The sequence below is a fragment of the Thermostichus sp. OS-CIW-20 genome (assembly GCF_054061455.1).
This window is the reverse complement of record NZ_JBSSEF010000002.1, coordinates 1-57,329: the sequence shown is the minus strand read 5'-3', so window position 1 is coordinate 57,329 and position 57,329 is coordinate 1. Positions and strand designations below refer to the sequence as shown.

Below are 57,329 nucleotides of genomic sequence, written 5' to 3'. Positions count from 1 at the left end.
TTGCCGGTGGGGAACTCTTGTTCCAGGAACCACTGACCGGAAATCCGCTCTGCCGAAGTGGTTTGGTCGAAGACAAGGTTCAGGTTCCCTCTTTGGGTTCCCCCACCAATATCAAGCCGGTTAAACGGCCCCGCCAACTGCGCCCCGGCTAGGGTGCGGAAGACGAAATCTCCTGTGGTGGGCACAATGCCTTGAAGGATAACGGGCTGAGAGTTGTCTCCTTCCGCAGGCGAGCCGGGCAAGGTACCCGTAGAGCGCTCTGTGCGCAATGAGAAAAAGTAATCAAAGGCTGTTGGGGCATCCGGACGAGTGGGAACAGGTAACTGGGGAATTGGGGTGGGGAAAGGTCGTGGCGGCGGGCTGACCTGCACAAAGTTGAGGACTGTGCTGACGTTGGCTGGATCAAACTCCGCCTGTACGCGGCCGTTCAACAGGCGCCGGATACGCACCAACTGATTGGGCAAGATGTTGGGCCGAGTCGGATCTGGAGCAAACAGCACTGACTGGGTACCCACCTGGGCAGGACGATAGACAATCTCCGCCTGGTTGGGACGGAAGTTCAGGCGTGCAAAGAGGGCCAAGGCATCCTCAGGGGTGCCATCGCCCGCAACACCTCGCTGCCGCACCACAAAGCTCGCGGAGAAATTGCCCGTTTGGAGAATAGCGACTACAGGACCTTGAGGTGGAGGAGGGTTGACAAAGCTTCCTGCTGGTGGGTTGCCGTTGGGGCCAGGATCTTCATAGAGTACCCCTGTGGTAGGGACAATGAGAGAAGAATCTCCCTCGAGAACGACCTGATTGCCATTCCTATTCACCAAGATTCGGCGCACGGTGAGCGTTAAAACAGTACGGTCATCTCGGATAGCCCTGAAGGTGGTGTTCACCCGAATGCGCTGGTCGTTGGGGAGGGTCGAAATTGCAACCAGCCCGGCGATATTGAATTGCGTAGATAGCCTGCCGTCGTTGGGTCCAAAGGCAGTGATATTCACCAGCGGCGTGGTTCGCCCAATTTGGATGGCCAGGGTGCTGGAGCGAAGAGCTGAGTCGATTGTCAGCTCAGTGGCTGGGATCTCGTTCACGGGCAAGATGCGGGCTTCAACATTGGCGATGCGAGCTTCACCGCTGCCTTGGAGGGGGTTGGTGCGCACAGGGATCCCGTTGTCAAACCTCGGATTGACATAGTCCAGCCGCAGGCTGGTGGTCTCCAGCACTGAGCCGGGGGTAAAGCGATACTCTTGGGCCGAGACAAAGGCAGCCGGATCCACCTGGACAGGCCCAGGCAAGGTCGGGGACTCATTAACCTCGCCGCAGCCGCCTAGCAGCAAGACTCCACACAAAACCGCTAATGAGCGACCTTTGAAGTTCATAAGGCACTTCCTCACACACCTTAAATCTGGGCAAATCCACACACAAAATGGGGAGAAGGCACCCAACCCCTAACGCTACAGGTAAGCTGGCCGCCCCTGCTCGAGGCTATGATACCCCATATCTAGGGGATGGGCCATTTCCAGAACAATTTCTTGCATTTGCTCTGCCGCTCGCTTGACAACGCTCTAGGATGCAGTAGAACTAACAGCAGGCATCCCCCTTGAAATTGTGCAGATGCATAAGACTTGAGCAAGCTCGGTGGATCCCCGCTGGACGCTGCCTAAGACATTTGCTGTGGTGTGAGTGAGTGGAGATTTTTCGATGAGACGACGTTTTGGCTCAGCCCTTGGCCGTGGCGGCCTCTCTCTTTGGGCAACCTGTGCTTCGGTTGCGCTGATTACCGGCTGCAGTAGCGAGACCACCAGCGGGGTGCCGCCTCTACTGGCTTCTAGCGGTGCCACGCCTCCTCCTGTGGCCGTTGCCCCCACGATTGCCCCCAATCTCACGCCCATCACCTTCCGCCCAGGGCCGGACTTTGCCCCCATCACCCCGCCGCCGGTTCAACCCGACCTTCCGGATCCGCCTAGTCTGTTGTCAACTGGGGGGTTTAATCTTTCATCAGTGGAATCCGCTTTCGTAACCATCACTCTGAGAGGCTTACTTGCTCCAGGAGTGATCAGGAGCGTAGAGGTTCAGTTTTTCAACATCAGTCGCGGCACGGATATTACCAGCATCTTTTTGCCGACGGCAATCGAGCAGTTTAGAAATACTCTAATAGGTCGCGGCAACAGCTACGGCGACAGAGACGGGATCACCCTCACCGACGGCTTCACCTTCCCGGCGGCTCCAGCCGCCTACAACACCAACGTTGCTGTGGGAGAAAGGGTTTTGGTAATCGTGGTCATTCGAGATTCATTTGGTCAAGCTCTGAGGCTGGAAGCGAGCAACCAAGCCACCTAAGCTGGAGCTGAGTAAGGCTGTTTGGGTTTGTGCCACGAGAGAGTTGAATGGCAGGAGGATGAGGGAATGAAAACGGGAAAAGTAGCTGGGATCTTGGCTTGCTTGTGCTTGGGCTTGTTAACAGCCTGTCAACAAACTAAAGAGGGGAATCCAATCAGCTCCCTTCCGGGGCCGATTATCGGCGTGCAAAACCCGAATACAGAACCCGGAGGAACGGGGGTAGGGCTGCCATCCACTCCTCCGATTGGATCTGTTCCCCCAGGTCAACCCAGCCCTCTTGTGCCCCCTCCTGTGTCGGCGCCGACGATCCCGCCCCTGCCCAGCCCCAACCCTTCTCCCAGCATCGTTGGCCTGCCTCCGGCCCCCTTGGCTGCTCCAACCTTTACCAAGAGCTTTAGTCCCAGCACAACTTCGGTGGGTGTTCCTGTTACTTTGAGTTTTTCGATCACCAACAACTCCGGCATCCAACTGACCGGCCTCAGCTTTGCGGAAATTCTGCCGGCAGGGCTATCCGTTGCTGCCGCTCCTGGCCTCAACAATACCTGTGGGGGAACTGCAAGCGCCCCTCCAAATGGAAGCTTTATTTCTCTGACCGGCGGCCAGCTCAGTCCCAACTCAAGCTGCCTGATAAGCGTTCAGGTGGTTGCCGCAAACGTGGGTACCTACACGAACCCTGCCACAACGCTTACCAGCAACCAGGCCCCTGCCGCTCAGAGCGCACCCGTCGGCCTAACTGTGAACCCAGTTCTTCCTCCAACCTTTACCAAGGAGTTTAGCCCTAACCAAGCAAGACAGGGTGGCAGTGTGGCTGTCATCTTTACGATCACCAACAACGCTCCTGTACCTCTATCAGGGCTCAGCTTCATAGATTCTTTGCCGGGCGGGCTGCGAATTACCCTACAAAATGCTGTTACCTTGAACACTTGTGGCGGCACACTCACCGCACCTCCTAGTGACCCTGGCCCACCAGTGGTTAATTCAACCACGATTGCCCTTCAAGATGGAACTCTGGCTCCAAATTCCTCCTGCGTAGTTTCTGTACCGGTCGAACAAATTACCCCCAGGGTTGACAACTACACCAACCCACCAGTTACTCTCTTTAGCAGTGGGGCGCCGCCAGTTCAATCCAATCAAGCACATGTGCGTTTCAACTGAGCCCCCTGCAAAATCCTGGCTATTGATTGGCCGATGTCTGAACAGGGTAGTCGAACTTTTCCGGGGAATTCAAAATCTGTGGGATCTTGTGCTAGCTGAAGGATTCCGGCTGAATTTTGAGTCAAGCGATCCAGCTTTGCCAAAGAAGCCGTACTTTGTCCGACTTTGCAAGATTTTGTGAACAAGTGGGATCCTTGCCCTGCAAGGGATCCGCATCAACCTCAATCAACCTGGCCGATCAAGGCGGCTGCCCAATCCAGGAGGGCGTTCACTGCTTCTAGGTCTTTCGCTTCTGAGTACAACCTCAGCAGAGGCTCGGTGCCGCTGCCGCGTCACCCCCCAACACTTGCGCAGGACTTTGGAACCAGCAGACAACAGCAGGCAGCGAGTCTAAGAGGAGGCGGCTGCCATCTCCCGTGCCAGGACCCATTCCACGAGGGTGCGCACGCCGTAGCCAGTGGCGCCTTTGTTGGTGTAGCCCGAGTCTTTTTCAGCCCAGACGGGGCCAGCTATGTCTAGGTGGGCCCAGGGGGTTTTCTCCACAAACTGCTTAAGGAAGAGGGCGGCAGTGATGGAGCCGCCAGAGCGGGGGCCAGTGTTTTTCATGTCGGCTACGGTGGAGCTGAGGCCCTCGAAATAGCTCTCTTCCAGGGGTAAGCGCCAAATCTTCTCGCCCGAGAGGTTGGCCGCCTGCTGCAGCTCCTGGGCCAGCTTCTCGTCGGGGGTGAAGAGGCCAGCAATCTCTTCTCCTAGGGCAATGACGCAGGCGCCGGTCAAGGTCGCTAGGTCAACAATGGCGTCCACCCCTAGTTTCTCGGCAAACACTAGGGCATCGGCCAGGGTAAGACGGCCCTCGGCATCGGTGTTGTTGACTTCGATGGTCTTGCCGTTGGAGGCGGTGAGGATGTCACCGGGGTGGAGGGCCCGGCCGCTGATCATGTTTTCGGTGGCAGCGACGATAAAGTGCACCTCTACCCGCGGCTTGAGGGCAGCTAGCGCACGGGCCGCTCCCAAGACGGCTGCCGCTCCCCCCATGTCGGTTTTCATCATGGCAATGCTGCGGGAGTCGGTTTTGATGTTGAGGCCGCCGGAATCGAAAGTGAGACCTTTGCCCACCAGAGCCAGCTTGGCGACGGGATCCCCTTCTTTGGGCTTGTAGGTGAGGTGGATGAACTGAGGCGGCAGATCCGAGGCTTGGGCCACGCCTAGGAAAGCCCCCATGCCTAAGGCTTCGCACTCTTCCCGCCCCAGGATCTCCACCTCTAGGCCGTAGTCTTGGGCCAGTTGCCGGGCAGTTTCGGCCAGGGCAGGAGGCGTGACGACGTTGGCGGGAGCAGCCACCAGTTCGCGGGCCAGGATCGTCCCGGCAGCCATCTCGGTGGCCCGCTGAAGGGCGTTCTCACAGTCTTGGCGGGCCTGGGCCAGTCCTGGCACCAAGAGCGTGACTTCCTCAACGGCAAAGCCGCGCTCTTCGTCGGGCTTGGGGGGAGATTTGAAGCGGTTGTCCTGGTGGGCCACTAGGAGGCTGGCTTCAACCACCGCCTGCACTGCTCGCCCCTGATCCAGCCCAGTTTCCGGCAAAGACAGCACTACCTGCTTGGCTTTAAGGCTGTGGGCCTGGCGCAGGCCGTTGGCAGTAGCCCGTCGCAGTCCTTCCAAAGTCAGCGCTGCGGGATCCCCCAGCCCCACCAGCACCAGCTTGCGGATAGGCCCTGGCAGGCGCAGGGCGAGGCTGCTGTTGGGCTTGCCCTGAAACTTCTGTTCTTGAACCGCTTCCGCCACCAGCCCCGACCATACCTTCTCGTCCAGGGAAGCGATCTCAGCAGGCAGCGGGAAGGTGGCGTTTTCGCCGCTGGGGGCAAAGCAGTAGACCAGGGCACATTCGGCCTGCGTTAGAGGTGGCTCGCCAAGACGAAGCTGCATGGGAAACCTTTGGCCAAGCTGTGGACGGTAGACTTTCAGTGTAGCCAATTTGCCGCTTCTAGGACAGGGGATCCCTCGCCTGCCCTCGACGTTGGCTTCCCCAGCCAATAGCCTTTAATCAGGAAGGGAGAAAACCAAGGTATGGCCTGGCGGCGGCGTCACGTCCTTCAGCTTGGGGTTATTGCCTGCGCAATGCTCCTGGCTCTGGCGGTAGGAGGGGTGGGATCCCTGGCCCAGGCGCAGAGACCCCTGGAAGAGCTGCCGCAGCCGGTTCGCCTCAAGTTGCCCCCCGGCCTAGCCCGCTACGCCTACGACAAATCGGCGGGAGACTACTTCGAAGAAATCGAGCCGCTGCTGCCGGGCGGAGCTTATGCCCAGTGGGCCTTCTATCCCGTCCCCGTCTACATCCAGGGGGATCACCCCCAGTGGAAAACCTTTGTGGAGCAGGCGGTGAAGGAGTGGTCTGCTTATATCCCGATGCGGGTGGTGGCCAAAGAGGAAGAGGCCCTCTACGGGATGAGCATTTATCGCGTTCCTGGCATTGGCGACGGGATAGCGGGGGCAGCCCGCCCAGAGTTTTTCTTCGCCGCCGATGGCTCGCTGCAGCAGCGGGTGCGCATTGTCATCGCCGAAGGCCAGGGGCTGGCAGAAGTTACGGCAGTGGCCCGGCACGAGATTGGCCATGGGCTAGGGCTGTGGGGCCATAGTCCCAACCCGCGGGATCTGATGTACGGCGGCCACCACGCGGAGGCTACCGGCAATCGCCGCCTGCTGCGGGTGCCCACCATTACCAAGCGGGATCTCAACACCCTCAAGCGGGTCTACGAGCAGCCCACCCTGATGGGCCAGGTCTTTCCAGAGAGCTACCGCCGCCTGTTTGGCCAGGTTCGTGAGGAGATCCCCGCACCTGGCTAAAGCCGCAGCAGTTGCGACGCCCCCTTGGCCGCCATAGCCAGGAGAAAAAACAGCAACTGGGTGGCCACGATGCTGGGGCCGGAGGGCAGGTTGAAGGCGGCCGAGAGGAGGATCCCCAGCACCGCGCTCAAGCCCCCGAAACCCATGGCCAGCAACACATAGGTTGTAAAGCGGGATCCCAAAAGCCGCGCCGTCGAAGCGGGGATGACCACAAAGGCGCTTACCAGCAGCACCCCCACCGAGCGGATCGACAGCGCCACCACCAAAGCCAGCAGCACCACAAAGGCTAGCCGCTGCCAGCCCACTTCCACCCCTCGCGCCCGCGCCAACGACTCATCCAGGGTCAGCAACATCTGGGCAGTCAAAGTCAGCCCAATGTACCCCAGGGCCAGCAGCAGGAGCAGGCCGCTCATCCAGAGGGCCGGCGGGCTGATGCCCAGGATGTCCCCGAGGAGCAGTTGGTTGAGGTTGCCGCGGTAGCCGGGGATCAGGCTGAGGCCGATGATGGCCAGGGCCAAGGAGGAAGAGTAGATGATGTTCAGCACCGCATCTGCCGAAAGCTGGGTGCGTTCCAGAATAAAAGTCACCCCCAGGGCAAACACCACCCCAAACACCATCAGCACCGCCGTAGGATTCAGTCCCAGAACCACTCCCAGGACAATACCCAAGAGCGCCGAATGCCCCAGGGCATCGCTAAAAAACGCCAACTGCCGAAAGATGACAAAACTGCCCAGCAGTCCCCCCGTCACCCCTGTGAGGATCCCGCCCAGAAGAGCCCGCTGCATGAAGGGCAACTGCAGCAATTCCACCACCCGCGCCCAGGTCTCCGGCATTTCCCCTCCTTAGTGATGGTGGATGTAGCGGGCAAACTCGGGGCCGTAGACGCAGCTCAGCATCTCTGGGGCCAAGGCCACCTCGGGGGATCCCTGGCAGATCAGGGAGCGATTGAGGCACAACACGCGGTCGCAATGGCGGGACACCATTTCCAGGTCGTGGGAGACTTGTAGGATGGTCCAGCCCAGGGATCGGCGCAGCTCTTCCAACATCCGATAGAACTCCCCTTCGCTGGGGCTATCCAAGCCGGCGGGGGCCTCGTCCAGCACCAGCAGCCGCCGCGGCCAGACTAGGCAATAGGCCAACAGCACCCGCTTCAGCTCGCCGCCGCTGAGTTGACCCAGGAGTTTCGAGGCCAGGTGTAGAGCCTCGGCCCGTTGCAGGGCTTTCTGGACGGCTTCCTGCCGAGCAGCTTGCTGCTGCCAGGGCCAGCGAGGTCCAAGGGATCCCCAGCCCAGGGCGACAAACTCGGCCACGGTCAGGGGAATGGCGGGGTTGAAGTGCAACCGCTGGGGCACGTAGGCAATCTGCTGCCGCACTTTCTGGGGCAAGTACCCCGACAGGCGCAGCGGCTCTCCCAGAATGCCAATCGAGCCACACTGCCGCGGCAGGATGCCCAGGATGGCCTGCACCAACGTGCTCTTGCCGGCACCATTGGGGCCGACAATGGCGGTATGGGATCCCGCCTCCAGCGCAAACGACACATTCTGCACGGCCAACTGGGATCCCCGATAGACCGTCAGCCCCTCCACCCAAAGGACAACTTCGCCCAAGTGGGAGGTCATCGCCCCCTCGCCAGCAGGTGTTCGAGGGCAGCTTGGCCCACCACGGGCAACTGCAGGGGAACCCAGGCCTTTTCCTTCTCAAAGGCGGAGACCAGGTTCTCCACGTTTTGCCGCATGATGGCTAGGTAGTATTCCGGCTCGATCCCCTCCGGGCCGGCGGTTTCGATGGGATCGAACACGCGAACCTGTACCCCCAGATCTCTGGCCAAAACCTCAAAGGGGTTGTCACTCCCCACCTGAGGTTCCACTAGGATCGTCTTCAGGCCCGATTGCCGTACCGTATCCATCACCCGCCGCACATCCTCAGGGGAGGGGCTGGCTTCCGGGATCTCCACCAAGAACTCCGCTTTGAGGTTGTAGCGCTCAGCAAAATAGGGGGCAAAGTCGTGGAAGACCACAAACTTTCTGCCGGCAAAGGGCGCCAATTTCTGCTCGATTTCTTTATCCAAAGCTTCCAGTTGCTCGATAAAGGCGGCAGCATTGGCGCGGTAAATCTCTGCCCCTTCTGGATCCACAGCAATCAGGCCGTCGCGGATGTTTTCCACCTGCTGAATGGCCCGCCTGGGATCTAGCCAGATGTGGGGGTTCAACTTGCCGTGGCTGTGCCCATGAGCGTGACTGTGGGAGTGTCCATGGCTGTGGCCCTGGGAATGCCCATGCTTTGGCTCCTCCGTCTGCAGAGTCGGGATCCCTTGGCTGCTGTCAATAAGGCGCAGCTTCGGATTCCCAGCATTGGCAATCAATCCCTCCAGGAAGGTCTCCATTCCCAACCCATTGATCACCAGCACATCCGCCTGAGCCAGCAAACGAACCTCCTCAGGTCGAGCCTGAAAGTCGTGGGGCCCCATCTGGGGCGGAATGAGAGGCGTCACCTCGGCCCGCTCCCCGGCCACCGCGCGGGTAAATTGCGTTATCGGCAGGATCGTGGTCACCACCTTCGGGGGGGTGGATCCCTGCTGCGCCTGGGACTCTTCTTGGCGCATCTGCAAGCCGCCCAGGATCCCGACCGAGAGGGCGGCCACCAGCGAGACCAGTGACCGCACAGGTCGAGCCGAACGCAGAGAGTTAGCTTTATCAGCCATGAGCCTTAGTACCTCACAAGACGACAGAGACAGCAGAGCCGGAAGCGCCTGACTTCTGAAAAGCCAAGGCCCGCTGCTGCAGCAGCGAAAACATGCTCACCAGGCCATTGCTGCGGGAAGGGCTAAGGCTAAAGTTGAGGCCCATCTCCCGCACAAACTCTAGGGAAACCTCCAGGATCTCCTCTGGGCGCAGACCGCTCAACCCCTCCGCCAAAACAGCCACCAAGCCCTTGACCAACTGGGCATCGGCATCCCCTTGGATGTAGACCTTGCCGTCTTTTAGCTCGGTGGCCAGCCACACCCGCGAGGCACAACCCCGCACCAGATTCTCCTCTGTTCGCTGCGACTCGGGGAAAGGGGGCAGGCGCTTGGCATAGGCCAGAAGCAATTCGTACTTCTGACGGGAGGTTCTGGCCTTTTGAAAGCGACCTACAATCTGCCGCAGAGCTTCGGGCATCAACCCACTGGCCTGAATGAGAATGATAATCAATCATAACACCCTCGCCGAGAGCGCCTACTGCGCGCGGGGGTGGGTCGGAAAAGCCAAAGAGGGAAGGGTTGTCTTCGCTACCGCACCGAGCGATAGCCGTCCCTTACTCCCCTGGGCGAGAGGACCAGTTGCCAAAGCTGGCTGGCACGGGCCTTGAAGCTGCCGGCGCTCATCAGCAAATAAAGCCGCCACAGGCGGCGAAAGCGCTCGCCGTAGCGGCCGGCCAGTTGTGGCCATGCCCGCTCAAAATTGGCGTGCCAAGCTTTTAGGGTGGCCACGTAGTTGATCCCAAAGTTGTGCCAGTCTTCCAGTACAAACAGACCCTCAAAAGCCGCTGTTATCAGACGAGGCGAGGGCAGCATCGAGTTGGGGAAAATGTAGCGTTCAATCCACGGATCCCGACCCTGGTAGGCAACGTTGGCGCCGATGGTGTGGAGAAGAAACAAGCCATCGTCTTTGAGGAGGCGACGGGCTACCTGCATAAATGTTCGGTAGTTGCGGTAGCCCACATGCTCAAACATGCCCACAGAAAGGATCCGATCAAACTTTCCCTGCGTCTGGCGATAGTCTTCCAGCCGAATCTCCACCGGCAGGCCCTGGCAGCGTTCGCTAGCCAGCTTGGCCTGTTCTTGGGAGACGGTAATGCCCACCACCTGCACGCCGTAGCGTTCGGCTAGGTACTGGGCCGTGCCGCCCCAACCGCAGCCAATGTCGAGCACGCGCATGCCGGGCTGCAGATCCAGCTTGCGGGCAATGAGATCCAGCTTGGCTTCCTGGGCCTCGTCCAGGGTCTGCGCCCCCCCATCCCAGTAGGCACAGCTATAGATCAGGCGGCGATCCAGCATGGCTTCGTAGAGGTCGTTGCCGAGGTCGTAGTGGCGCTGGCCAACCACAAACGCTCCCTTACCCCGCTGGCGATTAACTAGGCGACTGTCCAACGCCAGCAGGAGCCGAACTGGCCAGCCCACTTGCTCCGCTGCCTGACTGGTGAGAAGACGGTAAACCAACTCGTCAATAGCCTCGCAATCCCACCAGCCCTCCATGTAGGCCTCGCCAAAGCCCAGGGATCCATAGAGCAGGCAGCGCAGGTAGAGCCGCTCGTCGTGGATTTGCAGATCCCAGGGCCGCGAGCCATTGACGGCTATATCGGCAGCACTCAAGAGCCTAAGCCCATATCGGCGGGCCAGCCGATGCCAGATGCTAAGGCTTTTTTCCACTTCCAGGAACCCCCTGCTGAGGGCTAATCGCAACATGTATTGTAAAATGCGGTCTCTCCAGTTTGTTACTCGGCAGCGGCTCAAGCCATTGCTTCTTCTCGGCTCCCCAGCTTCTGTTGTTAATGCCAACCACTGCAGCTCTGGAGGAAGTTGAAGAGATAGTGCTAGCAAGCCCAAAGGAGAAATCGATGCTCAAACTGAACCTGCCAACACTGCAAGTTGGTGGTGCTATTCAGTAGGGCGGCTTTCAGATTTTCCCGCTGTTTTCTCCAGAGGATACAGAGAGAGGCTGCCTATCGCCTTCCAGATCATGGAGCTCAGGAAGCAACGATTAGTGAAATCAATCAGAACGGCGTTGTGCCGTATCTAGTTGTGGAAAACTACAGCGGTTTTCTCTTGCTTTTGGTGGAAGGGCAGGAGCTAGTCGGGGCTAAACAGAACCGCATCTTGAACACCGCTGTTTTGAACAAGCCAAAAAGCAAGATCACGATTCTGGCTTCTTGTGTGGAAGCTTTCAGGCGCCACTTCCGCTCCCACCAAATGGAGGATGCCAATGCCTTGTTCCCAGCAGCTTGTGCTACGAGCTAAAAAGAGGAGTTTATCAGTCGCTCAAAAATAAAGCTGGTTACTGCTCAGACCAGGGAAGAGTGTGGCAAGCCGTTGCTGCTATCCAAAACTTTCTCAGGGTCAGCTCCCCCACCAACCCGTTCTCTGAAGTTTGACACTCCCACCGTCTAAAGGCGGGGGGTTCTTACACGGTCGTCGCAAAGGCTTTGTCAAAGCGCCTCTAGACAGTTCCTGAAGGCAAAGCCCCAAGGTTCTGCTGACTTTCTTAAGCAGGTTGGCGGCAGCATTTGCCTCAGCGTTGACCAACCACCCCTTTGCCGTTTGGTACAGGCCCCGCTTGACACGCTTTCCAGAGGGTCTCCACCCGTCGGGTTTTTCACCATAACTAGGTAGCTCATCTCTATCTAGGAAGCTTGCCTGCGAGCTGTACGCCTCCTCTACCTCAATAAACTCCATGCCATAATGCCGACATAATTGCGCAATACGCTCCTTGAACCGACTTGTTGGGACGAAAACAAAGTTTTGGTTAAAACCGCATTCTTGTTTTTGTTCTTTGTTCCAACCTAAATAAGCGATAGTGCGAGAGGAAAGTCAACGGTACAATCACTACAACCATGGTGTGGGGCTAGCGGTTGTTTATCTTATTTTTTGGCCAAAGAGAAGGAAAAAGGTGTTGGTAGGAGAAGTCAGGAAGAGGTTGTTTGAGCTATGAAACTATATCAACGACCCCCATCATGGGTAAGCAACTAAAGTGGCTAGCGGGCTTTTCCGCCCCGCACTCAAGTGCGGGGCTACCAAGCTATCCTTTTGTGTGGTATGAGTCTTACGAGGATGAGATTGAGGAGTTTCGCAAAAACTTTTGGTAGTCGGCTTTGCGTTGGAGTCCATCCGCCACAAAGATTCTCCACAGGCTGAGGCTACTCCTCAGGATGTTCTCCACTACTGCCTGAACCAATGGCCTTGGGAGGCGGTACAAACGGTAGTGGAAGGCCGGGCATACCACGCCAAATCTCAAAGCGGTGACCAAGGTGCCGCTTTGTTCTATAACGATAAACTGGTCTACCCGTTAGTCGTCACACCAGCAGCTTCTCTCTTCTGGGAAGCTCCCCTAGACAAGGAGGGCCTGATGGCGAAACCATTGGGCCTTTTCACTCTTTCTTTATCTTGTGGGAGGATCCCCCCAGCCTAAGGAACTTTCGGCAGGATAAGAGACGAATACAATGGTAGTATCATGGCTGCTTTTATTCCCAATCTGCAGGGATCCCGCGGTAAGCTGCAGTGCCGCGCCTTAGCCTGGGCGGTATTTGTCTTTGGCCTGCACTGAGGACTGCACAAAACAAGGAGACGACCGTGGCGCGGGCAAGATGGGATCATTTCGAACACATGGCCGATGTCGGCGTCCGCGGCTATGGGGCGACCCCGGAGGAAGCTTTTGCCCAGGCAGCTTTGGCCCTGACTGCGGTGATCACCAGCGTGGATGAAGTAGCTCCCAGGGAGCGGCTAGAGATTGAGCTAGAAAATTCAGGCGATCTGGAACTGTTGTTGGTGGATTTCCTGAACGCAGTGATCTACGAGATGGCAGTCAGAGGAATGCTCTTTGGGAAAGTTGAAGTGCATCTTGCAAAAGACCATCTCAAGGCCAGCCTGTGGGGGGAAAGAGTTGACCGCGCCAAGCACCGACCGGCAGTAGAAGTTAAAGGGGCAACTTACACGCAACTCAAGGTAGCCCAAGAGGGTGAGCTTTGGGTGGCACAGTGTGTGGTGGATGTGTAAAGGAGGCAGTCTATGGATATCAAGAAACTTGAGCGTGTAGATGAGACTGTCTGGCGCATTCCTCCTAAAGGCAAAATGCGTGCCCCAGTCTTGATCTTTGCCGATGAGGAGTTAATCCGGGAGATGGACGACAAAGTGGCCGAGCAGGCCAGCAACGTGACCACCTTGCCAGGGATCGTGGGAGCCTGCTACGTGATGCCAGATGCCCACTGGGGCTATGGTTTTCCCATCGGTGGGGTGGCTGCTTTCGATGCGGAAGAAGGCGGGGTGATTTCCGCCGGCGGCGTGGGCTTTGACATCTCCTGCGGCGTGAGAACTTTGCGGACGGGGCTGACGCGCGAAGAAGTGGAGGAAGCGGCAGAACCCTTAGCCAATGCCTTGTATGCGAGGGTACCGGTAGGGCTTGGCAGCCGCAGCAAGATCTCCTTGAGCGACAAAGAGATGGAAGCCATGCTGGAAGGCGGAGCAGAATGGGCTGTGGCTCAAGGCTACGGCAAGAAAACAGATCTAGAGCGCATCGAAGAACATGGCCGCATGCGGGGAGCAATACCGAGCGAAGTCTCCGCCTATGCGCGTGAGCGCCAGCGGCGGGAGATGGGGACTCTAGGCTCAGGTAACCACTACCTCGAAGTCCAGGTTGTTGACGAGATCTACGATCCCAAGGCTGCCGAGAGCTTCGGCCTCAAGCAGGGGGAAGTGGTCATTACTATTCACTGCGGCTCCCGGGGCTTGGGTCACCAGATTGGCACGGAGTATTTGAAGAAGATGCAACAGGCGGCTAAAGAGCACGGCATAGAGCTGCCTGACCGCGAGCTGGCGTGTGCGCCCTTGAAGTCCAAAGTGGGGCAAAGCTACCTGGGAGCAATGCGGGCAGCTATCAACTGCGCCTTGGCCAACCGCCAGATCATCACCCACTGGGTGCGCCAGGTATTCGCCGAGCTTTTTCCCAAGGCTGAACTCGACCTTATCTACGACGTCTCCCACAACACCTGTAAGGAGGAGACGCACGTGATAGAGGGGAAAAAACGTCGCCTGTTCGTCCACCGCAAGGGGGCAACGCGCGCTTTTGGGCCTGGCCACCCAGAGATCCCTCAGGCTTTCCGCTCTATCGGTCAGCCGGTCATCATCGGCGGCTCCATGGGCACGGCCTCCTACATTCTGGTCGGCACGGAGCAAAGTGAGGCCCTTTCCCTCTCCTCGGCCTGCCACGGCGCCGGAAGGGCGATGAGTCGCAACCAAGCTCTCAAAGCCTGGACAGGGCAGGAGATCGTCGAACAACTGAGGCGGCGCGGCGTCATCGTCCGCAGCCCTTCTTTGCGGGGGGTAGCCGAAGAAGCGCCCCAGGCCTACAAAAACGTAGATAAAGTTGTGCGCGCTGCCGACCAAGCCAAGATCGCGAAACTCGTAGCGCGCCTAAGACCCATTCTGTGTATCAAGGGCTAGTTTTTTCTTTCTGACTTCTCAAGATCCCCCCGAAGGGAAAACACTGCTAAAACCTTTGCCGCTCTCGGAATGCCGGGAGCGGTTTCCAATTTCTAGGGATCCCTCTGAAGGGATAACTTCAGGGGATCCAGATCATCCCTGGAACACAGCAGGGAGAGTTTCCAAAGTTTCCAATTCCTAGGGATCCCCCCGAAGGGGGAACTCGGAAGGAGAAGCCTTGTCGGCAGGCTTCTCCTCGTTTCCAATTTCTAGGGATCCCCCCGAAGGGGGAACATGTCTACTGTCGTGTTCTCCCGTATTCCGGGTAAACCGGTTTCCAATTTCTAGGGATCCCCCCGAAGGGGGAACTTACAAACCTGGTCCCAGTAGCGTCCAAGCCCTCAGAGTTTCCAATTTCTAGGGATCCCCCCGAAGGGGGAACAGGGAGGAGTTGATATGGAACGTATCGTACTCGTAAGTGTTTCCAATTTCTAGGGATCCCCCCGAAGGGGGAACCTACAACCCTAAGGGGAAGAGGGCGATCCAGATCTTGGAGGTTTCCAATTTCTAGGGATCCCCCCGAAGGGGGAAGTGGATCCGTGTATACAGCGCGGTGTTTTTGGGTTACCACAGGTTTCCAATTTCTAGGGATCCCCCCGAAGGGGGAACAGTACACTGGGGTACTGTTTGACCGTTTGGCCCTCATGTTTCCAATTTCTAGGGATCCCCCCGAAGGGGGAACATTTTGAATCTGGCGGAGTTTAAGATTAATGGGTTCTCGTTTCCAATTTCTAGGGATCCCCCCGAAGGGGGAACGTGTTGTTTATCCCTGATGAAGGGAGGACACTATGCACATGTTTCCAATTTCTAGGGATCCCCCCGAAGGGGGAACGGCGCATTTGCCCGTTGTTAACTCGGATACGTTCATGTTTCCAATTTCTAGGGATCCCCCCGAAGGGGGAACATCAAAAGCTCTACTAGCTTCTCTCATCCAGTCTTGTACTGTTTCCAATTTCTAGGGATCCCCCCGAAGGGGGAACTGTATACATGAACGAAATGACTCCATTTCAGTCAGATAGGTTTAGTCCAGAGGAATATCTCATAGCTCTTGATGGGGATGATGAAGTTTCCAATTTCTAGGGATCCCCCCGAAGGGGGAACTTTTTGAGGGGCAACTGCCTCCTGACCTTTCATACGAAGTTTCCAATTTCTAGGGATCCCCCCGAAGGGGGAACTTCAATGGGGTACGACAATGAAAAAACGCTATGTCTTGTTTCCAATTTCTAGGGATCCCCCCGAAGGGGGAACACCTAAAACACTTCCTACTACCACAATCGTTCTTTCGCGTTTCCAATTTCTAGGGATCCCCCCGAAGGGGGAACCTGAGGTGGACAACACCTGGGGCTTTACTACGTTCTAGTTTCCAATTTCTAGGGATCCCCCCGAAGGGGGAACAAAAAAATAAAAATTTCCCAGGCTACTTCCAAATCATGTTTCCAATTTCTAGGGATCCCCCCGAAGGGGGAACAGTGACTTAGACGCCAAGTATACTAAAGAACAAATCTTGTTTCCAATTTCTAGGGATCCCCCCGAAGGGGGAACGGGTCGTCAAGGAGCGTATGCCAGGCTCCTACTGGAGTTTCCAATTTCTAGGGATCCCCCCGAAGGGGGAACGTACTGCCTTAGAAGGAGTTCGCATGGAACTAACCAATGTTTCCAATTTCTAGGGATCCCCCCGAAGGGGGAAGTCATTAGCAGACATCACTACACTGCACCTAATATCGGTGTTTCCAATTTCTAGGGATCCCCCCGAAGGGGGAACCTACAATCGCATACACTACATGATCCGGCTCCTCGTCACGGTGTTTCCAATTTCTAGGGATCCCCCCGAAGGGGGAACATCCATATAGACTCCTCCCTTTAATCGGGATAAACAACAGTTTCCAATTTCTAGGGATCCCCCCGAAGGGGGAACGACTCCGGGTTCTAGGTGCGTGAAAGTAGTGACCTGGTACAGTTTCCAATTTCTAGGGATCCCCCCGAAGGGGGAACCGGCCGTTATATGCTTGCGGCACCCTGCCGCAATGGTTGGATGTTTCCAATTTCTAGGGATCCCCCCGAAGGGGGAACACTGCATAGTATCGCTCTACGCAGTTGTTTGCGATGATCGTTTCCAATTTCTAGGGATCCCCCCGAAGGGGGAACTGGTATTCGGCCTCAAGCCGAGCTTTACGCTCGGCTTCAGGTTTCCAATTTCTAGGGATCCCCCCGAAGGGGGAACCTGCATGGCAGGCGCTCTTTGGCGACAAGCCCTTCAAGTTTCCAATTTCTAGGGATCCCCCCGAAGGGGGAACATGCTATCCAGAATTGCGGCTGCTAAAGCCGCTGGATTCAGTTTCCAATTTCTAGGGATCCCCCCGAAGGGGGAACCTTCAACAGCTGAACTAAATCAACAAGGCTGCCTGATGTTTCCAATTTCTAGGGATCCCCCCGAAGGGGGAACCAACCGAAGTGACCAAATACAACTATAACCCCTATACAAGTTTCCAATTTCTAGGGATCCCCCCGAAGGGGGAACCACCCTCCTTCTCCTCCAGTACGAGCCAGCCTTCCTGTTTCCAATTTCTAGGGATCCCCCCGAAGGGGGAACCTCAAGCCCAATCGGCTATCAAAGTCGAGAAAGCCTGTAGTTTCCAATTTCTAGGGATCCCCCCGAAGGGGGAACTCAGTACATCATCGCCATCCCGTATGGTGATGGCTGGCTGTTTCCAATTTCTAGGGATCCCCCCGAAGGGGGAACGTTCATTTTGTACCTCCCTTCTAAGGGAATAAACAACGTTTCCAATTTCTAGGGATCCCCCCGAAGGGGGAACAGTGACATAGAAACTCGACCCGACGGGGGCCGAATCTATAGTTTCCAATTTCTAGGGATCCCCCCGAAGGGGGAACTTTTTGTCGGTGTAAATGAACCGGATTCCTTTCTCGGGTTTCCAATTTCTAGGGATCCCCCCGAAGGGGGAACCAGGACACACAGAGTGCGAGTAGCACTCCCTTATACTGTTTCCAATTTCTAGGGATCCCCCCGAAGGGGGAACATCAATGAGGTTCTCTTCGTGAAGTGAGCAGATTTCGAGTTTCCAATTTCTAGGGATCCCCCCGAAGGGGGAACTGGAGTATTGGCTCTGTTTCCCTACACGGTCCCACCGTTTCCAATTTCTAGGGATCCCCCCGAAGGGGGAACTGTCGGATTGACCATCTCTTATGATGCAGTTGGATTGAAGTTTCCAATTTCTAGGGATCCCCCCGAAGGGGGAACAAGAGGCATTCCTAGATTTGTTGATGAGAGGTTGGTTGTTTCCAATTTCTAGGGATCCCCCCGAAGGGGGAACTTACCGTCTCATTCTTTGTTCCAGTGGCCGAGTAGTCTAGTTTCCAATTTCTAGGGATCCCCCCGAAGGGGGAACAACAACATTGCGCGTACAGCGCGTAAGGACGTCATCATTGTTTCCAATTTCTAGGGATCCCCCCGAAGGGGGAACTTGCGAAGAACGTCGACGATCTCGACGCCAAATACACAAGTTTCCAATTTCTAGGGATCCCCCCGAAGGGGGAACTGTTGTTTATCCCTGAATAAGGGAGGTAACTGTGTTCACGTTTCCAATTTCTAGGGATCCCCCCGAAGGGGGAACTTACCTCTATTAAACCCAAGCAGGGTAAGGAATGCAAGACCCATTTGCGAGGGATCCGGAAAAAAGTCGGCAAAAAGGGTGCTGGCGAGGGGGCTTTGGGGCCGGAAAGCCTTGTGGCGCAAGGCGTCGAGGGATCGGACGAAAGAATCGGCCTTTGCGGCTTTTGGCGGATCGCTCGCGCAGGCGTTGATACCGTTTGAGTGTGCTTTTGGAAACACCGAGTGCTTAAGTAGGAAGAGACTTGCCTGAGCTACACAATGACCGAGCTAGGGGGTGCAGTCAGGGCAGGCCCACCCCAGATTTCCACCTGGGCGAGGACATAGCTAGTGAGCGGATAGAAGCGGACGCTGTCTTCCTCGGGCTTGATCTTCTTGCGGAGCCGCAGTTTGAGCTCCTCGAACTTGTCTTTGTCGAGGACGCACTCAAACACGCTGTATTGCACGCGCTTGCCGTAGCCTTCTAGCAGGTCGGCAATTTTCTTGCGTCGCTTGTCGCAGGGAGTATCGTAGGTAACAACATAAAGAAACATCAGCGAATCCGGTAGGGCTGGTACAAATCTTGAGGATTATAGACGGATTGCTTAAACTTTTTAACTTGCTGCGTTAGCAGATCCCAGCGGGGTTGATCTCCGTCAGGGGTCTGGATGGATCCCTCCATTCTTTGGATGAAAGCTGTAAGGTACTTTTTCCTGCCACTATCACTTAGAAAACAGCCACCATCGCGATGCTCAAAGTCTTCTTCGATGTTCATAATGCCCTTGTTGATCAGCCAGAGGACTATTGAATCTACAATAGGCGCCCGAAATTCTTCCAGTAAGTCCGAAACCAGAGCAGCATGGCGTTCACTGCTAGCGTGCAAGCAACCCTGATAGGGATCCAAATCTTGCAGCTCAATCAGGGTTAATAGATGGTTCCAGAGCACCATGTAGCCAAAGCTGAGCATGGCATTCACTGGATTGGTGGGCGGCTGTCGGGTGCGCTTGATCAAAACAAATCCTTTTTGTTGTAAGCAATTGCCCAATTCGGGAAAATACAAAGCTGCGCCGATCCCTTCAATGCCTCGCAATTGATCCAGCGAAGTAGCCTGCAGAGCTTGAGCGGCCAAGTGTTCCAGGCTGCGCAGGGTTAGATCCCTGGTTTCGCTGGGGCGCTGCCTAAGTTGTCGCATCAACAGCACGCGGCCATTGAGGAGCTTAGCTCGCACTATTTGGGCTGCTGTTTGCAGTCTCCATGCTTCAGGGAGCGCCTGTTGCCAATGGGCCAGGCGGCGGTAGCCCCTTTCAATGGGAATGAGGCGACCGTAGCAATAGCCGAGCCGGGAGAGGTAGGCAATGGGGATATTGCGCTTCAAGCACTCCCTCACAACATCGGTAGTCACCTGAGAGCGGCCAAAGATTAAAATTTGCTCCAGCAAGGGTAGAGGCACCTCCTGCAAGAGCGACTCGCCCAAATGAACCAGCACAAACTCTTGCCTGAGGCTTAGCCTGCACCCTTGCTGGGAAACATACAAGGTTCGCATTATTGATCATCTCGACGCAGACTCTCTGAGCCTCGCCTTGGCTCTATGGAAGTGCTGGTCTTGGATTGGCGCTCTTCTGGCAAAACCTCCACGTCAATTTCAGGGCTTGACAAAAGATCCATGACCATCTCTGTTAAGCTTCCAGAAAAGAAGCTGGCAATGGCAACCAAAATAGTGTTGGTAATCACGGCTGCCAGGCCCAAGGGAGCAATGAGCAAAATGGCCAGTGTAATCGAGCCATTGATTACGGCTGTAACAAGGTTTCTGAGAACTTTGGCATTGATCTTCTTTTTGGGCATTTTGTTTCTCCAAAAATTCTTCGAGATTTCTTCTATCTCAAGGGCCAGATGACTTGAAAGTCATCAGCACCTCTCTTGAGCTCGTCGAGATACTTTCTCCTAGGATCCACCGTTGCCCCAAAAACAGCAACCACTTGGTAATCACCCAAATCGGCAATCCAAACCGGAGAGGGCAGAGCACCTCCCTGTACACCCCCGCACAAGAATTTGTCGTACCGGCCTTCATCTTGTCGGCCTAAGCGATGCAAAGTTGCCAGGGCATAGGGTTTGTTGAAATCTTCCTCGCCGCTGCAGACTACGATCCTGCAGTTGGCATCCACCGCTTGCGGCCATTTATCCCTCTGAACCTGGCCAGCACTTCTTGGGCTATCGGGGTTAATGGCCTGCTTGGTTAGAGTCTTGAGAGCGTCAAAGAAGTTGCCCAGGCGCTTTTGGAAAAGCTTCTGAAACCCGGCCACCGACTCCGCCAGCTTCCAAAAGGCATCCTCCGACCTGGGAATTAGGGTAGAGCCGCGCCACCAGGGAGCCCGCTCCCGGTTCTGGCGGGAGTAGCAGGGTCTTCTAGCTCCTTGACCCACACCTCCCAGATGGAACATCATCCAGGTGAGGTTAGTAAAGAGCTTTTCCACCGCCTCTTGATCTTCCTGGGAAGCATAGTTTTGACACTCGCCAGAAAGACTTAAGATGAGGATCCCTTCTTGTCGGCCTGCGGGTCTATTTCTTCCTTCCCGATTGGGCTCTGGCTCCGGCTGAGAGACTTTGCCATTTAGGAGATCTACATGGATCCAGCCGTGTTTTTGCTTAGGGGTAATGGCGCCAAAAAGTTGCCCTTCCCACTCCTGCACCTGATCGACCGGCAAAACTCCCAGGGCAAAGGTGCGGAACCAATAGCGCAGCATATTCTTAAAGGCTACGGGCCGCACTTCGGCGATGGATCGGTTGTCGTAGCGATTCTTATCGGGCCTCCAGTTGACTACCTGCCGCCCGTGAATGAGTTGGCCTTTTAGCTCAAAGGGCAGGCGCAAGAATTCTCCTTGGCTCTTGTCCAGTGATTTCCCTAAGGGGATCAGCCGACCGTAGCCGGTATTCACCTGGGATCCCACCCCTTGCTCCAGCCCTTGGATCAGCCACTCTTTGACTTGATCCAGCATCTCATCGGTGCAGCCGGGGCCTTTGCGCAGGCCAATTAAAAAAGTGGCTTGCTTGAGAGAAAAGAACAAGTTAGGGTTAGGCGAGTAGTCAAGATTTTTTCCATTCCATTTCCAGATACTATTGGCAATATCTACAGCTAGACCCCCCGTTTTAGAATTATCGGGATCCTCTCGCCGTTGGGGCCGAGTGGGTACCGGGTAGGCATCCAAAAAGATAACCTTGCCGGCCCTGTCTTTTTCGTCAGCTTGTAGGTGACCAAACCAAGGAGCTACGGCTTTGTCTGCTTGCTCCCAAGATAAATTGCGCTCCTGCATCAGCTCTCGAATGGCCTGGGAGCGGGCCACGCCGCACAGGGTGGAGCTGGGAATGTAAGGGATCCCTAAGGGATCGAAAGCGGGGAGCAACATGCTCTCTGGACCCTTGGCCCCACCGACTCGAATTCGCCAGGGACAAGTAACCTGAAAGGTGTCGCTGGCAATGCGTTGGGTGCGCTCATTCAAAACTTTCAGGCGGGCTCCAAGGTTGATCGTTGTTTCCACTTGGTGCGCCAGCTCCGCCTTGGTGCCGTCTTTAGAAGCATCAAGCGGCGCTCGCATCCAGCGCAGATATTCAATAAAGCCAGCGGTGGGATCCGGCCTGGGCGTGGGATCCAAGGGGTGACCCAGCCAAGGCGAGGGCGGAGGATTGTTGCCTCCTCCACCGCGCGGCTGGTTTCCCCCTCCATTGCCTCCTCTAGGAGAATTAGGGCCCCGATTTTCCTGAGGCGGCCGGCGGCTGGGATCCCCTGGTCTGGGGGGACGAGGAAGCGGCTGAGGAGCGTTGCCAGGACGAGTAGGGCGATTGCCAGTCATGGGATCTTCTCCAAAAGTGGGAAACAGCGTTAGGAATTGCCAAGGGTTTGCCGAAATTTGCGCAACATAGCGCTGGTGCCAATTTCTAGGGCGCGTCGAATGAGTTGAGGTACAAGATTGGGGATGTCGAAGTCTGGAAAAAGCCAGCTGCAGCTTGATTCTACGTAGTCTTCTCCCTGCAGAATAAAGATCCGCAAACTTCGCTCACCCAAGATCCAAACTTCCGGCACGCCGATGGCTCTATAGGCCTCGATAAAAGTTCGGGAAGTAACGTCGGACTCGATGGCCAGATCAGGTGGGGGCAACTGATCGACATCGATCCTGCCCTCGCAACCTCGCACCAACTCCAGGTGATTGACATAGAAGCAGGTGTCGGGCTCCACGCCAGCTCTGCCTGGCTTTTTGAGGGTTGTTGAGCCAAAGTCTTCCCAATCTCTCCCCTGAGCATCTAAGAGAGCCTTTACAATGTCACTGGCAATGCGATGAAGGCGCTCGTGTTTGGATAAAGGAGACATGATCTCAAAAGTGCCATCGTAGTAGGCAATGCGAGTGTGGCGATCTTCGCCCAGCTCCTCCAGAATGCTCTCGCAGTCTTGCCAGGTAAGAGAATGAATAACCACTCGGCTGCCTTCTTGCAGGGAAATCGCTTGCAGGGGGATCGCGACGCCCATTACTCTCCTCCTTTAATGTCGTGGTAGATGGCCATAGCCCAAAAGCCGAATTCCTGAGCCAAAGCCAGACCTAGCCCTGTTAAACCTAGATACTCTTCAACTCCCAATTGCATAAGACGATCCAGGCCGTTGGAGTTAGCAATTCCCTTTTGGCCAGAGATCTCTTCTAGGCAATCAAAAAACTCCTTGACTACTTGTTTTTTCCCTTCCTGGTTGAGGGCATCTTCTTCTGCCTTAAGGCGCAGCAGGCCCCAGGTGGAAAGGTAGGTGTAGAGCTCCACAGCCTGGTTTTTCTGCTCCTTAAGCTTTTCTTGGTCTCTGGTTTGAGCCCTTAACTGGCGAAGGGATTCGTAAACGGGCTTGGCCAACGTGCGGGGATCAAAAGTTTCCATAAAGCCTCCTCAACTAGTTCCAAGACAACTCGACAAAGCCCCGGCCTAGGCTCTCTTGGCCGCCAATTTGTAGAAGTTGGTTCTTCTGGAGAAGCTTCTGAAATTGCTCCACTGCTTCTTGGGAACTGCCGTTGGCCTGGGCTGTTACCCCCCAGGTAAAGTACATCAAGCTATCGGGGGGGATGGCCTCTTCGTAGCGAAAGCCGCCTTCTACAACTTTGTGCTCGCTGAGCTTAACTTTTACCTGCCGCCACAGGCTCATTTGAATAAGGGTGGCACAGTGCTGATCCGGCAAGACAAGGACGCGGCTGATGCTGGAAGATTTGACAAAGCTTTGCCAGTTTTCCCACTTTTTCAGGCCATTTTTTAGGATGGCATCCTTAAGGTAGATGGGTCGGTTTGTCTCCAAGTTGGTGCTATAGGGATCCGGCGCATCCAACTTTTGACCACTTAGCCGCAGCCAGCGCTTGAGCAAGAGGGGGCAGCTAATCCAGACTACCCCGTGGCTGAGGGAAGCCACCGGCACCCACAAGAGGGATCCATCCCCAATCCAAATGGAGCCTTGGGTAAGCTGATCCCCTTCCCCAATTTCGTTGCCAAAGAGCTCGAACTTTAACTCTTTCTCGGCCACGCTGGCCCGCAATTTGCCGCGGATGGTGCTGGAAGGAATGTAGGGCAAGTTGGTGTGGGCTTCGCGGGCAATGCCCAAGAGGTTGCCTTCTTGGGTGGTGCCGCCGGTGTGCAGGGGGGTTAACAGGGTGAGATAAACCAGGTGAAAGCTCATAGAAAAACACTCCTTATCCGTCAAAACAGGACTTTAAAAGTTGACCCAAGGCAGCCAGAGCAACTCGCTGTAGCCTAGAAGCCGCCAGCGGTGGAAGACGTTGAGCCGGCCATTTTCCAGCTCCGGCTCGTCCTGGGCAAGGGGAGCCGGCTGCTCCAGGTAGTAGACGCTGCCGGGCGGGGCGGCAAAGACTTGCGGAGCCGGTAGGCTGGTCTTGCGCGGCTCTGTTAGGGAGTCCACCCGCAGGCGACCGCTGATGGGAACTGGCTTGCCGGTGGCCACGCTCACCAGAGGGCCAGTGAGGGAGTGGGCAGGATGAGGGGTGGCCAAGCGCCACTCCCAGGGCCAGGCGCGGCAGAGGGAGCGCCCATCCACCTTTTTGATGAACACCCCAGGCGTGACGAGGTAGGCCAGGGATCGCTGGCCTTGCCGGAAGGTCTGCCGGGAGAGCTCCTGCAGCGCTTGCCATTGCTCGCCCAGCTTTGGACAGGGGCTTAAGAGGGCGCCGTGGCCTTCTCCTCCCAGCCGCACCACCACTTCTTGCTTCAGAGGCAAGGGATCCCAAGTTTCGCGATCGGGATCCCAGCACTCGATGGAAAGGGCCAGGCTCCAGCCGGGCTGCAGGCGGATGCAGGTCTCCACAAAGTAGCCCTCGGCCTCCCGCACCTGGCGTTTGCCTGCCTGCAGGGTGTTGTGGGGCCGCACCTCCGCCACCCAGGGGGACTTTACTGCCTGCTCCAGATCCCAGCCCTTGCCCTGCAGTGCAGTTTGCACCGCCTGAAAGGGCAGGTAGCCGGCGGCCTTTTGCTTGGAGCTTGGCCGTTCCTCCTCCGGAGCTGCTGCCACCAAAGGGGCGGGCCGGGTGGGATCCCAACGGTAGCCGTCATAGGAATGGCCCTCTTCCAGCCAGGGGATGGGCACCAGCGGGGATCCCTGGTAGAGGTGCAGAGGGCCGGGGAAGTAAAGCTGCTCATCCCAGCAAAGGAAAGGGCCGCATAGGCGCAGGGTTGCCGGCTGGCCCAGGTGAGCCAGAATGGCGCCGGCCAAGGTGTGGCCGCTGGGGGGAAAGCCGCTATTGGCCCAGGCCCGCTCCCCCGGCGCAAAGGGCTTGGCATCGCGAAACATCCACACATCTAGAGGCGATAGCGTGAACCAACTCATCGACCGTTCCTCCCCAAAGTGACGGTGCGGTTGCGCAGCACAAAGGCCGCCAGCTTGAACCAGTTTTTGATGGCCAGATCCCAGGCCCCCGGCTGGGCGGGCAGGCTGTGCTGCCAAAAGTGCTGGATAAATGCGATTAGCTGGGTCTGGAAACGATCCGTCTGCTCGCTTTCGCCGTGGAAGAGATCCCGGCGGCTGCAGAACAGGCGGGCCCAAGCAGGCACCGCTTCCAGGCTGGGGGCTGGGTGCTGCTCCCAGAGCTGGGCGGCGTGTTCAAATAGGGAGCTTTGATCCTGCTTTTGGCCCAACAGCTTCCAGTCAAAATCCAGCAGGTCTTTCCACTTGTCGAAGGTGTCGAACTTGCAGGTGCTCACCAGTTGGTTGCCGTTGGCAAACAGTACCCGCACCTGGGCGCTGTCTTTGGAGCTGCCCTGGGCATAGGCCTGCTCTTTGGCGCCTTGTTCTGCCTCCCAGAGATTCTCCAGGGCAATGGCCAGGGGCACCGAGTGGTGGGCAATCACCACCCCAAAGCTAATGCTGGCCAGGGATCCCAGGGTAAAAAGAGGGCGACGGCTTAGGCCAGCCGGCAACTGCGCCTTTTGCCACTGCCAGTAGTCCCCTTCGTTGGCAAACTCGCGCCAGTCGTCTTCGCCGCCGCGGAAACACTGGCGGATGTCCCAGAGCCAGCCATCCCACTCCCAGAGGTTGGTGTAGGCCAAAACGTCGTCTCCGCCGGCGTAGATAAGCCTGCCGGCATAGCGCTGCTCGGTGAGGTAGGGCACCAACTGGCCGGAAAAATCCAACAGAGCCCGGCTGAGGGCGCTGTGGGTGGCCGGGCCCATGCGCTTGCGGCTGGCTTTAACAAACTCGCTGAAGGCGTCCTTGACTTGCTTGAGCTCTTCAGAGTCGAGGACGCGGCCAATAGCGTCCCTCTGGCCATCCGCTAGGCGCTGCAGTGGCTGGGGCAGGTAGTCGTAGTAGGGCTTCATCTTCCCCCCGCTCAGCCACTGGCCCATGTCGTCGCCATCGCCCGCGGCCAGCACGTACCAACTGGCGGGGTTGATGCTGGGGTAGTAGCGGCTGAGGGTGGCTTCTATCTCCTGGCGGCAGCGCTTCTGGGTTGCCTCGTCTGCTTCCAGGTCCTCCACCAGCCAGCCGGCGTTGAGCAGGCGGGGGTGGTAGCGCAGGTTTTGCTGGTCGGCCCACGGGATCCCCCACTTGCCGCGCATTTCTCGGATGACCTCCCGAATGGCGGGGTGGATGGCCTCAACGGCGCGGCAGGCCTGCTCGAAGTGCTCCTGCTCCCGTCGCCCGTGGGTTTTCAGGTAGCCGGCCACGCCAGCGGTGAGATCTGGGTAGGAAGCGGCGATCTTGTCTTTATCAAGGTTGGGGAAGAGCTCCGGCAGCACCTTGTCCAAGGCCCGCTTAACCGTTTCGGTGGCGTTGAGCTGCTCGCGGCCATCGAAAAGCCCCGCCTGGCGCTGCCAAAGCCGCCGGCTCTCCCCTTCGCCAATCCAGCGATCCCCGGGGGAAGGGTGAACCACCGGCCCTAGGCCAGAGACGGTGCTGCGCGGCCCAAAGGCCACCGGCAACTGCCAATCGCGGGCCTGTTTGCAAGCTGCCTGCAGCCGGCGCGTCGCCTCCACTGCCGCTGCCCACCAGGAGCCTACGTTTAGCCCTGGCTTGTGCTGGCGGCACTGCTGCCTTTCGGGATCCCAGAAGCTGATCCGCAGGAACTTCAGCTCCGCGTCGGCAAAAAGCTGCCGCTTTCCTTTGAGATGGTAGGTGCGGTTTTGGGCGCTGACCCAGGGATCCCGCTCGATGGACTCCTGGGACTTGAGGATGGCGGTGTCTTTAAGCCTTTGGTGGGGGGATCCCAGGGGCGCTGCCGCCCAGTAGAACTGCCACTGGTGCTCCAGCCATCCCCCCCAGGTGGGATCTTCTGGGCGCAACTGCACCAGCCAGCGGCGCTCCAGTTGCAGGTGCTCCAGCGCTCTTTCCGCCAGGTGGCGCCATTCTTCTTTGAGGGTCTGCTGGGCCAACTGCATGGCCGCCTGCAGCCGCTCTTCGGGCAACAGCAAGAGGATCACGTTGGGGAAGCCGGCGGTGAGCAGAGTGTTGGCAGAAGGCTGCGGGATCCACTCGGCAAAGGGGGGGTACTTCTCCAGCAGCCAAGCGTCGATCAAAGGCTGGCCGTAGAGGCTGGGGTAGAGCAGGCAGTCGGGGCCGTATTTCTCCGCCAGGCGCCAGCAAAGCCGCGCCGAGAGGTAGTGCAACAGCCAGGATCCGGCCCAGAAGTCCCGCATCTTGCGGCTGGCTTTGATCAGCTCCTGGATGGGGTTGAAGGTCAAGCTGGCCAAAAAAGGCCGCGTGAACTTGGGTTCGTCGTAGCCGGCCAAACAGCCTGCCAGGGCCGCCACAACGCTGGTGTGGCTCCACAGGGATCCATCGGGCAGCCGCGTTTCTGCCGGCAAAAGCAGGAGGCTTTCATCGCCAAACTCCCGCGCCAGCGCCTGGGGAAAACAGCGCCAGAACCACCAGAACACCTTCTGGATATCCTCCTGTTCTTGCCAAATCCAGTCGGGAACTACCCTTGCTTCCTGCGCCAGCAAGTACTCGGCGCGGGAGCGGGCCTGCTGCAGGGCCCGGTGCTCCTCTTCGGGCAGTTGCCAAAAGCGCTTGCGCCCGGAAAGCAGATGGCTCATCTCTAAGCCCGGCCCCAGGCTCTGGCCGCGATCCGCTAGCTGGTAGTCGATGGCAACGGGCAGGTGGCCAATGGCAGCCCGGTCGCTGGCGGAGGCGACCAGATCCGCATCTCCCACCTGTGCCAGAGGGGATCCCTCTGCCTTGGGCGAGATCCACCCCTGCATCGCTGCTAGGTTTGGCCACAGCCCTTCCTTAGCGCGGCCAGAGGCGTCGTGGAGGGCTTTGAGGGCAGGATCATGCAGCAGGCCCCAGAGCTTTGCTTGCCAGTAGTAGTGATAAGACATGGTGTTTTCGCAGGAAAGATAGGAAAGTTAAGAACTGAACGTGCAAGAAACAAAGTAGACAAAACCCCAGCAGCCACCCGATAGCCGGCTGCAGAAGCTACAAAACAAAGTCCACCGATCCCGACCGGCCCTCAGGTTTTTTTCAGTATTTCTCCAGGTCAATAGGACTTGTTCAAGCTCAGCCCCTGCCAACCGCTGGACCGAAATTGAAAACCCAGAACCTGAGGGTGGGCCGACGTTGGTAGCCTACCGAGAATTGGAAGGATCCCCTTCCAATTCCCCCTCTGTTCGAGTCAATTCAGGAAACAGCGCTTCCAGTTTCGGCAGCAGCTTCTGCAGCACAAAGCTCTCCAAGGCCTCGCCGCCCAGGGGATCGGGATTCATCTGCACATGGGCTACGTCGTTGCGGTATTCGCTTAGGCAAGACCAAAGATCAGCAAGCTGCTTCACATCCGAAACGTGGGCGGCAATGGGAGGAAGGAACTGAAGCTGCTCCTCTCGCTGGACTGATTCGCCAGTTGCAGGGGGATCTCCCAAGGGCTGCTTTCTCCGCTGGATAAGGGATCCCAACTGGTGTTCAATTCCCTGCCGCGCTTCTCGTTCGAGGTAGTTTTGGATCCCCTCACAGAGGCAAAGGGCAGAAACCACCCACTCGCGAGCCAAGAGAAGGGCTTGGGTGGTGAAGCGCTTTTCCACATACCAGCGCAGCAGTTGAAAGTGCTTTTGAACTTGAGCGCGGGGATCCTCCTTCTGGTCTGCCGGCAGCGCCAGTTGGCTGTAGCTATTTTGAATGCTTTGCAGCAGCAGGCCGAAGGGCTTGGCAAATTGGCCCACCTCTTCTGCCAACTCCTGGGTAGAGTGTCTTTGTAACTTGCGCAAGTCCTCCTGCAGGCTGACCGGCCTCACCAGCTCCAGAGAACGGGAGATGTCGCGGATGGCTTGTCCAAAGCTCTGCAGCCGGGTGGGCCTGGGATCCCCTTTGCCGGGCCTTTGCTGTCGGTAGAAGTCCCGTTGAACGGTGTCCAAAAGCTGGCCCAGCTCTACTGCCGAGCCGGTGCTGATGAACTTGTCGCTGGCCGTCAGCCAGTCCAGAAGCCGAATGGCCGGCGTGAGATCGATAATGGGGGTCTCCGCCTGGCCAGGGCGGTAGAGGCCGTAGTAGAGCCCCTGGATCTCGACATTTTTGGCCTTGCGCAAAAGGGCGGCTCCCAAGAGCACCAGCAGCGGGATGGAGCGAAAGGCGTGGGTGATATCAAAAAGCAGCCGGCTGTTGGGCTCGATGCCATCGACCAGCACGTCGAAAATCTCCCAGGTCTCCGCTTCCGTTTTGCCCTCAGGAATGGCTTTGGCCACCTTCTCCACCTGGGGTGGCAAGGACTCCTGCAAGCGGCCCCAGTGCTTGGCGCGGGCCTCCTCCGTCAGCAGGAGGATGATTCTATCAATTTCAAAGAGCTGACAGAGGGCCTTGGCGACGTAGCAGGTTTTGTCTGCCCTTTGCTCCCCAAAGAAATACGTCGTCTCGGTGTAGTCGCCAGTGCCCAGGGTGGTCAAAAGGGTTTTAGCCATAGGGATCCTCCAGGTGGGTCTGCAACGCATCAAAGCACAACCGCTGGCAAGCTACCGCAACCTGGAAGCCCCCCCTTCCCAAAAACAAGAGGCCTTTTCCCGCGCAGTGAAGGCGAAAAACCCAAAGTTAGCCTAGAACTAGAAAGCAGTTGGCCTCTAGAACGAGAGGGATCCTGGCATGCTATCGACCGAAGAGCTGTCGATTGCTCATCCAAAACTTACTCCCGAACAGTTTCTCGCCTTGCCAGAGGAAGATACTACCTATGAGCTGGTCAATGGACAAGCTGTTCCCAAAGATTTGCCGATGTCTCCTCAGAGATTTCATGCCTCTTTGCAGAAGCGGCTGCTTTTCATTCTGGATGCCTGGTGTCAAGGCAAGGGGGATGTGTACACAGAGCTGGCAGTTGTTTTGCAAAGGCAGGATCAAGATTGGCTTCCTGTTCCCGATTTGCTCTATGTTTCCTTTGAACGCTGGCCAGCGCAGCTTGAGGAAGACGGCCCTTGTCCCGTCGCTCCCGAACTGGTAGTGGAGATTCTTTCTCCCGGCCAGAGTTTTGGGGCTGTACTTCAAAAAGCAGCGGACTATCTGGAAGCTGGGATCCCTCGCGTTTGGGTTGTGGATCCCCAAGCCAAGAGCATCACCGTTTTCTACCCCGATGCCCCGCCGCGGACTTTTACGGGATCCCAAGCCATCCAAGATGAGTTTCTGCCCGGCTTGAAGGTTGTCCCCCAGGATGTGTTTGCCCAGGCTCGGATCCCTTAGTTGTTTTAGCTATCTGAGAGGGCTACCATGATTGAAGCTCTGGAAAGGCTAGCAAAGGAACCTGCCGAAAGCTCTGCAACAGCTTCTCGGAAGATTTGGACTGATGAAGAGTTTATGGCTCTGCCCGATGATGGCAATTGCTATGAAGTTGTCGATGGGAAGCTGATTGCTTTGGGTTCGGCAAGTGCAAGGCATGGATACTATGTAAGTTTGATTCACATCCTCCTGGGCGCCTATGTCCGCAGCCAAAAGCTTGGCTTTACCTTTGACTCTGATACCTCGTTTAAGATGAAGTCTGGCAATCGCCGCTCCCCAGATTGTTCTTTCTTCTCCAAAGAGCGATTGCGATCCCTTGGCGGGATCCCCAAGGGCTATATCGAGGGAGCTCCGGACTTGGCTATAGAGGTTCTCTCTGAGGCCAATACTGTAGGAGAGATCCACGACAAAATTGTCGAGTATTTTGAGAACGGATCCCGGCTTGTTTGGGTCATTCATCCCGAAGAAAAGTATGTTTTAGTCTACCGCCAGCCTGAGCCCGCAGCATTGAAGCGGCCAGGGGACATTCTGGAAGGCGAAGAGGTGATCCCTGGGTTTGCCTTGGATTTGTCAGAGTTTTTTGCCGAACCTGAGTTTTAGCTGTTTGCCAAGCTCGCAAGTCTTCCAGGGTTCCGCGGCACCTGGTAAACTGGCGCCAAAAACGGGATCCAATTTCATGAGGCCGGTTTACCTGCAAGTTCTGGAGCGCAACCCCAGACGGCTGCGGATTGCCCTGCAAAGGTTTACCCCTGAGCAACTGGCCTGGCGAGTGGTTGTGGGCCTAGGGCTGTTGGCGCTGGGATCCCAGCTCTGGGGCCGCTCGCCGCTGGTGGGGTTGCTGGCCGTAGCAGCGGGCCTGGGGATTGGGATCCCTTGGGGGCTGGGGCAGATCCTGAGCTTGGATCGGGAGCGGCAGCGAGCGACCCTGACCCGGCTGGGTGGCCCCTGGGGGCTTTGGCGGCAGCAGGTATTCTCTTATCCCCTCGCCCAATTGCAAGGGGTGCGGCTGCAGCGGCTGGGACAGGAGATCTTGGATGAGGAGGCGCGGGAGAGCTTTCAGATCCAAGCTCAGGTGCGGTTGCAGTTTCGCCGCGGCGCTTTTGAACAAAAGCTTGAAGAAAAAATTTCAAGAAGAGGTTATTGCTTGCTTCAGCAGCCAATCGGCGATCAAAGAAGGCGAGCCGGAAGCGCTTACCCTGGCACAGCGGCTGGTGGGCTGGATCCAGGACTATCTTAACCTGTGAGGTTCCCTTCTGGGCAATTGCCGAGGTTATATAGAAGTTCGTGAGTTGTTAATTGTGATACTTGGCAATCCTTGGCAAACTGCCGAGAATTGGTGTGGGTTTGAATAGGCACTCTCGCCTATCTTAACAGAATTTTGGCAATGCTAAGCTGTCATGATCATTCCTTGGGAGACCATTGTTGAGGAAGCTTTGGGCAACTGGCCGTGGCTGCTTTTGTGGGCAGCCTGGCTCCTGGCGCTTGTCTTCTGGCAGAGGCGGCGGCCGCATCAGGCCCAGGTTGGTTTTCCCGATGTCATCATGCTGGCGCGGGCGGATACAACGGTGGTGGAGTGTAACGAGGCCTGCCAGAAGGTTTTCGGCAATTGGCAGGGCCGGCGCTGGATCGAGGCCTTGCCGCCAGAGGAGCAAGAGCAGGTGCGGCAGAAGATATCCCAGCTTACTCCTCAGCAGCCTACCTTTGCTTGGGCTCACCCCTTGTTCGATGCGGAAGGAAAGGTGCGGTGGTTTGAGTGGATCAACCAGGGCCTTTTCGACCGGCGGGGCCGCTTGCAGTTTATTCGCGGGGTGGGCCGAGACATTACCGAGAAGAAGCAACTGGAAGAAAATCTGCGCCTGCGGGAAGCCCAACTGAGGGCTCTTCTGGACGCCCTGCCGGCAGCCATAGGGGCCAGGGATCCCCAGGGAGTGCTGATTTTGCAAAATGCCACCGACCGCGCCTGGTATGGCGACCTGCTGGGCACTTCTCTGCAAGAGGCAGCGCAGCAACATCCCCACTGGCTGGAGTACACTGGGCAAGCCTTGTCTGACCTGGAGCGGCAAGGGTTTTCCCGATTGGAGAGCAAGGAAATCATCCAAGGCCAAGAGCGCTACACCTATCGCCTGGCTGTCAAGCTGCAGGATGAGTCCAAAGGTTTGGGATGGCTCGGCATTGTCTTGGATATTACCGAGCAAAAGCGGCTGGAACAACAACTGCGAGAACAACAGGAGCGCTTTCGCGCCTTCCTCGACAACAGCCACGACATTTTGTGTTGGATCGATGCCCAAGACTTGGTTCATACTCTCAATCGCCCGGTTACCGAGAAAGTCTTGGGTCGTTGTCCTGAGGAGGGAGAACCTATACCTCTGGATTGGGTTCACCCGGAAGATCGCCAGATCGTTGCCGACGCCCTTGAACAACTGAAGGCTCGGCCTGGCGAGACGCTCAGCTTTGTCTATCGGGCCCAGCATGCCGATGGCCATTGGGTGTGGCTGGAGAGCCGCTGCACCAACCTTTTGCAGGATCCTCTAGTGCAGGGGATTGTGTGCAGCAGCCGCGACATTACCCAACAAAAGCAGGTGGAACTAGCTTTGCGGGAAAGCGAAGCCCGCTTTCGGGAAATGGCCGAGGCTGTGCCGGTGAATTTCTTCGTCTGTTCCGCAGATCTCAGCCAAGTTCTCTACAAAAGCCCCCGGTGTCAAAGCATCTGGGGATACACACCGGAGGAGTTTTATCAAAAACCGGATCTTTGGAAAGAAAGGCTTCACCCTGAAGATCTGCCCCGTGTTCTTCGATCTCTTCCTCGAGTTATTCGAGGGGAGCAGCCAATCACCTACCGCATCTTCCATCGAGATGGCAGCCTGCGCTGGTTACGCACTTCCTGTCAGCCTATTTTTAATGAGCGGCAAGAAATCATCCGCTTTGTAGGTGTTACGGAAGACATCACCGAGCAAAAAGAGGTAGAGCTGGCTCTACAAGCAAGTGAGGCTCGCCTTAGAGCTATTCTGGACGGGATTCCTTTTTCCATCTTCCTCAAAGACCTGGAGGGGCGCTATCTTCACGCCAACAGGTTTTATCTACAACAGAGAGGTTTTGAGCTAGGAGAACTTATTGGCAAGCTGGATGATGAGCTTTTCACTCCCGAAGAGGCCCGCGAGTTCCGAGAGCAGGATCAGAGAGCCCTCCAATCTCCGGATCCTGTCAGCTACGAGCGGATTTTTTCCCGCAATGGCAAGCAATTGAGCCAGTGGGTTACCAAATTTGCCCTGCGAGATTGCCAGGGGGATCCCTATGCCGTCTGTGGCGTTGTTGTGGACATAACGCCTCTTAAGCAGGCTCAGGATCTGTTGATGCAAGAAGCAGAGCGGGAGCGACTACTAGGGGCTTTGCTGCGGCGGATCCGACAAGCTCTAGACCTGCCAGTTATTTTGCAAACAACCACTGCCGAGGTGCGGGAGTTTCTCCAGGTGGATCGGGTAATGATCTACCAGTTGCAGGAGGGGGCAGGGGGGTTTGTGGCCGCTGAGTCAGTGGTGGATCCCTGGCCTAGTCACTTGGGCCGCTACGTGTGGGATGAGTATTTCCCCAGGGATCCCTGCCATCGCAAGTACCAGCAGGGCTTTGTGCAAGCCATCGAAAATGTGGCGACCGCCAGTTTGGATCCTTGCTATCGGCAGCTCTTGGAATCTTTCCAGGCCCAGGCCAACTTGGTGATCCCAATCCGACGGGGTGAAGACCTTTGGGGCCTCTTGGTGGCGCAGCACTGCCGGGCCAGCCGTCCTTGGCAAGAGTGGGAGATCAAGCTTTTGCAAGAGCTAAGCGATCAATCGGCCATTGCCTTGCAGCAGGCCCAGCTTTATGAGCAGGTAAAAGCCCTCAACCAAACGCTGGAGGAAAAAGTGCGGCAGCGCACCGCCGAGCTGGAGCGGGCTTTGCAATTTGAGGCTCTCCTAAGAAGCATTACCAACCGCGTGCGCGATTCTCTCGACGAAGCTGAGATCCTCAGCGCTGCCGTGCGCGAGCTGGGAGAAAGTCTAGATGCCGATGGCTGCGACATCAGCCTTTACAACGCCGATTTCACCCTTGCCACCATCCGCTACGAGTATTGCCCCCGCTCCGATTCTTATCTGAACCTCTCCATCCCTTTGCAGGGAGGGCCTTACGAAACCGTGTATCGACAATTAACTGCAGGGCAGCCTTGTCTATTTTGCTTCTTAGGGCGAGCCTCGGAAAACCGCCAGGTAGTAATGGCTTGTCCCTTGCTAGATAAAGGCCAAGTGCTGGGGGATCTGTGGATCTTTCGCTCGGCGGCGCGTCCTTTCGACGACCAGGAGATCCAACTTATCCAGCAGGTGGCCAACCAATGTGCCATTGGGCTGCGGCAGGCGCGCCTGTTCCAGGCTGCCCAAGAGCAGGTGCAAGCCCTGGAGCGCCTCAACCGTCTCAAAGACGACTTCATCAGCACCGTCAGCCACGAGCTGCGCACTCCCCTGGCCAGCCTGAAAATGGCCCTGAAAATGCTGCAGATAGCTCGCTCAGAGGAGAAACGAGCGCAATACTTCCTCATTGCCGAGCGGGAGTGCCAGCGGGAGATCGAGCTCATCAACGACCTGCTGGATCTGCAGCGGCTGCAGGCGGAGGCCTATGCGCTGGAGGTGCAAGCCCTCACCTGGCGAGATCTGCTGGGGGATCTGCTGACCGTTACCGAAGAGCGGGCCCGCGCCAAGGGGCAGAGCTTTCAAGCCAGCGTTCCCCTGGAGAGCTCCCTCACGACAGATCCCTTGCTCTTAGGGCGAATCCTGCGCGAGTTGCTGCACAATGCGGTGAAATACACCCCACCCCAGGGATCCATCCGCCTACGGGTAGAAACCGAAAACCGCCGCAGCATCGTCGAGGTCAGCAATAGCCAGCCGATCCCCGCCGAGGAGTTGACCCGCATCTTTGAGCGCTTTTACCGCATTCCCAGCAACGATCCTTGGAAGGAAGGGGGCACGGGTCTGGGCTTGGCCTTGGTGAAACAGATGGTGGATCAGTTGCGCGGATCCATCGAGGTGAGCAGCGCCGCCGGCTGGACAACCTTTACGCTTCACCTACCTCATCTGCCCCAACTTTGACACAAAAGGATAGCTTGGTAGCCCCGTACTTGAGTGCGGGGCGGAAAAGCCCTTGAGCCACTTTAGTTGCTTCTTTGTTATAGTTAGTACAGAGCTTCTCCAGGAAAACAACCTACTGCGGTGCAAAACCCGCGCGGCAATAACTAACCTAGAGGAACTTAAGTCCGAAGTAAGCAGAACTTTGAGGTTATGCCTCAAAGGACTGTCTAGGGGCGTCTTGACAGCGCCTTCGCGAGTCCATTTGGGTGGGAGTGTCAAATCCCACGCTGAGGTCTCAGGCTTCTGCCATAGTGGAATTGGTCTTTTGTTGCTCCGTCTCTATGCTCAACTACCCGCCCAGCCATCCGGATCCCACTGTTGTCGACTTCTACCATGGGCAAGCGGTGCCGGATCCCTATCGCTGGCTGGAGGATCTGGATTCTGAGCAGACGCGAGCTTGGATCGAGGCGCAAAACCGCCTAACTTTTGACTACTTGCAGCGGATCCCGGCCCGGCAGCGGCTTCTGGAGCGCCTGAGGCAACTGTGGAACTACGAAAAATACAGCCAGCCCTTCAAAGAGGGCAACCGCTACTTCTACTTCAAAAACGACGGCCTGCAAAACCAGAGCGTTCTCTATACCCAAGAAAGCCTGGAGGGAGAGGCGCGGGTTTTGCTAGATCCCAACACCCTCTCGGAAGACGGCACGGTGGCCCTCTCAGGGATTGCCATCAGCCGCGACGGGCGCTACCTGGCCTATGGTCTCTCCCGCTCCGGCTCCGACTGGCAGGAGTGGAAGGTGCGGGATATCGAAACGGGAGAAGACCTGCCGGATCACCTGCGCTGGATTAAATTCTCCGGGGCCAGCTGGACGCTGGACGGGCAGGGATTTTTCTACAGCCGCTACGACGAGCCGGCCCCTGGCAGCGAGTACGAAAGCGCCAACTACTTCCAAAAACTCTACTACCACCGCCTGGGCACCCCCCAGTCGGAAGATCTCTTGGTCTACCACCGCCCTGACCAAAAAGAGTGGGGCTTTGCCGGCGGGGTTACCGAAGATGGAGACTACCTAATCATCTCCGTCTGGCGGGGCACGGATCCCAAAAACCTCCTCTTCTACAAAGACCTGCGGGATCCCAGCTCGCCGGTGGTGGAGCTTATCCGCGAGTTCCAGGCCGAGTACGCCTTTGTCGGCAACGACGGCTCCCGCTTTTGGCTGTTGACGGACCTCCAGGCTCCCCGGCGGCGACTGGTGGCCATTGATCTCGACAACCCAGGTCAGTTGCAAGAGGTGATCCCCGAAGCCGAGGAGACCCTGCAGGGAGTTAGCCTAATCCACAACCAGTTCGTTGCCTTCTACCTCAAAGACGCCCACACCCAGATCCGGACCTTTGCTTTAGACGGCACCTACCTGGGGGAAATCCCCCTGCCGGGGCTGGGATCCGCCAGCGGCTTTGGCGGCAAGCGCCACGACACCGAGACCTTCTACACCTTCACCAGCTTTACCACTCCCCCCACCATCTACCGCTACGACTTCACCAGCGGCCGCAGCACCCTCTTCCGTCAGCCCCAGGTGGATTTCGATCCCCAGGCCTATGAGGTGCAGCAGGTGTTCTACGCCAGCCAAGACGGCACCCGCATCCCCATGTTCCTTGTCCACCGCCGCGGCCTAGCGCGGACAGGGGATCACCCCACCCTGCTGTACGGCTACGGCGGCTTTGGCATCTCTCTGACCCCCAGCTTTTCGGTGGGCCTGGTGGCCTGGCTGGAGATGGGAGGGGTTTACGCCCAGCCCAGTTTGCGCGGCGGCGGCGAATACGGGGAAGCCTGGCACCAAGCGGGCACCAAGCTCAACAAGCAAAAGGTCTTCGACGACTTCATTGCCGCGGCTGAGTGGCTCATGGCCAACGGCTACACCAACCCCTCCAAGTTGGCCATCGCCGGCGGCAGCAACGGCGGCCTCTTGGTGGGGGCCTGCCTGACCCAAAGGCCGGATCTCTTTGCAGCAGCCCTCCCCGCCGTGGGGGTGTTCGACATGCTGCGCTTTCATAAGTTCACCATCGGCTGGGCCTGGATCTCCGAGTACGGATCCCCGGAAGACCCGGAGGAATTCAAGGCCCTCTACGCCTACTCCCCCCTGCACAACCTCAAGCCCGGCACCGCCTACCCCGCCACCCTGATCACCACGGCAGATCACGACGACCGGGTGGTGCCCGCCCACAGCTTCAAGTTTGCCGCCGCCCTGCAGGCGGCCCAGGGGGGATCCCAGCCCATCCTCATTCGCATCGACACCAAAGCCGGCCACGGGGCCGGCAAGCCCACTGCCAAGCTCATCGAAGAGACCGCCGACCGCTGGGCCTTCTTGGTGCAGGTGCTGGGGATCCAAGCGGGCTAGCGACTCCGCGCCGGCAACCCCCTAGGCCCCAGGCCCACCCGACCGGCATAGACGGCCGCTTCCCCCAGCTCGTCTTCGATGCGCAGCAGTTGGTTGTACTTGGCGATGCGCTCGCTGCGGCAGAGGGATCCGGTTTTGATCTGGCCGGCGCGGGTGGCCACCGCCAGGTCGGCGATGGTGGTGTCTTCTGTCTCACCGGAGCGGTGGCTGATGAGGGTGCGAAAGCCCGCCTGAACGGCCAGTTGAATGGTCGAGACCGTCTCTGTCAGGGTGCCGATCTGGTTGAGCTTGATCAAAATGGCGTTGGCAGCGCCGCTGTCGATGCCTTTCTGCAGCCGGGCCGGGTTGGTTACAAACAGGTCGTCCCCCACCAGTTGCACCCGGGATCCCAAGCGGGCGGTCATGGCCTGCCAGCCGGCCCAATCTTCTTCCGCCAGCCCGTCTTCCAGGGAGAGGATGGGATAGTTGGCCAGCAGTTGCTCGTAGTAGTTCACCATCTGCTCGGCGCTGCGGGCTTTGCCCTCGAAGTGGTACTGCCCATCCTGCAGCAGCTCGTTGGCCGCCACGTCCAAGGCCAAGGCGATATCCTCCCCTGGCCTGTAGCCCGCCTGTTCAATAGCCGTCATCAATAGATCCAAAGCTGCGGCGTTGGAGTCGAGGTTGGGGGCAAATCCGCCTTCATCCCCCACCCCCGTGGACAGTCCCCTCTGCCGCAGCACTTGTTTTAGGGCTGCAAACACCTCGGCTCCGTAGCGCAGCGCCTCGCGAAAGCTGGGTGCTCCGATGGGCACGATCATAAATTCTTGAATATCGAGGTTGTTGTCGGCGTGGGCGCCGCCGTTAAGCACATTCATCAGCGGCGCCGGCAGCAGGTTGGCAAAGGGTCCACCCAGGTACCTGTACAAAGGCAGGCCCACTGCACTGGCAGCCGCCTTAGCTGTAGCCAAAGAAACTGCCAAGATGGCATTGGCTCCCAGTTGCGACTTGTTGGAGGTGCCGTCCAGATCGATCAGCAACTGGTCGATGCGGGCCTGGTTGAGGGCATCTTCCCCTCGCAGCTCCGACTGGATGGGGCCGAGGATGTTTTCCACTGCCCTCAGCACACCCTTGCCCCCGTAGCGCTTGGGATCCCCGTCCCGCAGCTCGTGAGCCTCAAAAGTGCCGGTCGAAGCGCCACTGGGCACCTGGGCCAAGCCGGTTGCTCCATTGGCTAGGCCCACCAGAGCTTCTAAGGTCGGCTGTCCCCGCGAGTCGAGGATCTCATGGGCGGTAATCCACTCGATGGCCGTTTCCACAGTTGCACCTCAGCAATTGGCTAGACAGTTCTGGCCGAAGCCAGATTGCCAATAGACTAGTGGATTTTTGCCCCCGGATCCCTTTGCTTCTGGAAAACTTTAACGGCTTGCCCCTGTTTCAAGAGAAGCGGAAGTAGAATAGGCAGAGTAGTCCGGGTGGGGTGGAGGGGGAATCTGCGACTATGTTCGAAAGACTGCTCTTTCCCATCGACAACTCGCGCGAAACTAGCCACGCCCTGCCCTTGGTGGCGGACATAGCGCAGCGCTACAAGAGCCAGGTCTATCTGCTCTCCGTCCTAGACAGCACGGACCTGAGCCCAGAGCAAGCCGAGCAAGCCCGCCAAAGTATCCACAACTTGCTCAAACAGGCTGAGGCTGGCCTGCAGCAGATTGGCATCCAAAATGTCAAGAGCGAGTATCGCGAGGGAAAAGTTCCCTTCGTCATCTGCGACGTGGCCGACGAGCTGGAGATTAGCCTAATCGTGATGGGATCCCGCGGCCTCAGCTTGTCTGCCGAGGGACAGAACAACTCCGTCAGCCACCGCGTCATCGACCTCTCCCCTTGCCCGGTGCTGGTGGTGCCTTGAGGAAGGGGATCCCAGCCGACGCCATTCTTGCTGTTTTGTTCTATTCTGTAGAGTGCGTTGAGGCCGGCTCTGGCTGAAGAACCCGAATGTTGCCTTCTGTAATAGCAAGGCGGCTGATATTTGTATTGTCCAAAAGTCTGCAGTACAACGAAGAGCGAGATACAGCTTTTTCCGACTCTGTGAGAATCTTGTGGAGAGGTAGGATCCCTGTCATACAGGAGAAGCATCTGATTTTTATGAGCGTTGGTCAGCGTTGCTGGGAAAAGCTGTAAGCTCCATTGCTATTCACTAGTGCCACCTTTAGGAATCGTCATGGAAAGTCGTGGTTACAACAAGGCCTCCCAGAAGACCTTCGAGGTGATGCGGCATTTCGCAGAAACCTACGCCAAACGTACCGACACTTTTTTCTGCTCTGATCCTACGATTACGACGGCAGTGATCGAAGGCTTGGCTCTCCACAAAGAGCAGTTGGGCGCTCCGCTCTGTCCCTGCCGCTTTTACGAAGACAAAGAGGCGGAAGTGAAAGCCGGCTATTGGAACTGCCCCTGCGTGCCAATGCGCGAGCGCAAAGAATGTCACTGTATGCTCTTCTTAACCCCAGACAACCCCTTTGCCGGCACTAGCCAAACCCTAGAGGAGGTGCCCCTGGAATACCAAACGAAATAATCGGCCAAGTGCCTGTCATTGGAGGGGACGATCGGGCGGGGAGGGGTGACAAAGATCGGTATAGTCAGAGAATAGCTGGGTAGTTGCTATTCGCAGGAGGAGGAAACTCTTTTATGACTCCCTCACTGGCTAACTTTCTCTGGAGCTTGCTGTACGGCGCAGTGGTGCTGGGGCTTCTCTTCGGCGCCATCGTCTTCGTCAGCCAAAGAGATAGGGTGCGTCGTCGCTGAGTCTCCTGCTCGCCAGGGCTTGTCTGCGGATTGCCCACCGCCCTTTATGATCTAAAGCTGATCTGGCGACATCCCGGGAGCGTTGACCCACCCCCTGCACTACTGGCGGCAAAAAAACCGCTACTACCACGAGGATCTGGAGCGGCTGCACCGCTTCTTCGTTCCCCCAGGCCTGCGCATTCTGGAAATCGGCTCCGGCACCGGATCCCTGCTCAACGCTTTGCAGCCCAGTTTTGGGGTGGGGATTGACTGGGACGCAGAGATTGTTGCCCAGGCGCAGAGGCAGTTTCCCCATCTTCACTTTCGGGTGCAGGATGCCCACACGCTGGACAAGCAGGATCCCATCTTAGCGGAGCCTTTTGACGTTATTTTGCTCGTCAACACCTTGGGCTACCTGGCAGACGTTCAGCAGGTTCTTGAGCGGCTGCGCCGTTTTTGTACCCCGCGCACTCGCCTGATCCTCTCGTACCACAACCCCCTCTGGGAGCCGCTGCTAAGCCTGGCGACCGTCCTCAAGCAGCGCATGCCCCTGCCGGCAGCCAACTGGCTCTCGGCAGGCGATGTGGCCAATTTGCTGCACCTAGCAGGGTACGAGGTCATTCAGCAGGGCAAGCGGCTGTTGTTGCCGCGGCGGATCCCACTGCTTTCGACGCTGATTAACCGCTTCATTGCCCCCTTGCCCGGGATCAACGCCCTTTGTCTAACGGAATACACGATCGCCCGCCCCCAGCCCGATCCCGCCTGGGATCCCCCCCTTGAGGAGCAACCTTCTTGCACAGTGGTGATCCCAGCCCGCAACGAGGCGGGCAACATCCGCCGCTGTGTGCAGCAGTTGCCAGAGATGGGATCCCGCACCGAGATCATTTTTGTAGAGGGGCATTCCAGCGACGACACCTGGGCTGAGATCCAGCGGGTTCAGGACGAATACCAGGGGATCCGCACCATCCAGGCTCTCCGGCAAGAGGGCAAAGGCAAGGGAGATGCGGTGCGCAAGGGGTTTGCCGCGGCCAGCGGCGATGTGCTGATCATTCTCGACGCCGACTTGACTGTCCAGGCGGAAGAGCTCCCCAAGTTTTTCCGCGCGGTGGCCTCCGGGCGGTGCGACTTTGCCAACGGCTGCCGCCTCGTCTATCCCCTGAAACCAGAAGCGATGCCGCGCCTCAACCAGTGGGCCAATCGTTTTTTTGCCGCTCTCCTCTCCCACATTCTCGGCATCCGCATCAAAGATTCCCTCTGCGGCACCAAGGCCCTGTGGCGGGAGGACTATTGGCAGATTGCCAAGCTGCGGCAAGAATGGGGGGATTTTGACCCGTTTGGGGATTTCGACCTGTTGTTGGGGGCGGCCAAGCGCACCCTCAAGATCCTGGACATCCCGGTGCGCTACTTCCCCAGAACCTATGGGCGCTCCAACATCCAACATGTGCGGGACGGGCTGCGGCTGCTGCAGATCTGCGCTTTTGCCCTCAGCCGCTTCAAGGGATCCTGAGCCCTAACCCCTTCAACACGGTTTTGATCCAGACGGGCCGCTTCCCCATCCGGATCCCTGCCCAGCCTCCCAGAAGTTGTTACAATAGTTAGCCATTGAAAAATGCATGGATCAGCCCTGAGAAAAACCGCCACAGGAAAAAGCAATGGGGGAATCCGTGTTGAGCAGGCTCGGCCAATGGATCTCAAGTACTCCCCTACGCTCCCTCGATCGAGCCTATGAAGCTGCCCTGCGCATCAAAGCCATCGAAGACCGCTACTTTCAGGGGGGATCCATCGGCAGCAACGGAAACCACGGCCAAAACACCAGCCGCTACTTTCAGATCCAATTGCGCCAGGAATTGCGTCAAATTGATCTTAGTTTAGCGGAGTTCAGGGCCAGTAGCGTTTTTTCTCGCCTGCCGGATCCCGAGCAAAATGGCAGCGGCCCTCCCTTCTCTTCCGACAAAGATCAGGCCAAAGAGGCCCCCGTCGGCCCTTCTGAAAACGACGGTAAAGACGCTGAAAATGGCCGGCAAAGTCGGGATCCCTCGATTTTGGAAAAGCTGGAGTTTATCGATCAGGTGACCTCGCGCTACAAGCGCCCCGCTGCTCAACCCAGGTCCACCTCCCCTCCGCCCAAGTCTCAAGAGCAACCAGAGCCACTGACCTCAAGCCAGCCGGAGCCCTCCGATCCCTCCATCAAGACCAATCTTGCTAAGACAAACCTCGACAACAGCAATGCCCCGGTTGCCTCTAAAACGGCCCTCCTGCCTCGCTCCATCCTGCGTACGGCCAACCAGATCCGCCGTGAGCTGAGTTCGCAGGCAGAAGAAGAGCTGCTCCAGGAGTATCGCAGCCAACGCACGCGCACACTGGTGGCAGTTCGGTTTTTGTTGCTGCTGGCCATTTTGCCGCTGCTTGTCCAGATTTTCTCGAAACACTTCCTGTTCGGGCCGTTGGTGGATCGCTTTCAGCCGCGGGAGCCCACCATCCTGGCTCTGAGCTACGAATTTCAAGAAAAGGCTCTCTCCGAGTTTGAGTTTTTCAAGGAAAAAATAGAGTTTGAGCGGGCTTTACACCACCAATCTCCAGAGCTCGACCTGGAATCCGAAGACCAACTGTCCAAGAAGGCAGAGGAGTTGCTGCAAAAATACAGCCGTAAGAATTTGGAAGGCCTCAAGAACGTCCTTGCCGACGTGCTATCGCTGCTGGTGTTTGGCTGGCTGATCTTCATCGGGCGCGAGGAAATTGAAGTTCTCAAGTCTTTTTTGGATCGCCTGATCTATGGCCTCAGCGACAGTGCCAAGGCTTTCATTATTATTCTCTTCACAGATGTGTTCGTCGGCTACCACTCTCCCCATGGCTGGGAGGTGCTGCTGAGCAGCTTAGCTGCCCACCTGGGTCTGCCAGAAAACCGCAATTTTATCTACGGCTTTATTGCCACTTTTCCGGTTTTCCTCGATACACTCTTTAAGTACTGGATCTTCCGCTACTTGAACCGCGTATCGCCGTCGGCGGTGGCCACCTACCACGCCATGAACGATTGAGGGTTTGCAGTTGCCTTCATCGAGAATCCAGGCCGCTGCCGCCACCATCCACAACCTCAGGGGGAGTTCCCCTCACCCCCGGCCCCTCTCCCTCTGGGAGAAGGGAGCTGGGGATCGACCTAACGAGTTGTTTCGTTGCCCCTGGAAACAGCCCTAATTTGAGTTCCCTGAGTTAGCTGCGCACGCGCAAGGACTGGCGATGGCAAAACCCGCAGACCAACCAACGCTCCAGTTCGGCGGCAGGGGCGGGGCAGCCACAGGCAGGGCAAGGGAACAGGTTTTGCTGAGTTTGTCTCTGTTTCACCAGTCGGGCCCAACGTTCGAAAGCGGCTTTAGCATCGGCGGGAGACGGCCGTGAGCCGGAGCGGCGAGCGGTTGCAGGCTGCTTTTGGGCTGGGGTTGCAGATGAGATGGGGTAAAACTTGCCTACCAACTCCGCATCAGGGTGGGGAGCGGACGGGCTGGATCCCTCGTGCCAAGCGCCGGGGCTGAAGCGAATGTCGCTGAGAGGAGGGTGCAGGCGGCTGTTGAGTTTCCTGAGAATGAGCTGGCGCTGCAGAGTTAAGTTTTGCGCCCAGGACGGGGTAGAGGTGGCCACCTGTAGCACCTGGCGGCGCAGGTTGAGGGGATAGGTTTGCGCTGCTACCGCCTCTCCCACCACTTCCGGCCAGAGCTGTCTTAGGAGCTGCATTTGCTTCAGTTCAGCCCAACACGGATGGCTGCCAAAGCTACCCAGTGCCTCATCTAACCGTTGCAGCATGGTGTCGCTCAGGAAACGCCATTTTGGTCTTCCAACGATTTTGCCGCTTCGCTGAGGGCGGACTGAATGGAAGCGGCATCGGGCAGGGAACGGGATCCGCCGTTTTGACTGGGGGGAGCAAATCCTTCGAGGCTGCGAATGTGAATATCTTGCTGGGGGAAGGGGATGCGGATCCCACGCCGGCGAAACTCTGCTTCGATGGCAAAGTTCAGCTCGCTGATCAAGACAAATTGATCCTGGGGCCGGTTGATCCACACCAGCAGCTCAAAGTTGAGGGAAGAGGGGCCAAAAGACTTGAGCCACACCTGCGGGGCGGGGCTGCTCAGTACCCGCGGATTTTCCTTGGCGGCGCTGAGCAGGGCTTCGGTGACCAAGGTGGTATCGGAGCCGTAGGCCACGCCCACGGGAATGTGGATGCGACAGCGGGGATCCCGGTAGCTCCAGTTCACCACCTTCGACTCGGTGAAGCGGGAGTTGGGCACGATTACAAAGATGCGATCCAAAGTGCGCAGGACGGTGGCCCGCGGGCCAATGCGCTCCACGGTGCCGAGCAGGTTGTCCACTTCCACCAGATCCCCGACTTGGATGGGGCGCTCCAGCAGGATGGCGATGTAGCTGATGTAGTTGTTGGAGAGGTTTTGCAGACCAAAACCGATCCCCAAACCCACCGCCCCGGCAATCACCGCCAGGGATCCCAAATTGAGGCCACTGAAGGGCAAGACCAAGAGGATCCCGAACAGGGTGAGGATGTACTTGAAGATGGCCGTTGTAGACTCCTGGGTGCCCAGATCCAGTCCCAGCCGGCTCAGAAACCGCTGCTTAAAGCCAACGCTGACGTAGTGGGCAACGGTGAAGACCAAAGCGGCCAGCACAAAAAAGACCAGCAAGCTGGCGATGGAGACGCTGGAATTGGGCAGCGGTTGGGTGAGGACGCCCAGCGCCGTGGCCACCACGCGCCCCAAGCCCAGGTAAAAAGCGCGCTGAAAAGGCCGCAGGGCAGGTATAAAGCTGATGCCGCGATCCAGAGAGATGCCGGCAATGAGAATTGCCCCCAGGCCTCGCAGCAGCACCCCTGCGATGTCGATCCAGCTCCCCCAGGCCGGGTCGGCCTTGAGCTCCAACCAACTTTGCAGGCGGACGAGACTGCGGTCGAACAGCCGCCAGAGAAAGAACCCCACTGCCACGGTGGCCAGCCCGGCCAGGATGGTGAGCATCAGCACGCGCGGATCCTGCGCCCGCTGCAGATCCAGCCGATCCTGCCGGTACTCGGCAATGGCTTGCTCCAGCCGCCGCGCCCAAGTGTTGGCCACCAGACGCACGTCGTTGAGGCTCACCTGGCCCAGCGGCACCCTGCGCTCGGCGGCGGCGTCGGCATAGGTGACGGTAAACAGATACCGCTGGGTGGCCTCAAAGCGACCTCTTTCTCCCAGGCGGAGGACGTACTGGCCGTTGGCATCCTGGGCCACCCGTACCTCCGGCTCTGGCAACTGGCCTTCTTCCAAGAAGCGCTCAATGATTGCCCGCACGTTGTCGGCCCGCACATCGCTGGGGTATTCTGCCGTCTGCAGGCGAAACACCGGAATGTTCCCCACCAAGACTTCTGTGCCCTCTTGGCCGGTCAAGGGGATCCGCAGTGGGCTAGAGGTCGGGGAAGGGGATCCCTCAAGAGTTGGCGCTTCGGCAGGAGTGGGGTGGGAAAAGCCGGGATCCCGCAACTCGAGGGCTTGGGCCACCGGGATCCCAGCAGCCTTGGAGACCGGAGCGGGCAGGAGCCAGAGGCCAATCCCGGCTATCAGCCCCACCGCCAGGGCCGCTCCCTTCAGCAGGACAGAGTCTCGAATGGCTCGTTGGACCCGAACGCCCATTGTCTCGGGGATCCCTAGGATGCTGCTGTAAGCCTATGGTGGCATAAGCAAATCCCGATTTTGGCCGATCCAAGCGAGGACCTTAAGTGCTCTGATGGTGGCCCAAAAGGCGTTGGCGCAGCTTTTTAATTTGGTCTCGCAGTTGCGCAGCTTCTTCAAATTCCAGGTTTTTGGCCGCTGCTTTCATCTTCAGTTCCAGTTGGCCGATCAGCTCTGGAATCTCCGAAAGAGGGATTTCGTCTGCAACTGGAAAGGCTTTTTCCAGGTCTTGGCTGTTGAGTTTGCGGGAGATGGCCAAAAAAGACAGAATGGCGTTGCTGTTTTTCTTAATAATGGGCTTAGGAGTGATGTTGTGTTGGCGGTTGTATTGCAATTGAATCTCCCGGCGGCGCTGGGTTTCGGCGATGGCCCGGGCCATGCTGCCGGTCAGGGTGTCGGCGTACATCACCACCGTGCCACGGACATTGCGCGCTGCTCGCCCGATCATCTGAATCAGGGATCGCTCCGCCCGCAAAAATCCCTCTTTATCCGCGTCCAAAATGGCCACCAAGGAGACTTCCGGCAAATCCAACCCTTCCCGCAACAAATTGACCCCTACCAGTACGTCAAAAGCTCCTTCGCGAAAATCTTGTAAAATTTCGATCCGCTCAATTGAGCTGATCTCGGAATGCAAATAGCGAACCCGGATCCCGCGTTCTTGCAAGTATTCTGTGAGATCTTCGGCCATGCGTTTGGTGAGGGTGGTCACAATGACCCGTTCCGGGAGGCCCTGCTGCGAACGTTCCAATCGCAGGTAGATCTCTCCCAACAAATCCTCCACCTGCCCGGCTGTGGGGCGGACATGCACTTCCGGATCCACCACCCCGGTGGGCCGAATGACCTGTTCTATAACCCGACCGGTGCCCGGCACATAGAACTTCAGGGTTTTGCCGTTTTCCACCACCGTTTCAAATTGGGCTCCGCTTTGCTCCAGTTCCCAGTTGCCGGGCGTGGCGGAAACAAAGACGCATTGGTGGACTTTGGCCCAGAACTCCTCGGCTTTGAGAGGGCGGTTGTCGAGGGCGCTGGGCAGGCGAAACCCGTGATCCACCAGCACCTGCTTGCGGGCGCGATCCCCATTGTACATGCCGCGGATTTGCGGCACGGTGACGTGGGATTCGTCCACCACTAAGAGCCAATCGTTGGCCTTGAAATAATCCACTAAACAAGCAGGCGGCTCCCCTTCCTTGCGCCCCGTCAGGTGCCGAGAGTAGTTTTCGATGCCGTTGCAATAGCCCACCTCCCGCAGCATTTCCAGGTCGTAGCGGGTGCGCTGTTCTAGCCGTTGGGCTTCCAGTAGCTTGCCTTGTTTGCGAAAGAAAGCCAGTTGCTCCTCCAGCTCCTGCTCAATGTTGAGGATCGCCTGCTGCAACTGGGCTTCTGGCGTTACAAAGTGGCGAGCCGGGTAGACTCTGAGGGCGCTGAGGCTGGTCAAAATCTCACCTGTAACCGGATCAATCAGGCGAATGGCCTCGATCTCATCGCCAAAAAATTCAATGCGGATCACCCGATCTTCATACGCCGGCACAATTTCCAGCACATCGCCCTTGACGCGAAATCGCCCCCGCGCCAGCTCCAGGTCGTTGCGCTCGTACTGAATGCCGGCCAGATCCCGCAAGACCTCCCGCTGGTTGATCTCCTGGCCGACTTGGAAGGGGATGGAAGCCTTCAGGTATTCCTCCGGCATGCCCAAGCCGTAGATGCAGCTTACCGAGGCCACCACGATGACATCTCGCCGTTCAAATAGAGAGCGGGTAGCGGAGTGCCGCAACATGTCGATCTCATCGTTGATGGAAGAAGACTTGGCGATGTAAGTATCGGTGCTGGGCACATAGGCTTCCGGTTGATAATAGTCGTAATAGCTGATGAAATATTCGACGGCATTGTAGGGAAAAAGCTCTCGCAGCTCGTTACACAGTTGGGCGGCCAAGGTTTTGTTGGGAGCCATCACCAAGGTGGGCCTGCCGACTTGCTGGATAGTATGGGCAATGGTAAACGTTTTGCCGGTTCCGGTTGCCCCCAGCAGGGTTTGAAAGCGATGGCCCTCTAAAATCGACTTCACCAAGCCGGCAATCGCCTTGGGTTGATCCCCCGTGGGCTGATAGGAAGAAACCAGTTGAAACTCCGACATAAGTCTATCCGTTGATCTTTTGAGGATCCATGGTTGAGTGTTCTGGTTAAGACTTTTAATTTAGACAACTGGGCAGTTACAGCCTGCTTGGCCAGAACCTATATCGTCCCATAAGCTAAAACCTTTGTCAGTGGAGTTTCCGTCGGTGCGCTGGATCTCCTGACGAAAGAGCAAGCTGTAGTTGAATTCGGCGGCTACACCTCACAGGCTGTAAATTTGTCCATCGATTAGCAGATGGGTAATGCCTTTCTTCTGCAATTGTGGGCGTACAATCTCCAGAATGTATCCGGGAAATTGGATGACCCGGTAGGGCGGATAGGTGTTGCTGCCACGACGGCTCATCTCGGAAAAGCGCCGAGCCACCTTGTGGTTGTCGAAAATGGGCAGCGTATTGGCGTTTTCGATCCCCTCTACGGGCAGGGATCCCAGCCCCAGAAATTCCTTGAGGGGGCGGGTGGTCAGCTCTTGGTAGCGATCCACCACAACATAACAGGTCTCAGGCAGGTCGAGCTTCTCTAGGGGGAGTACTTGGATGTGATGGACGGGATCCGCCAAGGGATCTTCTGAGGGCACCGCTGCCGCGTCGTCTAAAAAATCGTCGGCATCCTCTTCTTCGTCGTCATCGTCTTCTTCGTCTTCCAGGTCGTTGTCCTCGTCGTCTTCTAGGTCTTCTTGAAGCTCGGCTACGAGCTGGGCCGGCAATTCTTCGGGGGCCAGTTCTGCCACCGTGGCCGTCCTGTCCTCAGGGATCCGCTCCCCTTCGCTGACATCGCTGAGATCGGAGGCGTCGGCAGCCCCCTGTGGGGGCAAGACCTGTTGCCCCTCCATGCCGTCCAGGGGAAGGGTGGGTTCCTCGCCCGTGTCTTTGCGGCGAGCTGCTGAGCGTTTGAGCTGGATCAGCCGCTGGTACTCGTCGGCAGCGATGTTTTCCTTGAGGACACGGGTGATGGTGGTAACGCTTACCCGAAATTGCTCGGCCAATTCGGCGGCAGTGGCTGCCGAGCCGCGGTAGGTGCTAACAATTTGCTGTTGTTCTTGTTCTGAAAGTTTGCTGCGGGCCATCGCGGTTATCCCATCCCAAAACTTGGACTCATGGGCAGGCGGCGGTTGCCCGACACAGCCGGTTGAGGCCGGCGGCCAGCGCTTCCCGCTCTAGTTCCTTGCCGATGAAGACAATTTTTGACCAACGCGGCTCATCGGGATCCCACTCCCGCTCCAAGAAGAGGGTCTGTCGTCGGCCCACCTGATGAAAGATAACCCGCTGCGGCTCGTCCGCAACCCACAGCACCCCCTTGGCGCGAAAAATCGTCTCCGGCAGATCCTGCAGCCAATCGCGGAAGGCCGCCAGATCCAGCGGTTGCTGCAGTTGAAAGCTCAGAGATTGGATCCCGTCTTCTTCCAGATGGTGACTGGGGTGAGCGTGACCTTCAGCCTCGGCAGCGGAGAGCTTGGGATCCCACAGCTCTGGGCGAAAGGCGTGCACATCCAAAATGCGGGCCAGGGGCACCTGGGCGTGGGTGGTGGGCAGACAGGGAGCGTCGGGGTTGTAGCGACGCAGATCTAACAGGATCTTCTCTTGTTCGGCTGGGGTGATCAAATCTACCTTGTTCAGGAGCAAGATGTCGGCGCTGCTGATCTGGTGGGCGGTAGTTTGGGACCGCTGGAAGTTGCGCCAGTACTCGGCCCCATCCACCAGGGTCACCATCCCATCCAGGCGCAGCTCCTCGTGGAAGGTTCTCTGTACAAACAGCTCGGCCACCTGCCTGGGATCCGCCACGCCGCTGGTCTCCACCACCAGGTAGTCCAACGCCTGGGCATGCTGAAGCAGCTCGCGAGCCGCCCGTTCGAGATCCTCCCGCACCGTGCAGCAGAGACAGCCGTTGCTGAGCTGCATCAGCCCTCCTTGGGGCATGTTGACCAGTTCGCCATCGATGGAGATCTCGCCAAACTCGTTGAGGATAACCCCGATGCGCAGCCCGTGTTCCTCCTGCAAGATGCGCTTGAGCAGCGTGGTTTTACCACTGCCCAAAAAGCCCGTCAAAATTGTAACCGGAAGCTGAGCTTTCATACATTCATTACATATCAATCACTCAAGACTCAATCGACAAGCGGCCAACAAACCCTTTTCTCAGGTTCTCTGGAGGCTCTACTAGCTTAGCTCCAGGGCCAGTTTTCCAGGATCTGGACTGAATGGCGGCGCTGCTGGGATCCCTAAGCCAGCAGGTTCGGGTGGACGAGGTGGGCATGCAATCCACCTACCCCGTCTGGGTGGGCTGCGCCGGCAGATCCGCTGGGCCGATGTCGAGCGCCTTGACCTCGCTCCACCAGCCAGGGGGGCCTGTTGACACTCCCACCGTCTAAAGGCGGGGGATTCTTACGCAGTCCACAAAAGAACCCGCAACGGCGTTGTCAAAGCGCCTCTAGACAGTTCCTTAACGCAAAGCCCCAAGGTTCTGCTGACTTTCTTAAGCAGGTTGGCGGCAGCATTTGCCTCAGCCCAGAGGGTCTCCACCCGTCGGGTTTTTCACCATAACTAGGTAGCTCATCTCCATCTAGGAAGCTTGCCTGCGAGCTGTACGCCTCCTCTACCTCAATAAACTCCATGCCATAATGCTGACATAATTGCACGATACGCTCCTTGAATCGACCTGTTGGGACGAAAACAAAGTTTTGGTTAAAACCGCATTCTTGTTTTTGTTCTTTGTTCCAACCTAAATAAGCGATAGTGCGAGAGGAAAGTCAACGGTACAATCACTACAACCATGGTGTGGGGCTAGCGGTTGTTTATCTTATTTTTTGGCCAAAGAGAAAGAAAGAGGTCTTGGTGGGAGAAGTCAGGAAGAGGTTGTTTGAGCTATGAAACTATATCAACGACCCCCATCATGGGTAAGCGACTAAAGTGGCTAGCGGGCTTTTCCGCCCCGCACTCAAGTGCGGGGCTACCAAGCTATCCTTTTGTGTACTACCTGGTCAGCGGCCCTATGTCCAGCCTTGGATGGACAGGCTGCTGGGGGTTTGCCCTGTTGCTCTTGCTCTGGATGGGATCCTGGCCTTCTGGGTTTGGATGGGGAGCTAGCTCCAGCGGGGCAAGTAGCAGGAAAAATCCTGTTTTTTAACAAACCGAAAGGGCCCGGAAAGGGATCCCCAGACCACCTGATCTGTTTCGGGATCGCGCCCCTGATCCAGGCTGTGGAAGTAGTCGGCCCCGATTTCAAACTCGCTATAGAGGTAGGTGGTTCTGCCCTTGCGCTCGACGATACAGCCCTTGCCGGGTACGCTGCGGCCCCGGTAGCAGGATCCCGTCCATTCCACCTGAACCGCGCAGCCGGGCAAAAGCTCCAGCTCTGCCGCCGCCAGGCTGGCCAGTTTTCCCAGATCTCGGCCAGCACATTTGTAGGCCTCCGGGGATCCCAGGGCGTAGTTTTGAATGCGGATCCCGTCTGGCGTCTCGAAAAGGTGGATGACCCGCTGCCGGTAGGGCTGGTCGGGGTAGATATCGTACAGTTGCTCCACGTAAAACCCTATCCCCTGAAACACCGACCACGGCAGAGGGCATTGGTAGACGTGAATGTTGGCGAACCAGACCGGCTCGGCTATAGCCTGGTGCAGATTGTTGAAATGTCCGGCCATCCAGGTGGCCAGTTGGGCCAGTTGCGGCGAAACCGACATAGCGCAAGTGACATACTCCCGTCTCTCACCCTAAAGCGCTCTGCGCCGCTGACGCGAACGGGTAGAGAGCAGGCTTCTCGCTTCGAAGGACTCCGTTCCGCTAGCGCGAACGGGGAGCTATTGCAAGAACCCTCTGCAAGCAGCCACGGAATGCCCTATCGCAGGGCTGTACCAGATTCCGGCAACGCCGTTTTGTACAGCCAATCTGATTTTACGATATTTTTTGCGGGGGTGGCTGTATCCCGACCCTGACTGCCCCCCAGTCGGATATAGGGGGGTACAGGGCGGGGCTTATCCACCCCCGCACCCCCAGAAGCGTAAGCGTGCAAGCCTATTATCCGGGACGGCAGGCCCGCTTGCCAAAACCAGCTCTAGGGATCCAGTTTGGCCGACAGGCTAGAGTAGAGAAGCTCGATCCCCTCCGCTTGGGATCCGATTTGCCTTTCAATGGATTTGCGAACGGCGCTATGTCTGCCCCACCCCTTCCCCTGCTTGGGCAATCCCTAGCTGCCTTGAAAGACTGGGCGGTTGAGCAAGGGCAGCCGGCCTACCGCGGCCAACAACTGCACACCTGGCTCTACCACAAAGGGATCCGCTCCCTGCAGGAGGTGACGGTCTTTCCCAAGGCCTGGCGCGAGGCGCTGCAAGAGTATCCCGTGGGGCGCTCCCAGGTGGTGCAGCGGATAGAATCCCGCGATGGCACGGTCAAGTTTTTGCTGCAGTTGGCGGATGGGGAGTTGATCGAGACGGTGGGGATCCCGACCGCCAGGCGGCTGACCGTCTGCGTTTCCTCCCAGGTGGGCTGCCCCATGGCCTGCAACTTCTGCGCCACCGGCAAGATGGGCTACCGGCGCAACCTCAAGCTGCACGAAATCCTGGATCAGGTGTTAACGGTGCAGGAGGACTTTGGCCGACGCGTCAGCCACGTGGTTTTCATGGGCATGGGGGAGCCCCTGCTCAACCGCGACACGGTGGTGCAGGCCATCCGCAGCCTGAACCAAGATATCGGCATCGGCCAGCGGCACATCACCCTCTCCACCGTGGGCGTGCCCCGCCAAATCCCCTGGCTGGCCCAGCAAAAGCTGCAGATTACCTTGGCCGTCAGCCTGCATGCCCCCAACCAGGAGCTGCGGCAACAGCTGATCCCTTCCGCAGCCCACTATCCCCTGGAGGCTTTGATCCAGGACTGCCGCGACTACATGCTGAGCACGGGACGGCGGGTTAGCTTTGAGTATACGCTCATAGCTGGGATCAACGACCTGCCCATCCATGCCCGTCAATTGGCCCACCTGCTGCGCCAGGCCAGCCAGTCGGGGGCACGCCTGCACGTCAACCTGATCCCGTACAACCCCATCGCCGAGGCCAACTATCAGCGCCCTCACCCAGCGCGGGTGGCGGAGTTCGTCCGCCTGCTGGAGGAACACCACGTCCAGGCCAGCGTGCGCCAGACCCGTGGCCTAGATGGCAACGCTGCTTGCGGTCAGCTGCGGGGATCCTTCTTACACCCCTCCAGCTTGCCTTCCCCTGAGCCGGCCTTTGGCCGTTCCTAGGCGGCGCCCGCAGGTTCAAGGCTTTTTGCAGTTGCTGCCGGCGGGGCAGAAGGTAGCCAGACGCGAAAATGGGTCCATCCCTCTGCGCTGCTGACGGAGATCCGGCCCCCCATGTGCTCCACCAGTTGCTTGACCAGGGACAGCCCCAGGCCGGTGCCGCCGTGCTTCCAGCGATCCGACTGCGGGATGCGGTAGAACTTCTCAAAGATGCGGGGCAGCTCCGCCTCTGGGATCTCGCTGCTGTTGCTACAGACAAAGAGGATCCCTTCTCCTTCCTGGGCCACCCGCAGGTGGATGGATCCCTCGGGGGCGGTGTACTTGATGGCATTGTGCAGCAGCTCGCGCAAAATGCGGCCCAGAGCCGTGGGATCCGCCTCAAGGGGTGGGATCCCCTCTTCCAGGTGCAGTTGCAGGTTTTGCTGTTTGCTCTGTGCCAGGGGCTGAGCTGCCGCCACCAGATCCCGCAAATAGCGCGGCAGGAAGATCTCTTCCGGCTGGAGCAGATACTTCTCGGCTGCCAGCCGCTGCATGTCCAGCAGGTCGTTGATCAGCTCAATTTGTCGGTTACACTCCTTGAGGGCAATGGCGAAATAGTGCTGCTGTTTCTCGGAGTTATTGTGGGCTATTTGCAACATTTGCAGGGCCATGCGCACATTGGCCATGGGGGTGCGCAGCTCGTGGGAGACGGTGCTCAAAAAATCGTCCTTGAGCAGGTTGAGCCGCTCCAATTCCTTCACCTGGGCCTGGGCCGCCTCATACAGACGGGCCTGCCGCAGGGCCAGAGCACACAAGTTGGCCACCTGGTAGGCCAGTTGCCTTTCGGCTTCCGAAAACTCCTGCTGTCGCTCCACCAGCAACACCCCCAGCCGCTCTTGCTTGTCCCAAAGGGAGCAGGCCAAAAGCTGCACCCAGTGCCCGCCTTTTTCCTTTTGACAACAGCGGTGGACTTCCCAGGGCTGCTCGAGAAAAGCATGGGAGTGCAGCAGGTGCACCAGCTCAGGGTCGTTGAGATAGACGGGATCCGCCTCCTCCGGAAACGAGCAAGCCGGGATCCAGCCTGACCCCCCGGCGCCGGTCAAGAGAATGTGGCAGCCGCTTAGGTGGAGGGCTTCGGCCAGGCTCTTGACCACCTCTTCCAGGATCTCCCCCTCGTTGAGGCTGGCCACCATCTGGCCGCTGAGGGAGCGCAGCACCGCCTCAAAGCACAAAGCCTGCTGCAGCTTAGCGGTGCGCAGCGCCACTTGCGCTTCCAGCTCGCGGTTGAGGGCTTCTAGCTGCTGTTGGGCCCGCTTTTGCTCGGTGATCTCCCGCCCCACCGCCAGGATCTCCACCAATTGGCCTTGGCTGTCGAAAATGCCCTGATCCACCCAGCTCACCCAGCGGGACTGGCCACTTTCGCCGGGGTACTCCCGCTCGCTGCGGTAGAAAGGACGTTCAGGCGTAAGAGCCGCAAGAGACTGCAGCACCGCCTCCCGTTCTTGCGGCGGCAGAGAGTCCACCCAGCGCCTGCCTATTGTTTCTTCTGCCGAACAACCAAAAAAGCGCAGGTAGGCAGGGTTGACATAGGTAATGCGGCTATCGGGCAAAGAGCGACAGATCAGCTCCGTCTGCTGCTCCACCACAGCGCGGTACTGCTGCTGCTGTTGCCAGAGGCGATCCAACAGCGCCTGTTGGCTGGCCGCCGCCTGTTGCCAAGCCTTGGCCAGGGTCTGCACCTCCCAGATGGGGCCGGGATCCACAGGGGGCCAGGCCGGGATCCCAGTTTGCACAAATTGCTCCGCTATTTGGGTCAGGCGGCGCAGCGGGCGAGAGAGGGCTTCACTGAGGAGGATCCCAGCTCCCAGAAAGCCCAGCAGCAGCCCCCCGCCCAAGAGGGCCGCCTGCTGAGTGCTGCGATAGACAGGGGCGAGAAGGATCTCCTCCGGGATCCCCTGTACGAAATAGAAACTCAGCCCCCCTTCATCCTGAATGGCCGTCACCTGTGCCAGATAACGGATCCTGTCCACCCTAAGGCGCAGCAGATCTTGCGAGGCCGCCGTCTCCCAGGATCCCACCTGCTCTTGCACAGCCAGCAGCAGCGGTTGAGGAGATAGCTTCTCCGTGCTGGCCACCACCTGGCCCTCCCCATCCAGCAACCAGCTCACCCCCGGATACCCCAAGCTGACCTGCAGATCTTCCAGAAAAGCCTGCAGTTGCTGAGCCGAGAGAGCAGCCACCAGGCTGCCGTAAACCCCGCCCTCCCCATCCGCCAAGGGCAGCGCCGTCAGGACCAGCCGCTCCGGCCTTTGATGGGGAGACTCGACAAAAAAGTTGCTCACCACCCAGGTACGGCGGGCCCCTTCCTGTTGCAGGACTGCGGGAAACCAAGACAGCCGCCGCAGATCCACAAAGCCCAATTGCCGCGTCAAGCCGGTGGGATCCCCGCTTTCCGGATCCCGTTGGCGGCCTTGGACGGATCCCGGCTTCAGGCCCGGCGTGTGGTAAGTCCAGATCGAGCCATCGGCGTGGCGGCGGGCCGTGATAAACCCCCCCTGCTCAGAGACAAAGCCGACATAGCTCAGCTCGGGAAACTGCTGCAACTGGCGGGCAAAATACGCTTCCAAGACTTCCAGATCGGGAGGCTGAGGAGCGGCCAGATTGGGCAACAGCCCCCAGCGCACCGCTCCCTCAGTGAGGGCATTGACCTGCAGGGGGGCCTGCAGATACCGGTGTAGGTTCTCCTCGGCTCGGTGGTTAACCTCACGCTTCAGGTGCTCGGCCAACTGCAGCGCCATCTGCCGCCCGGCTCGCCAGGAGAGGTAGCTCACCCCGCCCGCCCCCCCGGCCACCGCCAACAGCAGCGGCAACAGCAGCGCCACCTGCAAAGGGATCGACCGAGAAGCCAGGGAGGGCAAGCGCATCCGGGAAGCAATCGAGGAAAATAGCATGGGATCCCTAGGCTTGAGGAGGTTCTAGCGCTCGCTGCACAGCGCCGAGGACAACTTCGGCACCCATGGCCAACAGCGCCACCGGGATCGCCCCCACCAGCAGGATGGCGGTGTCGTAGAGGGCAAACCCCAGCGTGATAAAGCTGCCCAGCCCGCCCGCCCCGATAAAGGCCGCCAACGTGGCGCTGGCAACCACCTCGATAGTAGCGGTTTTAACGCCGGCCAAGATTACCGGCAACGCCAAAGGGATCTCCACATAGCGCAGCACCTGGGCAGGGGTCATGCCCATGCCCAAGGCGGCTTCGCGTAGGGCCGGATCCAGGCTGCGGAAGGCCACGTCGGTGCTGATTAAAATGGGGGGCAAGGCCAAGATCGTCAGGGCAATGGCCGCCGAGCGGAAGCCAAGGCCAAAGTAGGGAATGGCCAAAAACAAAATTGCCAAGCTGGGGATCACCCGCAAGCTGCTAAAAGCATTGATCACCACCAGAGAAACCACCTGCGAGCGGGAGCTGCCAAAACCCAGCGGCAGACCCACCAGCAACGCGATCCCCAGCGGCACCGCCACCAGTTGCAGGTGTTGGAGGAAAGCTTGAAGTAGCAGGTCGCTGTTGCTTTGAGCATAGTCCAAGGAGCGGGCCAGGAGGCTCATCGAGAGCATGACTCTAGTCAATGATATGCTGGACTATACTGAAAATAATGCCCAGTATGTTCAGTATGGCTGCTTGGTATGGCTAGGTATGTAAAACC

44 protein-coding genes, 3 pseudogenes and 1 CRISPR repeat array (1 of these 48 running past the window's edge) are annotated in these 57,329 nt (G+C 57.9%); of the genes and pseudogenes, 20 read left to right on the top strand and 27 right to left on the bottom strand.

Annotated features, from left to right (window positions below; translation table 11 throughout):
* A protein-coding gene (locus ACVWXC_RS01175; protein ID WP_457390730.1) for a hypothetical protein crosses the window boundary here: on the bottom strand, positions 1–1,367 show its 5' portion. Its footprint begins 103 nt before the window's first position; 1,367 of the gene's 1,470 nt are visible here — the first part of the coding sequence; the start codon lies at positions 1,365–1,367; its stop codon lies off the left edge, out of view.
* Positions 1,368–1,689: 322 nt separating this feature from the next.
* Between ACVWXC_RS01175 and ACVWXC_RS01170 the strand changes: the two genes are divergently transcribed.
* Both ACVWXC_RS01170 and ACVWXC_RS01165 read left to right on the top strand, forming a co-directional pair.
* Positions 1,690–2,328, top strand: a complete 639-nt coding sequence (locus ACVWXC_RS01170) for a hypothetical protein (protein ID WP_457390732.1) — start codon at positions 1,690–1,692, stop codon at positions 2,326–2,328.
* Positions 2,329–2,394: 66 nt separating this feature from the next.
* Entirely contained in the window at positions 2,395–3,483 is a 1,089-nt protein-coding gene (locus tag ACVWXC_RS01165) for a DUF7933 domain-containing protein (protein ID WP_457390734.1), read from the top strand.
* Positions 3,484–3,704: 221 nt separating this feature from the next.
* Here ACVWXC_RS01165 and ACVWXC_RS01160 read toward each other — a convergent pair.
* Both ACVWXC_RS01160 and ACVWXC_RS01155 read right to left on the bottom strand, forming a co-directional pair.
* A pseudogene (locus ACVWXC_RS01160) lies at positions 3,705–3,803 on the bottom strand (hypothetical protein); the annotation flags it as partial.
* Between the two features lie 70 nt (positions 3,804–3,873).
* The gene (locus ACVWXC_RS01155; protein ID WP_457390736.1) at positions 3,874–5,406 is read right to left on the bottom strand and encodes a leucyl aminopeptidase; all 1,533 of its coding nucleotides are present in this window, start codon (positions 5,404–5,406) and stop codon (positions 3,874–3,876) included.
* A 141-nt stretch (positions 5,407–5,547) separates the two neighbouring features.
* Here ACVWXC_RS01155 and ACVWXC_RS01150 point away from each other — a divergent pair, with 141 nt between their 5' ends.
* Positions 5,548–6,321, top strand: coding sequence for a hypothetical protein (locus ACVWXC_RS01150; RefSeq protein ID WP_414406061.1), 774 nt, complete (start codon positions 5,548–5,550; stop codon positions 6,319–6,321).
* On the opposite strand, the gene ACVWXC_RS01145 is transcribed toward ACVWXC_RS01150, so the two are convergent.
* From ACVWXC_RS01145 to cfa, 5 genes are all read right to left on the bottom strand, one after another.
* Positions 6,318–7,154 carry a metal ABC transporter permease gene (locus ACVWXC_RS01145; RefSeq protein WP_457390738.1) on the bottom strand — a complete coding sequence of 279 codons (837 nt, stop codon included), beginning with the start codon at positions 7,152–7,154 and terminating at the stop codon, positions 6,318–6,320. The two genes, ACVWXC_RS01150 and ACVWXC_RS01145, sit on opposite strands and share 4 nt — an antisense overlap.
* Before the next feature lie 9 nt (positions 7,155–7,163).
* Positions 7,164–7,940: a metal ABC transporter ATP-binding protein gene (locus ACVWXC_RS01140; protein WP_457390740.1), complete on the bottom strand. Its 777-nt coding sequence runs from the start codon at positions 7,938–7,940 to the stop codon at positions 7,164–7,166.
* Positions 7,937–9,022 carry a metal ABC transporter solute-binding protein, Zn/Mn family gene (locus ACVWXC_RS01135; RefSeq protein ID WP_457390742.1) on the bottom strand — a complete coding sequence of 362 codons (1,086 nt, stop codon included), beginning with the start codon at positions 9,020–9,022 and terminating at the stop codon, positions 7,937–7,939. Before ACVWXC_RS01135 ends, ACVWXC_RS01140 begins: the two co-directional genes overlap by 4 nt.
* 13 nt (positions 9,023–9,035) lie before the next feature.
* The gene (locus tag ACVWXC_RS01130; RefSeq protein ID WP_011431326.1) at positions 9,036–9,479 is read right to left on the bottom strand and encodes a SufE family protein; all 444 of its coding nucleotides are present in this window, start codon (positions 9,477–9,479) and stop codon (positions 9,036–9,038) included.
* A 110-nt stretch (positions 9,480–9,589) separates the two neighbouring features.
* Entirely contained in the window at positions 9,590–10,765 is a 1,176-nt protein-coding gene (gene cfa, locus ACVWXC_RS01125) for a cyclopropane fatty acyl phospholipid synthase (protein ID WP_457390744.1), read from the bottom strand.
* A 186-nt stretch (positions 10,766–10,951) separates the two neighbouring features.
* On the opposite strand from cfa, the gene ACVWXC_RS01120 reads away from it, so the two are divergent.
* The 4 genes and pseudogenes from ACVWXC_RS01120 to ACVWXC_RS01105 all read left to right on the top strand — a co-directional run bounded on the left by ACVWXC_RS01120 (position 10,952) and on the right by ACVWXC_RS01105 (position 14,512).
* Complete coding sequence (locus ACVWXC_RS01120) at positions 10,952–11,317, top strand: ARPP-1 family domain-containing protein (protein WP_457410456.1); 366 nt, start codon at positions 10,952–10,954, stop codon at positions 11,315–11,317.
* Positions 11,318–11,873: 556 nt separating this feature from the next.
* Positions 11,874–12,005, top strand: a pseudogene (locus tag ACVWXC_RS01115) (IS200/IS605 family transposase); the annotation flags it as partial.
* A gap of 641 nt (positions 12,006–12,646) precedes the next feature.
* The gene (locus ACVWXC_RS01110) at positions 12,647–13,069 is read left to right on the top strand and encodes an archease (RefSeq protein ID WP_099835756.1); all 423 of its coding nucleotides are present in this window, start codon (positions 12,647–12,649) and stop codon (positions 13,067–13,069) included.
* 12 nt (positions 13,070–13,081) lie between these two features.
* Positions 13,082–14,512 carry an RtcB family protein gene (locus ACVWXC_RS01105; protein ID WP_457390746.1) on the top strand — a complete coding sequence of 477 codons (1,431 nt, stop codon included), beginning with the start codon at positions 13,082–13,084 and terminating at the stop codon, positions 14,510–14,512.
* 81 nt (positions 14,513–14,593) lie between these two features.
* A CRISPR array of direct repeats spans positions 14,594–18,180; the repeat unit is 36 nt; unit sequence GTTTCCAATTTCTAGGGATCCCCCCGAAGGGGGAAC.
* 250 nt (positions 18,181–18,430) lie between these two features.
* Here the strand turns inward: ACVWXC_RS01105 and cas2 are convergent.
* From cas2 to csx2, 10 genes are all read right to left on the bottom strand, one after another.
* Positions 18,431–18,709, bottom strand: coding sequence for a CRISPR-associated endonuclease Cas2 (gene cas2, locus ACVWXC_RS01100; protein ID WP_414329659.1), 279 nt, complete (start codon positions 18,707–18,709; stop codon positions 18,431–18,433).
* Positions 18,709–19,698: a CRISPR-associated endonuclease Cas1 gene (gene cas1, locus ACVWXC_RS01095; RefSeq protein ID WP_457390748.1), complete on the bottom strand. Its 990-nt coding sequence runs from the start codon at positions 19,696–19,698 to the stop codon at positions 18,709–18,711. Before cas1 ends, cas2 begins: the two co-directional genes overlap by 1 nt.
* Positions 19,698–19,997 (bottom strand): CRISPR-associated protein Csx18, encoded by a 300-nt coding sequence (gene csx18 / locus ACVWXC_RS01090; RefSeq protein ID WP_099812781.1) that lies wholly within the window; start codon positions 19,995–19,997, stop codon positions 19,698–19,700. The genes cas1 and csx18 overlap by 1 nt, the downstream gene beginning before the upstream one ends.
* Before the next feature lie 32 nt (positions 19,998–20,029).
* On the bottom strand, positions 20,030–22,000 hold the full coding sequence (locus tag ACVWXC_RS01085) for an RAMP superfamily CRISPR-associated protein (RefSeq protein WP_457390750.1): 1,971 nt from the start codon (positions 21,998–22,000) through the stop codon (positions 20,030–20,032).
* Positions 22,001–22,029: 29 nt separating this feature from the next.
* On the bottom strand, positions 22,030–22,671 hold the full coding sequence (locus ACVWXC_RS01080; protein WP_099812779.1) for a Uma2 family endonuclease: 642 nt from the start codon (positions 22,669–22,671) through the stop codon (positions 22,030–22,032).
* The gene (locus tag ACVWXC_RS01075; protein WP_099812778.1) at positions 22,671–23,063 is read right to left on the bottom strand and encodes a hypothetical protein; all 393 of its coding nucleotides are present in this window, start codon (positions 23,061–23,063) and stop codon (positions 22,671–22,673) included. The genes ACVWXC_RS01080 and ACVWXC_RS01075 overlap by 1 nt, the downstream gene beginning before the upstream one ends.
* 13 nt (positions 23,064–23,076) lie before the next feature.
* Entirely contained in the window at positions 23,077–23,847 is a 771-nt protein-coding gene (gene cmr4 / locus ACVWXC_RS01070; RefSeq protein WP_099884681.1) for a type III-B CRISPR module RAMP protein Cmr4, read from the bottom strand.
* A 33-nt stretch (positions 23,848–23,880) separates the two neighbouring features.
* Positions 23,881–25,008 (bottom strand): type III-B CRISPR module-associated protein Cmr3, encoded by a 1,128-nt coding sequence (locus ACVWXC_RS01065; RefSeq protein ID WP_457390753.1) that lies wholly within the window; start codon positions 25,006–25,008, stop codon positions 23,881–23,883.
* Positions 25,005–27,998, bottom strand: coding sequence for a type III-B CRISPR-associated protein Cas10/Cmr2 (cas10, locus tag ACVWXC_RS01060; protein WP_457390755.1), 2,994 nt, complete (start codon positions 27,996–27,998; stop codon positions 25,005–25,007). The genes ACVWXC_RS01065 and cas10 overlap by 4 nt, the downstream gene beginning before the upstream one ends.
* Positions 27,999–28,244: 246 nt before the next feature.
* On the bottom strand, positions 28,245–29,564 hold the full coding sequence (gene csx2 / locus ACVWXC_RS01055; RefSeq protein WP_457390757.1) for a TIGR02221 family CRISPR-associated protein: 1,320 nt from the start codon (positions 29,562–29,564) through the stop codon (positions 28,245–28,247).
* Positions 29,565–29,742: 178 nt separating this feature from the next.
* On the opposite strand from csx2, the gene ACVWXC_RS01050 reads away from it, so the two are divergent.
* From ACVWXC_RS01050 to ACVWXC_RS01030, 5 genes are all read left to right on the top strand, one after another.
* Entirely contained in the window at positions 29,743–30,327 is a 585-nt protein-coding gene (locus ACVWXC_RS01050) for a Uma2 family endonuclease (protein WP_011431342.1), read from the top strand.
* A gap of 27 nt (positions 30,328–30,354) precedes the next feature.
* Positions 30,355–30,963 (top strand): Uma2 family endonuclease, encoded by a 609-nt coding sequence (locus ACVWXC_RS01045; RefSeq protein WP_457390759.1) that lies wholly within the window; start codon positions 30,355–30,357, stop codon positions 30,961–30,963.
* A 76-nt stretch (positions 30,964–31,039) separates the two neighbouring features.
* Complete coding sequence (locus ACVWXC_RS01040; protein WP_457390761.1) at positions 31,040–31,600, top strand: hypothetical protein; 561 nt, start codon at positions 31,040–31,042, stop codon at positions 31,598–31,600.
* A gap of 160 nt (positions 31,601–31,760) precedes the next feature.
* Positions 31,761–35,477, top strand: coding sequence for a PAS domain S-box protein (locus ACVWXC_RS01035; protein ID WP_457390763.1), 3,717 nt, complete (start codon positions 31,761–31,763; stop codon positions 35,475–35,477).
* 320 nt (positions 35,478–35,797) lie between these two features.
* Entirely contained in the window at positions 35,798–37,849 is a 2,052-nt protein-coding gene (locus tag ACVWXC_RS01030) for a prolyl oligopeptidase family serine peptidase (RefSeq protein ID WP_011431346.1), read from the top strand.
* Here ACVWXC_RS01030 and eno read toward each other — a convergent pair.
* Positions 37,846–39,144, bottom strand: coding sequence for a phosphopyruvate hydratase (eno, locus tag ACVWXC_RS01025; RefSeq protein WP_457390765.1), 1,299 nt, complete (start codon positions 39,142–39,144; stop codon positions 37,846–37,848). The genes ACVWXC_RS01030 and eno overlap by 4 nt on opposite strands.
* Positions 39,145–39,326: 182 nt before the next feature.
* On the opposite strand from eno, the gene ACVWXC_RS01020 reads away from it, so the two are divergent.
* From ACVWXC_RS01020 to pxcA, 5 genes are all read left to right on the top strand, one after another.
* Positions 39,327–39,731 (top strand): universal stress protein, encoded by a 405-nt coding sequence (locus ACVWXC_RS01020; protein WP_457390767.1) that lies wholly within the window; start codon positions 39,327–39,329, stop codon positions 39,729–39,731.
* A 312-nt stretch (positions 39,732–40,043) separates the two neighbouring features.
* On the top strand, positions 40,044–40,397 hold the full coding sequence (locus tag ACVWXC_RS01015; RefSeq protein WP_099812767.1) for a ferredoxin-thioredoxin reductase catalytic domain-containing protein: 354 nt from the start codon (positions 40,044–40,046) through the stop codon (positions 40,395–40,397).
* A 113-nt stretch (positions 40,398–40,510) separates the two neighbouring features.
* Positions 40,511–40,627, top strand: a complete 117-nt coding sequence (locus ACVWXC_RS01010; RefSeq protein ID WP_011431350.1) for a photosystem II reaction center X protein — start codon at positions 40,511–40,513, stop codon at positions 40,625–40,627.
* Between the two features lie 82 nt (positions 40,628–40,709).
* The gene (locus ACVWXC_RS01005) at positions 40,710–42,113 is read left to right on the top strand and encodes a glycosyltransferase (protein ID WP_099812766.1); all 1,404 of its coding nucleotides are present in this window, start codon (positions 40,710–40,712) and stop codon (positions 42,111–42,113) included.
* Positions 42,114–42,270: 157 nt separating this feature from the next.
* Complete coding sequence (gene pxcA, locus ACVWXC_RS01000; protein ID WP_240530517.1) at positions 42,271–43,641, top strand: proton extrusion protein PcxA; 1,371 nt, start codon at positions 42,271–42,273, stop codon at positions 43,639–43,641.
* A gap of 172 nt (positions 43,642–43,813) precedes the next feature.
* Here the strand turns inward: pxcA and ACVWXC_RS00995 are convergent, their stop codons facing one another.
* From ACVWXC_RS00995 to ACVWXC_RS00975, 5 genes are all read right to left on the bottom strand, one after another.
* A complete protein-coding gene (locus tag ACVWXC_RS00995) occupies positions 43,814–44,332 on the bottom strand; it encodes a DciA family protein (protein WP_240527320.1) in 519 nt (172 codons plus the stop codon).
* Positions 44,333–44,409: 77 nt separating this feature from the next.
* Entirely contained in the window at positions 44,410–46,266 is a 1,857-nt protein-coding gene (locus ACVWXC_RS00990) for a mechanosensitive ion channel family protein (protein ID WP_414347069.1), read from the bottom strand.
* Between the two features lie 82 nt (positions 46,267–46,348).
* Entirely contained in the window at positions 46,349–48,436 is a 2,088-nt protein-coding gene (gene uvrB / locus ACVWXC_RS00985; RefSeq protein WP_011431356.1) for an excinuclease ABC subunit UvrB, read from the bottom strand.
* 201 nt (positions 48,437–48,637) lie between these two features.
* A complete protein-coding gene (locus ACVWXC_RS00980; protein WP_011431357.1) occupies positions 48,638–49,498 on the bottom strand; it encodes a hypothetical protein in 861 nt (286 codons plus the stop codon).
* A 28-nt stretch (positions 49,499–49,526) separates the two neighbouring features.
* Positions 49,527–50,504, bottom strand: coding sequence for a CobW family GTP-binding protein (locus ACVWXC_RS00975; RefSeq protein ID WP_011431358.1), 978 nt, complete (start codon positions 50,502–50,504; stop codon positions 49,527–49,529).
* 122 nt (positions 50,505–50,626) lie between these two features.
* Between ACVWXC_RS00975 and ACVWXC_RS00970 the strand changes: the two genes are divergently transcribed.
* Both ACVWXC_RS00970 and ACVWXC_RS00965 read left to right on the top strand, forming a co-directional pair.
* Complete coding sequence (locus tag ACVWXC_RS00970; protein ID WP_011431359.1) at positions 50,627–50,797, top strand: hypothetical protein; 171 nt, start codon at positions 50,627–50,629, stop codon at positions 50,795–50,797.
* A 364-nt stretch (positions 50,798–51,161) separates the two neighbouring features.
* Positions 51,162–51,293: pseudogene (locus tag ACVWXC_RS00965) on the top strand (IS200/IS605 family transposase); the annotation flags it as partial.
* 215 nt (positions 51,294–51,508) lie between these two features.
* Here the strand turns inward: ACVWXC_RS00965 and ACVWXC_RS00960 are convergent.
* Positions 51,509–52,105: a chromophore lyase CpcT/CpeT gene (locus tag ACVWXC_RS00960; protein WP_011431360.1), complete on the bottom strand. Its 597-nt coding sequence runs from the start codon at positions 52,103–52,105 to the stop codon at positions 51,509–51,511.
* A gap of 467 nt (positions 52,106–52,572) precedes the next feature.
* On the opposite strand from ACVWXC_RS00960, the gene rlmN reads away from it, so the two are divergent.
* On the top strand, positions 52,573–53,655 hold the full coding sequence (gene rlmN / locus ACVWXC_RS00955; protein WP_457390772.1) for a 23S rRNA (adenine(2503)-C(2))-methyltransferase RlmN: 1,083 nt from the start codon (positions 52,573–52,575) through the stop codon (positions 53,653–53,655).
* On the opposite strand, the gene ACVWXC_RS00950 is transcribed toward rlmN, so the two are convergent.
* Complete coding sequence (locus ACVWXC_RS00950; RefSeq protein WP_457390774.1) at positions 53,652–56,582, bottom strand: ATP-binding protein; 2,931 nt, start codon at positions 56,580–56,582, stop codon at positions 53,652–53,654. The genes rlmN and ACVWXC_RS00950 overlap by 4 nt on opposite strands.
* A 7-nt stretch (positions 56,583–56,589) precedes the next feature.
* Positions 56,590–57,231, bottom strand: a complete 642-nt coding sequence (locus ACVWXC_RS00945) for an ABC transporter permease (RefSeq protein ID WP_011431363.1) — start codon at positions 57,229–57,231, stop codon at positions 56,590–56,592.
* Positions 57,232–57,329 lie beyond the last annotated feature (98 nt).

Excerpts from the sequence above, each read along its gene's own strand:
- cmr4 (WP_099884681.1), bottom strand. The coding sequence starts at position 23,847 with ATGAGCTTTCACCTGGTTTATCTCACCCTGTTAACCCCCCTGCACACC.
- cfa (WP_457390744.1), bottom strand. The coding sequence starts at position 10,765 with ATGTTGCGATTAGCCCTCAGCAGGGGGTTCCTGGAAGTGGAAAAAAGC.
- ACVWXC_RS01040 (WP_457390761.1), top strand. The coding sequence starts at position 31,040 with ATGAGGCCGGTTTACCTGCAAGTTCTGGAGCGCAACCCCAGACGGCTG.
- ACVWXC_RS01105 (WP_457390746.1), top strand. The coding sequence starts at position 13,082 with ATGGATATCAAGAAACTTGAGCGTGTAGATGAGACTGTCTGGCGCATT.
- ACVWXC_RS00945 (WP_011431363.1), bottom strand. The coding sequence starts at position 57,231 with ATGAGCCTCCTGGCCCGCTCCTTGGACTATGCTCAAAGCAACAGCGAC.
- ACVWXC_RS00970 (WP_011431359.1), top strand. The coding sequence starts at position 50,627 with ATGGCGGCGCTGCTGGGATCCCTAAGCCAGCAGGTTCGGGTGGACGAG.
- ACVWXC_RS01145 (WP_457390738.1), bottom strand. The coding sequence starts at position 7,154 with ATGCCGGAGACCTGGGCGCGGGTGGTGGAATTGCTGCAGTTGCCCTTC.
- ACVWXC_RS01135 (WP_457390742.1), bottom strand. The coding sequence starts at position 9,022 with ATGGCTGATAAAGCTAACTCTCTGCGTTCGGCTCGACCTGTGCGGTCA.
- cas10 (WP_457390755.1), bottom strand. The coding sequence starts at position 27,998 with ATGTCTTATCACTACTACTGGCAAGCAAAGCTCTGGGGCCTGCTGCAT.
- ACVWXC_RS00950 (WP_457390774.1), bottom strand. The coding sequence starts at position 56,582 with ATGCTATTTTCCTCGATTGCTTCCCGGATGCGCTTGCCCTCCCTGGCT.
- ACVWXC_RS01130 (WP_011431326.1), bottom strand. The coding sequence starts at position 9,479 with ATGCCCGAAGCTCTGCGGCAGATTGTAGGTCGCTTTCAAAAGGCCAGA.
- rlmN (WP_457390772.1), top strand. The coding sequence starts at position 52,573 with ATGTCTGCCCCACCCCTTCCCCTGCTTGGGCAATCCCTAGCTGCCTTG.
- ACVWXC_RS01080 (WP_099812779.1), bottom strand. The coding sequence starts at position 22,671 with ATGGGCGTCGCGATCCCCCTGCAAGCGATTTCCCTGCAAGAAGGCAGC.
- ACVWXC_RS01155 (WP_457390736.1), bottom strand. The coding sequence starts at position 5,406 with ATGCAGCTTCGTCTTGGCGAGCCACCTCTAACGCAGGCCGAATGTGCC.
- ACVWXC_RS00960 (WP_011431360.1), bottom strand. The coding sequence starts at position 52,105 with ATGTCGGTTTCGCCGCAACTGGCCCAACTGGCCACCTGGATGGCCGGA.
- ACVWXC_RS01010 (WP_011431350.1), top strand. The coding sequence starts at position 40,511 with ATGACTCCCTCACTGGCTAACTTTCTCTGGAGCTTGCTGTACGGCGCA.
- csx18 (WP_099812781.1), bottom strand. The coding sequence starts at position 19,997 with ATGCCCAAAAAGAAGATCAATGCCAAAGTTCTCAGAAACCTTGTTACA.
- ACVWXC_RS01150 (WP_414406061.1), top strand. The coding sequence starts at position 5,548 with ATGGCCTGGCGGCGGCGTCACGTCCTTCAGCTTGGGGTTATTGCCTGC.
- ACVWXC_RS01075 (WP_099812778.1), bottom strand. The coding sequence starts at position 23,063 with ATGGAAACTTTTGATCCCCGCACGTTGGCCAAGCCCGTTTACGAATCC.
- cas2 (WP_414329659.1), bottom strand. The coding sequence starts at position 18,709 with ATGTTTCTTTATGTTGTTACCTACGATACTCCCTGCGACAAGCGACGC.
- cas1 (WP_457390748.1), bottom strand. The coding sequence starts at position 19,698 with ATGCGAACCTTGTATGTTTCCCAGCAAGGGTGCAGGCTAAGCCTCAGG.
- ACVWXC_RS00980 (WP_011431357.1), bottom strand. The coding sequence starts at position 49,498 with ATGGCCCGCAGCAAACTTTCAGAACAAGAACAACAGCAAATTGTTAGC.
- ACVWXC_RS01015 (WP_099812767.1), top strand. The coding sequence starts at position 40,044 with ATGGAAAGTCGTGGTTACAACAAGGCCTCCCAGAAGACCTTCGAGGTG.
- csx2 (WP_457390757.1), bottom strand. The coding sequence starts at position 29,564 with ATGGCTAAAACCCTTTTGACCACCCTGGGCACTGGCGACTACACCGAG.
- ACVWXC_RS00990 (WP_414347069.1), bottom strand. The coding sequence starts at position 46,266 with ATGGGCGTTCGGGTCCAACGAGCCATTCGAGACTCTGTCCTGCTGAAG.
- ACVWXC_RS01065 (WP_457390753.1), bottom strand. The coding sequence starts at position 25,008 with ATGAGTTGGTTCACGCTATCGCCTCTAGATGTGTGGATGTTTCGCGAT.
- ACVWXC_RS01050 (WP_011431342.1), top strand. The coding sequence starts at position 29,743 with ATGCTATCGACCGAAGAGCTGTCGATTGCTCATCCAAAACTTACTCCC.
- uvrB (WP_011431356.1), bottom strand. The coding sequence starts at position 48,436 with ATGTCGGAGTTTCAACTGGTTTCTTCCTATCAGCCCACGGGGGATCAA.
- ACVWXC_RS01030 (WP_011431346.1), top strand. The coding sequence starts at position 35,798 with ATGCTCAACTACCCGCCCAGCCATCCGGATCCCACTGTTGTCGACTTC.
- ACVWXC_RS01165 (WP_457390734.1), top strand. The coding sequence starts at position 2,395 with ATGAAAACGGGAAAAGTAGCTGGGATCTTGGCTTGCTTGTGCTTGGGC.
- ACVWXC_RS00995 (WP_240527320.1), bottom strand. The coding sequence starts at position 44,332 with ATGCAGCTCCTAAGACAGCTCTGGCCGGAAGTGGTGGGAGAGGCGGTA.
- ACVWXC_RS01045 (WP_457390759.1), top strand. The coding sequence starts at position 30,355 with ATGATTGAAGCTCTGGAAAGGCTAGCAAAGGAACCTGCCGAAAGCTCT.
- ACVWXC_RS01020 (WP_457390767.1), top strand. The coding sequence starts at position 39,327 with ATGTTCGAAAGACTGCTCTTTCCCATCGACAACTCGCGCGAAACTAGC.
- ACVWXC_RS01140 (WP_457390740.1), bottom strand. The coding sequence starts at position 7,940 with ATGACCTCCCACTTGGGCGAAGTTGTCCTTTGGGTGGAGGGGCTGACG.
- ACVWXC_RS01035 (WP_457390763.1), top strand. The coding sequence starts at position 31,761 with ATGATCATTCCTTGGGAGACCATTGTTGAGGAAGCTTTGGGCAACTGG.
- ACVWXC_RS01085 (WP_457390750.1), bottom strand. The coding sequence starts at position 22,000 with ATGACTGGCAATCGCCCTACTCGTCCTGGCAACGCTCCTCAGCCGCTT.
- ACVWXC_RS00975 (WP_011431358.1), bottom strand. The coding sequence starts at position 50,504 with ATGAAAGCTCAGCTTCCGGTTACAATTTTGACGGGCTTTTTGGGCAGT.
- ACVWXC_RS01170 (WP_457390732.1), top strand. The coding sequence starts at position 1,690 with ATGAGACGACGTTTTGGCTCAGCCCTTGGCCGTGGCGGCCTCTCTCTT.